Source organism: Streptacidiphilus fuscans (genome assembly GCF_015690355.1).
Taxonomy (GTDB): domain Bacteria; phylum Actinomycetota; class Actinomycetes; order Streptomycetales; family Streptomycetaceae; genus Streptacidiphilus; species Streptacidiphilus fuscans.
Genome location: NZ_JADPRT010000020.1, coordinates 1 through 57,671, shown reverse-complemented (window position 1 = coordinate 57,671; position 57,671 = coordinate 1). Strand labels below are relative to the sequence as shown.

General features: G+C 71.7%; 47 protein-coding genes, 1 rRNA gene and 1 other RNA gene (1 of these 49 running past the window's edge). 29 read left to right on the top strand and 20 right to left on the bottom strand.

The window, feature by feature from the left end:
- The 4 genes from I2501_RS34225 to I2501_RS34210 all read left to right on the top strand — a co-directional run.
- Positions 1-1,082 carry the 3' portion of a glycosyltransferase family 4 protein gene (locus I2501_RS34225; protein WP_236047781.1) on the top strand. Its footprint begins 244 nt before the window's first position, so 1,082 of the gene's 1,326 nt are visible here — the last part of the coding sequence; its start codon lies beyond the left edge, outside the window; its stop codon occupies positions 1,080-1,082.
- Positions 1,083-1,244: 162 nt separating this feature from the next.
- On the top strand, positions 1,245-2,015 hold the full coding sequence (locus I2501_RS34220) for a class I SAM-dependent methyltransferase (RefSeq protein ID WP_196198069.1): 771 nt from the start codon (positions 1,245-1,247) through the stop codon (positions 2,013-2,015).
- Positions 2,016-2,035: 20 nt separating this feature from the next.
- Positions 2,036-3,070, top strand: coding sequence for a prenyltransferase/squalene oxidase repeat-containing protein (locus tag I2501_RS34215; protein ID WP_196198186.1), 1,035 nt, complete (start codon positions 2,036-2,038; stop codon positions 3,068-3,070).
- A 105-nt stretch (positions 3,071-3,175) separates the two neighbouring features.
- A complete protein-coding gene (locus I2501_RS34210; RefSeq protein ID WP_196198068.1) occupies positions 3,176-3,952 on the top strand; it encodes a maleylpyruvate isomerase family mycothiol-dependent enzyme in 777 nt (258 codons plus the stop codon).
- A gap of 55 nt (positions 3,953-4,007) precedes the next feature.
- Here I2501_RS34210 and I2501_RS34205 read toward each other — a convergent pair whose 3' ends face one another.
- The 6 genes from I2501_RS34205 to I2501_RS40855 form a co-directional block, all read right to left on the bottom strand.
- Positions 4,008-5,018, bottom strand: a complete 1,011-nt coding sequence (locus I2501_RS34205; RefSeq protein ID WP_196198067.1) for an LLM class F420-dependent oxidoreductase — start codon at positions 5,016-5,018, stop codon at positions 4,008-4,010.
- Positions 5,019-5,110: 92 nt separating this feature from the next.
- Positions 5,111-6,283, bottom strand: coding sequence for a hypothetical protein (locus I2501_RS34200; RefSeq protein WP_196198066.1), 1,173 nt, complete (start codon positions 6,281-6,283; stop codon positions 5,111-5,113).
- An 84-nt stretch (positions 6,284-6,367) separates the two neighbouring features.
- The gene (locus I2501_RS34195; protein WP_196198065.1) at positions 6,368-7,369 is read right to left on the bottom strand and encodes an N-acetylmuramoyl-L-alanine amidase; all 1,002 of its coding nucleotides are present in this window, start codon (positions 7,367-7,369) and stop codon (positions 6,368-6,370) included.
- Entirely contained in the window at positions 7,359-8,732 is a 1,374-nt protein-coding gene (locus tag I2501_RS34190; protein WP_196198064.1) for a hypothetical protein, read from the bottom strand. The genes I2501_RS34195 and I2501_RS34190 overlap by 11 nt, the downstream gene beginning before the upstream one ends.
- Positions 8,733-8,929: 197 nt before the next feature.
- Entirely contained in the window at positions 8,930-9,604 is a 675-nt protein-coding gene (locus I2501_RS34185) for a class I SAM-dependent methyltransferase (RefSeq protein WP_196198185.1), read from the bottom strand.
- Between the two features lie 112 nt (positions 9,605-9,716).
- Entirely contained in the window at positions 9,717-11,150 is a 1,434-nt protein-coding gene (locus I2501_RS40855) for a M48 family metallopeptidase (protein ID WP_196198063.1), read from the bottom strand.
- A gap of 124 nt (positions 11,151-11,274) precedes the next feature.
- Here I2501_RS40855 and I2501_RS34175 point away from each other — a divergent pair, with 124 nt between their 5' ends.
- From I2501_RS34175 to I2501_RS34155, 5 genes are all read left to right on the top strand, one after another.
- A complete protein-coding gene (locus I2501_RS34175; protein ID WP_196198062.1) occupies positions 11,275-13,566 on the top strand; it encodes an acyl-CoA dehydrogenase in 2,292 nt (763 codons plus the stop codon).
- The gene (locus I2501_RS34170; protein ID WP_196198061.1) at positions 13,563-14,756 is read left to right on the top strand and encodes a lipid-transfer protein; all 1,194 of its coding nucleotides are present in this window, start codon (positions 13,563-13,565) and stop codon (positions 14,754-14,756) included. The genes I2501_RS34175 and I2501_RS34170 overlap by 4 nt, the downstream gene beginning before the upstream one ends.
- Positions 14,757-15,039: 283 nt before the next feature.
- Positions 15,040-15,915, top strand: a complete 876-nt coding sequence (locus I2501_RS34165) for a MaoC/PaaZ C-terminal domain-containing protein (protein ID WP_196198060.1) — start codon at positions 15,040-15,042, stop codon at positions 15,913-15,915.
- Between the two features lie 132 nt (positions 15,916-16,047).
- The gene (locus I2501_RS34160) at positions 16,048-17,127 is read left to right on the top strand and encodes a Zn-dependent alcohol dehydrogenase (RefSeq protein WP_196198059.1); all 1,080 of its coding nucleotides are present in this window, start codon (positions 16,048-16,050) and stop codon (positions 17,125-17,127) included.
- A 147-nt stretch (positions 17,128-17,274) separates the two neighbouring features.
- Entirely contained in the window at positions 17,275-18,219 is a 945-nt protein-coding gene (locus I2501_RS34155) for a 3-oxoacyl-ACP reductase (protein WP_196198058.1), read from the top strand.
- A 97-nt stretch (positions 18,220-18,316) separates the two neighbouring features.
- Here I2501_RS34155 and I2501_RS34150 read toward each other — a convergent pair whose 3' ends face one another.
- The gene (locus tag I2501_RS34150) at positions 18,317-18,454 is read right to left on the bottom strand and encodes a hypothetical protein (protein ID WP_196198057.1); all 138 of its coding nucleotides are present in this window, start codon (positions 18,452-18,454) and stop codon (positions 18,317-18,319) included.
- A gap of 87 nt (positions 18,455-18,541) precedes the next feature.
- The gene (locus I2501_RS34145; RefSeq protein WP_196198056.1) at positions 18,542-20,590 is read right to left on the bottom strand and encodes an alpha/beta hydrolase family protein; all 2,049 of its coding nucleotides are present in this window, start codon (positions 20,588-20,590) and stop codon (positions 18,542-18,544) included.
- Between the two features lie 345 nt (positions 20,591-20,935).
- Here I2501_RS34145 and I2501_RS34140 point away from each other — a divergent pair, with 345 nt between their 5' ends.
- The 4 genes from I2501_RS34140 to I2501_RS34125 all read left to right on the top strand — a co-directional run bounded on the left by I2501_RS34140 (position 20,936) and on the right by I2501_RS34125 (position 25,171).
- Complete coding sequence (locus I2501_RS34140) at positions 20,936-21,832, top strand: Nif3-like dinuclear metal center hexameric protein (RefSeq protein WP_196198055.1); 897 nt, start codon at positions 20,936-20,938, stop codon at positions 21,830-21,832.
- A gap of 33 nt (positions 21,833-21,865) precedes the next feature.
- Positions 21,866-22,609, top strand: coding sequence for a zinc ribbon domain-containing protein (locus tag I2501_RS34135; RefSeq protein WP_196198184.1), 744 nt, complete (start codon positions 21,866-21,868; stop codon positions 22,607-22,609).
- A gap of 170 nt (positions 22,610-22,779) precedes the next feature.
- The gene (locus I2501_RS34130; protein WP_196198054.1) at positions 22,780-23,994 is read left to right on the top strand and encodes a bifunctional RNase H/acid phosphatase; all 1,215 of its coding nucleotides are present in this window, start codon (positions 22,780-22,782) and stop codon (positions 23,992-23,994) included.
- A gap of 199 nt (positions 23,995-24,193) precedes the next feature.
- Positions 24,194-25,171 carry a phospholipase D-like domain-containing protein gene (locus I2501_RS34125; protein WP_196198053.1) on the top strand — a complete coding sequence of 326 codons (978 nt, stop codon included), beginning with the start codon at positions 24,194-24,196 and terminating at the stop codon, positions 25,169-25,171.
- Between the two features lie 69 nt (positions 25,172-25,240).
- Here the strand turns inward: I2501_RS34125 and yaaA are convergent, their stop codons facing one another.
- The gene (gene yaaA / locus I2501_RS34120; protein WP_196198052.1) at positions 25,241-26,041 is read right to left on the bottom strand and encodes a peroxide stress protein YaaA; all 801 of its coding nucleotides are present in this window, start codon (positions 26,039-26,041) and stop codon (positions 25,241-25,243) included.
- 146 nt (positions 26,042-26,187) lie between these two features.
- Here yaaA and serB point away from each other — a divergent pair, with 146 nt between their 5' ends.
- The 4 genes from serB to I2501_RS34100 all read left to right on the top strand — a co-directional run bounded on the left by serB (position 26,188) and on the right by I2501_RS34100 (position 31,211).
- On the top strand, positions 26,188-27,414 hold the full coding sequence (gene serB / locus I2501_RS34115; RefSeq protein ID WP_196198051.1) for a phosphoserine phosphatase SerB: 1,227 nt from the start codon (positions 26,188-26,190) through the stop codon (positions 27,412-27,414).
- A 36-nt stretch (positions 27,415-27,450) separates the two neighbouring features.
- A complete protein-coding gene (locus tag I2501_RS34110) occupies positions 27,451-28,143 on the top strand; it encodes a hypothetical protein (RefSeq protein ID WP_196198050.1) in 693 nt (230 codons plus the stop codon).
- Positions 28,144-28,424: 281 nt separating this feature from the next.
- Complete coding sequence (locus tag I2501_RS34105) at positions 28,425-28,937, top strand: hypothetical protein (RefSeq protein WP_196198049.1); 513 nt, start codon at positions 28,425-28,427, stop codon at positions 28,935-28,937.
- 9 nt (positions 28,938-28,946) lie between these two features.
- The gene (locus I2501_RS34100; RefSeq protein ID WP_196198048.1) at positions 28,947-31,211 is read left to right on the top strand and encodes a hypothetical protein; all 2,265 of its coding nucleotides are present in this window, start codon (positions 28,947-28,949) and stop codon (positions 31,209-31,211) included.
- Here I2501_RS34100 and I2501_RS34095 read toward each other — a convergent pair.
- Both I2501_RS34095 and I2501_RS34090 read right to left on the bottom strand, forming a co-directional pair.
- On the bottom strand, positions 31,142-33,064 hold the full coding sequence (locus I2501_RS34095) for a hypothetical protein (RefSeq protein WP_196198047.1): 1,923 nt from the start codon (positions 33,062-33,064) through the stop codon (positions 31,142-31,144). The genes I2501_RS34100 and I2501_RS34095 overlap by 70 nt on opposite strands.
- 74 nt (positions 33,065-33,138) lie before the next feature.
- Positions 33,139-33,633, bottom strand: a complete 495-nt coding sequence (locus I2501_RS34090; RefSeq protein ID WP_196198046.1) for a MarR family winged helix-turn-helix transcriptional regulator — start codon at positions 33,631-33,633, stop codon at positions 33,139-33,141.
- A 109-nt stretch (positions 33,634-33,742) separates the two neighbouring features.
- Here I2501_RS34090 and I2501_RS34085 point away from each other — a divergent pair, with 109 nt between their 5' ends.
- On the top strand, positions 33,743-34,153 hold the full coding sequence (locus tag I2501_RS34085) for an organic hydroperoxide resistance protein (protein ID WP_196198045.1): 411 nt from the start codon (positions 33,743-33,745) through the stop codon (positions 34,151-34,153).
- Positions 34,154-34,223: 70 nt separating this feature from the next.
- On the opposite strand, the gene rnpB is transcribed toward I2501_RS34085, so the two are convergent.
- The 4 genes from rnpB to I2501_RS34065 form a co-directional block, all read right to left on the bottom strand.
- An RNA gene (gene rnpB / locus I2501_RS34080) (RNase P RNA component class A) lies at positions 34,224-34,627 on the bottom strand.
- A 51-nt stretch (positions 34,628-34,678) separates the two neighbouring features.
- Positions 34,679-36,148 carry a D-alanyl-D-alanine carboxypeptidase family protein gene (locus tag I2501_RS39955; RefSeq protein ID WP_196198044.1) on the bottom strand — a complete coding sequence of 490 codons (1,470 nt, stop codon included), beginning with the start codon at positions 36,146-36,148 and terminating at the stop codon, positions 34,679-34,681.
- Positions 36,149-36,920: 772 nt separating this feature from the next.
- On the bottom strand, positions 36,921-38,381 hold the full coding sequence (locus I2501_RS34070; protein ID WP_196198043.1) for an RNB domain-containing ribonuclease: 1,461 nt from the start codon (positions 38,379-38,381) through the stop codon (positions 36,921-36,923).
- Between the two features lie 76 nt (positions 38,382-38,457).
- Complete coding sequence (locus I2501_RS34065; protein WP_268927032.1) at positions 38,458-40,461, bottom strand: streptophobe family protein; 2,004 nt, start codon at positions 40,459-40,461, stop codon at positions 38,458-38,460.
- A gap of 221 nt (positions 40,462-40,682) precedes the next feature.
- Between I2501_RS34065 and I2501_RS34060 the strand changes: the two genes are divergently transcribed.
- On the top strand, positions 40,683-43,349 hold the full coding sequence (locus tag I2501_RS34060) for an FHA domain-containing protein (RefSeq protein ID WP_328806828.1): 2,667 nt from the start codon (positions 40,683-40,685) through the stop codon (positions 43,347-43,349).
- Positions 43,350-43,427: 78 nt separating this feature from the next.
- Here the strand turns inward: I2501_RS34060 and I2501_RS34055 are convergent, their stop codons facing one another.
- On the bottom strand, positions 43,428-44,546 hold the full coding sequence (locus I2501_RS34055) for an S-adenosylmethionine:tRNA ribosyltransferase-isomerase (RefSeq protein ID WP_328806827.1): 1,119 nt from the start codon (positions 44,544-44,546) through the stop codon (positions 43,428-43,430).
- Positions 44,547-44,575: 29 nt separating this feature from the next.
- The gene (locus I2501_RS34050; protein ID WP_196198041.1) at positions 44,576-45,343 is read right to left on the bottom strand and encodes an SDR family NAD(P)-dependent oxidoreductase; all 768 of its coding nucleotides are present in this window, start codon (positions 45,341-45,343) and stop codon (positions 44,576-44,578) included.
- 189 nt (positions 45,344-45,532) lie between these two features.
- On the opposite strand from I2501_RS34050, the gene I2501_RS34045 reads away from it, so the two are divergent.
- Together I2501_RS34045 and I2501_RS34040 are read left to right on the top strand one after the other, a co-directional pair.
- Positions 45,533-46,717 carry a GAF domain-containing sensor histidine kinase gene (locus I2501_RS34045; RefSeq protein WP_196198040.1) on the top strand — a complete coding sequence of 395 codons (1,185 nt, stop codon included), beginning with the start codon at positions 45,533-45,535 and terminating at the stop codon, positions 46,715-46,717.
- Positions 46,710-47,357, top strand: a complete 648-nt coding sequence (locus tag I2501_RS34040) for a response regulator (protein WP_196198039.1) — start codon at positions 46,710-46,712, stop codon at positions 47,355-47,357. Before I2501_RS34045 ends, I2501_RS34040 begins: the two co-directional genes overlap by 8 nt.
- A 226-nt stretch (positions 47,358-47,583) precedes the next feature.
- On the opposite strand, the gene I2501_RS34035 is transcribed toward I2501_RS34040, so the two are convergent.
- On the bottom strand, positions 47,584-48,396 hold the full coding sequence (locus tag I2501_RS34035; protein ID WP_196198038.1) for a hypothetical protein: 813 nt from the start codon (positions 48,394-48,396) through the stop codon (positions 47,584-47,586).
- A 126-nt stretch (positions 48,397-48,522) separates the two neighbouring features.
- Here I2501_RS34035 and I2501_RS34030 point away from each other — a divergent pair, with 126 nt between their 5' ends.
- The 5 genes from I2501_RS34030 (at position 48,523) to I2501_RS34010 (ending at position 53,534) form a co-directional block, all read left to right on the top strand.
- A complete protein-coding gene (locus tag I2501_RS34030; protein ID WP_196198037.1) occupies positions 48,523-49,314 on the top strand; it encodes an ABC transporter ATP-binding protein in 792 nt (263 codons plus the stop codon).
- Between the two features lie 129 nt (positions 49,315-49,443).
- Positions 49,444-49,875, top strand: a complete 432-nt coding sequence (locus I2501_RS34025; protein WP_196198036.1) for an NfeD family protein — start codon at positions 49,444-49,446, stop codon at positions 49,873-49,875.
- Positions 49,876-50,013: 138 nt separating this feature from the next.
- Positions 50,014-51,000, top strand: coding sequence for an SPFH domain-containing protein (locus I2501_RS34020; protein ID WP_196198035.1), 987 nt, complete (start codon positions 50,014-50,016; stop codon positions 50,998-51,000).
- A 117-nt stretch (positions 51,001-51,117) separates the two neighbouring features.
- The gene (locus tag I2501_RS34015; protein WP_196198034.1) at positions 51,118-51,417 is read left to right on the top strand and encodes a 4a-hydroxytetrahydrobiopterin dehydratase; all 300 of its coding nucleotides are present in this window, start codon (positions 51,118-51,120) and stop codon (positions 51,415-51,417) included.
- A 44-nt stretch (positions 51,418-51,461) separates the two neighbouring features.
- On the top strand, positions 51,462-53,534 hold the full coding sequence (locus I2501_RS34010) for an outer membrane protein assembly factor BamB family protein (protein WP_196198033.1): 2,073 nt from the start codon (positions 51,462-51,464) through the stop codon (positions 53,532-53,534).
- Between the two features lie 54 nt (positions 53,535-53,588).
- Here I2501_RS34010 and I2501_RS34005 read toward each other — a convergent pair whose 3' ends face one another.
- Complete coding sequence (locus tag I2501_RS34005; protein WP_196198032.1) at positions 53,589-54,113, bottom strand: HNH endonuclease; 525 nt, start codon at positions 54,111-54,113, stop codon at positions 53,589-53,591.
- A gap of 168 nt (positions 54,114-54,281) precedes the next feature.
- Positions 54,282-54,812: a YbhB/YbcL family Raf kinase inhibitor-like protein gene (locus I2501_RS34000; protein ID WP_196198031.1), complete on the bottom strand. Its 531-nt coding sequence runs from the start codon at positions 54,810-54,812 to the stop codon at positions 54,282-54,284.
- Between the two features lie 70 nt (positions 54,813-54,882).
- Here I2501_RS34000 and I2501_RS33995 point away from each other — a divergent pair, with 70 nt between their 5' ends.
- The 3 genes from I2501_RS33995 to I2501_RS33985 form a co-directional block, all read left to right on the top strand.
- Entirely contained in the window at positions 54,883-55,533 is a 651-nt protein-coding gene (locus I2501_RS33995) for a DNA-3-methyladenine glycosylase (RefSeq protein WP_328806825.1), read from the top strand.
- 189 nt (positions 55,534-55,722) lie between these two features.
- Positions 55,723-56,985: a tyrosine--tRNA ligase gene (gene tyrS, locus I2501_RS33990; RefSeq protein ID WP_196198030.1), complete on the top strand. Its 1,263-nt coding sequence runs from the start codon at positions 55,723-55,725 to the stop codon at positions 56,983-56,985.
- A gap of 556 nt (positions 56,986-57,541) precedes the next feature.
- Positions 57,542-57,671 (top strand): 16S ribosomal RNA (locus I2501_RS33985); the annotation flags it as partial.

Genomic DNA, 57,671 nt, shown 5'->3' with positions numbered 1-57,671 from the left:
ACCCGTTCCGCACGCCGAGGCTCTCCGAGTACCGCGGGCCGGTCGACGTGCTGGAGACCGCGATCATGCGCACCGGCGGCTTCCCCGAGCCGCTGACGTTCAGCCTCCGCGCCCGGCGCCACCTCGCGCTGCACCGCGGCCGGTTCGACGTCGTGCACGACAACCAGACCCTCGGCTACGGCCTGCTCGGTCTGGACCGGATCGGCTTCCCGTTGGTCACCACGATCCACCACCCGATCACCGTCGACCGCGAGCTCGACCTGGCCGCGGCGCCGAGCCGGCTGCGCAGACTCTCCGTCCGGCGCTGGTACCGGTTCGCGAGCATGCAGCGCCGCGTCGCGACCCGGCTGGACTCGGTGCTGACGGTCTCCGAGAGCTCCGCCCGCGAGATAGTCGAGCACCTGGACGTCGCGCCGCAGCGCGTCCACGTCGTGCCGATCGGTGCGGACGTGGAGCTGTGGTCGCCGGACGCGTCGGTCGCCGAGGTGCCCGGCCGGATCGTCACCACCGCGAGCGCCAACGTCCCGCTCAAGGGCCTGGTGTATCTGGTCGAGGCGCTGGCCAAGGTCCGCACCGAGCGCGAGGCGCACCTGGTCGTGGTCGGCAAGCGGCCCGAGGAGGGCCCGGTCGCCGAGGCGATCAAGCGGCTCGGCCTGGAGGGCGCGGTCGAGTTCCGCGGTGGCATCGACGACGCGGCCTTCGTCGACCTGGTCCGCAGCGCCCAGGTGGCCTGCGTGCCGTCCCTCTACGAGGGCTTCTCGCTGCCCGCCGCCGAGGCGATGGCCACCGGCACGCCGCTGGTCGCCACCACCGGGGGCGCGATCCCGGAGGTCGCCGGACCGGACGGGGAGACCTGCCTGGCCGTGCCGCCGGGCGACCCGGGCGCGCTGGCCGCAGCCCTGGGCCGGCTGCTGGACGAGCCCGAGCTGCGCACCCGGATCGGCGCGGCCGGACGCGCCCGCGTCCTCGACCGCTTCACCTGGCGTCGCGCGGCCGAACTGACCGTCGAGCGCTACCGCGAGGCGATCGCGACCGGCATCGGGCAGCACGCCCGCGCGGGTGCGGGCTGGCGCTACGTCTGACTCCCCGCCGGCCTGCTCCGGCTCCCTGAACTCCGCCTTCGTGAACTCCGCCCTCCCGAACTCCGCCTTCGTGAACTTCCGAACTCCTCTGCCACTTCTCTGCACTGTGCGCCACTCCTGGACCGCAGCCCGCAGTTCCCGCAACCCTAAGGAGCCCCGGCCGTGCTGACCGTCGACTTCTCCCGTTTCCCCATCGCGCCAGGCGACCGGGTGCTCGACCTCGGCTGCGGCGGAGGACGCCACGCCTTCGAGGTCTACCGGCGCGGCGGCCGGGTGGTGGCGCTCGACCAGAACGCGGAGGAGATCCGCGAGGTGCGGCGCTGGTTCGCGGCGATGGAGCTGGAGGGCGAGGCCCCTCCCGGTGCGTCCGCGATCGCGGTGGAGGGCGACGCGCTCTCGCTGCCCTTTCCCGACGACAGCTTCGACAAGATCATCATCTCCGAGGTGATGGAGCACATCCCGGACGACAAGGGCGTGTTGGCCGAGATGGTCCGCGTGCTCAAGCCGGGCGGATCGATCGCGATCACCGTGCCGCGCTGGCTGCCGGAGCAGATCTGCTGGGCGCTGTCGGACGCGTACCACGAGGTCGAGGGCGGCCACATCCGCATCTACCGCGGCGATGAGCTGCTGGAGAAGATGCGCGGCGCGGGCCTCGACCCCTACGGCACCCACCACGCCCACGCGCTGCACTCGCCGTACTGGTGGATCAAGTGCGCGGTCGGCGTCGACAACGACAAGGCGCTGCCGGTCCGCGCCTACCACCAGCTGCTGGTCTGGGACATCGTCGGCGCTCCGGTCGTCGGCAAGCTGACCCGCTGGACCGAGAAGGCGCTCAACCCGGCGATCGGCAAGAGCTTCGTCGCCTACGCGACCAAGCCCCGGACGGGCCAGAGTGCGTCCCTGACGGACGCAGCCTTCGAGGTGGGCGAGTGAGGACGCTGATCCTGGACGGCGTGCTGACGGCCGAGCAGGCCGCCGCGACCGTCCGCAGCATCCTGGCCGAGCAGCGTCCGGACGGGGCCATCCCGTGGTTCACCGGCGGCCATCTGGACCCGTGGGACCACGTCGAGGCGGCCATGGCGCTCGACGTCGCCGGTGAGCACACGGCGGCGGAGGCGGCCTACCGCTGGCTGATGCGCAGTCAGAACCCGGACGGCTCCTGGTTCGCCGCCTACACAGAGGGCGAACCCAGCGACCGCAGCCGGGAGTCCAACTTCTGCGCCTACGTCGCCGTCGGGGCCTGGCACCACCACCTCTCCACAGGCGACGACTCCTTCCTGGAGGAGATCTGGCCCACCGTCATCCGGGCCGTGACCTTCGTCCTCGGCCTCGGCCGCGCGGACGGCACCGTCTCCTGGCGGCGCGAGGAGGGCGGCGGCGCGCCCGACGAGGCGCTGCTGACCGGCTGTTCCAGCGTCCACCACGCGCTGCGCTGCGCACTGGCCATCGCCGAGTACCTCGAAGAGCCGCAGCCCGACTGGGAACTGGCGGCGGGTCAACTCGGCCACGCGGTCGCCTGCCACCCGGAGCGGTTCCTCGACAAGGACCGCTACTCGATGGACTGGTACTACCCCGTCCTCGGCACCGCGCTGCGCGGCGAGGCGGCCCGCGAGCGACTCGACCGCGACTGGAACCGCTTCGTCGTCCCCGGCCTCGGCGTCCGCTGCGTCGCCGACCGCCCCTGGGTGACCGGCGGCGAGAGCGCCGAACTGGCGCTGGCGCTCTGGGCGGTGGGCGAGTCGACGCGTGCCGTGGAGATACTCAAGTCCATCCAGCACCTGCGCCACGAGAGCGGCGGCTACTGGACCGGTTACGTCTTCGAGGACGACGCCGTCTGGCCCGAGGAGCGGACCACCTGGACGGCGGGCGCGCTGCTGCTCGCGGTCGCGGCGCTCGGCGGCGACGAGGCCACGGTCTCGGTCTTCGGTGGCGACGAGCTCCCCACCGGCCTGACCGCCGACTGCTGCGCGACCGTCCGCGAGGCCTGACCCGGCGGAGCGGGCGGACAAGGCCGGCGGGGCTGCTGGACAGGCCCTACCAGGCCCGCGGATTTCCGCATGACGGTGCGCCGCGGGCCTGTTAGCGTCCGTGCCATGGCAATGGACTGGCTGTCACATGAGCGCTATCTCGACGCCGCCGAGAGCAACGGCCGTCGGCTGGCCGAGATCGTCACCCGCGTCGGGCCCGACGGGCTGACCGCGCCCGTGCCGAGCTGCCCCGACTGGACGCTGCGCGACCTGGTCTTCCACCAGGGCATGGTCTACCGCTGGATCGGCGAGATCGTCGGCCGCAAGGCCCAGGAACGGCTCCGGATGAGCGAGGTCCCGGACCGGACGATGGAGGACGACGCGGCGGCGCAGTGGCTGCTCGCGGCGACCGAGATCGGCGTCGGCCGCCTGCGCGACGCCGGACCGGGCGTGGACGTGTGGGGCTGGGCGGGTAACGGCAGCACCCGCTGGTGGGGTCGCCGGATCGCGCACGAGACCCTGGTCCACGGCATCGACGGTCAGCTGACGGTCGGTGAACTTCCGGACGCCGAACCGGACCTGGCGGCCGACAACATCGACGAGCTGCTCGCCAACGCCACCACGCCCGCCGTGCTCGCCGCCAAGGGCCAGGCGCTGGCCGGCACGGGGGACAGCCTGCACCTGCACTGCACGGACGTGCCGGGCGAGTGGCAACTGCTGCGCACGGCCGACGGGTTCACCGTCGAGTACGGCCACGCCAAGGCCGACGCCGCCGTCCGCGGCACCGCGCAGGACGTGATGCTCTGGCTCAACGGCCGCCTCCCGCAGGGCGCTCCGGGCCCGGAGCTGTTCGGTGAGCCGCGCGTGCACGAGTTCTGGCGCACCGGCCTGGCGCTGACCTGAGCGTGGACTCCCGCGCACCTGGGTAGTGCAAGGTCCCGCTTGCCCAAGGTCCCGTTCAGAGCACCAACTCTGCCAGTGTGCGCAGCGTCTGTGAGTCGCGAGAGGTGACCAGCAGGTCAGTGACCGGGGACGCGTGCCACGCGGCGAGGCGCTCGGAAATCCGCTCGCGCGGCCCGACAAGACTGATCTCGTCCGCGAAGGCCGTCGGGACCGCCGCGATCGCCTCTTCGCGGCGGCCCGCGAGGAACAGCTCCTGGATCCGCCGGGCCTCCGCCTCGAAGCCCATCCGGGCCATCAGGTCGGCGTGGAAGTTGCGCGACTGCGCGCCCATGCCGCCGATGTAGAAGCCGAGCATGGCCCGGATCGGGGCGAGGCCCTCCTCGACGTCCGCGCAGACGCGGGCGTGGACCATCGGCGCGACCATGAACCCGGGCTTGGCCGCGGCCAGCGGCTCGGCGTAGAGGTCGGCGCGCTCGGGGGACCAGTAGAGCGGTAGCCAGCCGTCGGCGATCCGGGCCGTCTGGGCGATGTTCTTCGGGCCCTCCGCGCCGAGCAGGATGGGGAGTTCGGCCCGCAGCGGGTGCAGGATCGGCTTGAGCGGCTTGCCCAGCCCGGTGCCGTCCGAGCCCGCGTAGGGGTGGGAGTGGTAGCGGCCGTCCAGCGTCACCGGCTTCTCGCGGCGCAGGACTTGGCGGATCACCTCCACGTACTCGCGCACCGCCGTGAGCGGCGAGCGCGGGAAAGGCCGTCCGTACCAGCCCTCGACGACCTGCGGGCCGGAGAGCCCGAGCCCGAGCAGCATCCGGCCGCCGGAGAGGTGGTCCAGGGTCATCGCGTGCATCGCGGTGGCCGTGGGCGTGCGCGCGGCGAGTTGGGCGATCCCGGTGCCGAGCCGGATCCGGCTGGTGTGCGCGGCGATCCAGGTGAGCGGGGTGAACACGTCCGAGCCCCAGGACTCCGCGGTCCACACCGAGTCGAAGCCGAGCCGCTCGGCCTCCTGGGCCAGTTCGACGAAGCCCGGCGTGGGCGCGGCGCCCCAGTAGCCGAGGACCAGACCGAGGCGCATGACGAAACCCCCACGGTAAACTGACGGGGCGTCAGATTAACGTGGGGGTCCGGAAGTGACAATGGCCGCCGCTGCTCCGGCAGGCCTTCGGATCAGCCGCGCTGGATGCCCGAGGTGTCCTTGAGCAGGCCGCGCTTGCCCTCCTGGGTCTGCGTCAGCAGGGCCTCGCCGCGCTGGGCGATCGCCAGGTACCAGGTGCCGGGCACCAGTTCACCGACCGGCGAGCCGGTGGGGTTGTCCTCGGGGGCCAGCGGACGCGCGGCCGGGACCGCGAACCAGAACGGCGAGAAGGACGGCGGCGCGGGCGTCGCGCCCGCTGCGGCAGCACCCGCCGAAGCGGCGGCAGCCGGAGCCCCGAACTGCCCGGACGGCTGCCCGGACGCCTGCGCCGCGGGCTGCGCGGCCGAGGCGGCCGGCGTCGGGGTGGACGCCTGGCTCTGCGGGCCGGACTGGGCGTCCGCGCCCTGCTCCGCGCTGGGCGCACCCGGCTCCGGCTTGAGGCGGAAAGTGCGGCCACCGCTCTCACGGCGCGGCGGCGCGTCCTGCGGCGAAGGCTCGCGCAGCGTCGCGGGCTGCGGTGCGGGCGCGGGGGGCTGCTGCTGTGCGTACGGGTAGCCGCCGCCGGCCGGCGGGGTCTGCCCCGGCGTCGCCTCCGGGCCGTGGAACGGCTGACCCGGGTGGGCCTGCTGGACCGGCTGGCCGCCGAAGTGGCCCATGTGCGGCTGCTGCGCGCCGTAGCCAGGGGCCCCGTAGCCCTGCGCGTCCGGACCGCCCGGCGTCGTCGGCTTCGCCTCGGGCAGCAGCTGCGCGGTCAGTGCGGGCAGCACCGGACCGGTGACCGCGAAGACCACGGCGAGCAGCGCGAACAGCAGCGCCAGGAAAGCCCCGACCTGCGGGCTGGAGGTCGCCGCCGGCTGCCCCCAGAGGGAGCCGGTCGGACCACCGAAGAGCGCCCAGAGCGCGGACCAGGCCGACGCCACCGTCAGCACCGTGCCCCAGACGCGCAGCGGAATGTTCAACACCTGTGGGGGCTGGGCGATCAGACGGTCCAACAGGATCAGTACGGCGCCGCCCACGCCGAGCAGGAAGACGCTCGGCAGCAGCGGGAAGAGCGCGACGCTCCAGGCGTTGGTGGAGCAACTGCCCCCCGACCCCGCGCACTGCCCAGCGTCCGCCGAGTAGAAGGTGAAGAAGGAGGAGACGAACAGCAGCAGCGCCGAGGCCGCCAGAGCGGCATCTCCCCGGGTGACGCTTCGCAGATTCACCGTGTCAGGCCTCTCGTGATTCGTCGAGTACGGTGCGGCGGACGGATGATCCGGGCGGACCGCCCATGACCGTTTAGGACCGTATCAGCCCGACGTGTTGCCTTCGTGCAGGACGAAGTCGCTGAGTCCCTCGGCGATGCCCTGGGCGGCCAGTTGACGCCAGGTCGCCGAGGTGACCTTGGCTGCGTCGTCGGCGTCCCGCATGTTCGCGCACTCGATGAAGACCTTGGGCACGGTGGAGAGGTTGAGGCCGCCGAGGTCGCTGCGGATGTCATAGCCCTGACCACCGTTGATGTAGGTGGCGTAGTGCTCGCCGGTGGCCGAGGCGAACGCCGAGCGGACGTCCATGCCGAGGGTGTGCGAGGGCGCGACGATGGCCTGGTTGTCCACACTTCCCTGGTCGACGAGGGCGGGCATGATCACGTGGAAGCCGTAGTCGGTCGGTCCCGCGCCGTCCGCGTGGATCGAGATGGCCGCGTTCGCGTGCGCCTGGTTGCCGACGGCGGCGCGCTGCGTCACGCACGGGCCCCACGGGGTGTCCCCGTCCTGCGTGAAGATCACCTTGGCACCCTCGGCCTCCAGCAACGTGCGGACCCGGCGGGACACGTCGAGGGTGAAGTCCGCCTCCGGGTAGCCGGCGTCCGTCGAAGCCCCGGTGGTGTCGCAGGCCTTGCTGCCGTTGCCCACGAAGACCAGGCTGTTGATCTCGCTGGGGTGGTTCACGTTGTTCGGGTTGTGGCCCGGGTCGATCACGATGACCTTGCCGGCCAGCGGCTTGGCGGCGGTGCCCGCTGCGCCGGATCCCGAAGTGCCGGACCCTGCCGCGCCGGTTCCCGCCGCCGACGCCGGAGCGGATGCGCCGCCCTTCGTGGCCCCGTCGCCGGACGGCGTCCCGCTCTTCGTGCCCGCCGACGGCCTCGCGCCGGATGCGGTGGCGGTGCCGCGCTCTCCGGCGAACGCCTGCCAGCCCAGCCACCCCGCGAAGCAGAGCGGCACCAGCGCGGAGAGCACCAGCACGAGCGTGGTGGCCTTGGAGCGCTGCCGGAGCGGCGCGCGGTCGTCGTCGTGCTGGTGGTCAGAGTTCATTCTCGGTCCAGGGGTGGAGTCCGTACTGGCTGGCGATCGGGTCCCATTGCAACACGAACGCCTTTTTGTCGGTCGTGGCCTGGGCACTGCTCGTGCCCGCGGCCTGATAGTCCGAGGTCTGCTTCACCTTGTTGGGCTGGCAGCCCCCGTTGGCCATCGCGCCCGCCCAGGAGGCGTAGCCCTGGTCCGCGCTGAGCGACTCGTTCTCGGCCTTGGTGAGCAGCTGCTGCAACGCGGTCCCGTTGGGGAGCGCGGAGATGTCGAGCTGGCCGAGCTTGCTGATCAGGTTCTGTCGGTCGGTGGCGGCCTGCTGCAGGGTGGCCTGCGCGGCGGCGACGGACGCCGGGGTGCTGCACGCCGTCACCGTCTGCACGGCGGTGACGACCTGGTTGCGGTCGGAGTTGCTCTCGTTCAGCAGCCCGTCCACGGCCTGGGCCTGGGCCTGCGCGTTCCCGCTCGCACCGGCCGAGGCGCTTCCTGACGGCGACGCGGCCCCCGATCCGCCGGTGGCGGCCGGGCTGGAACCCGCGGGCGCGGCCGACGAGGTCGCCCCGACGGCCCGGCTGTTCGACCCCGACGACGAGCCGGGCCCGAGCGCCCACACCGCACCGACCCCGAGCACGGCGGCGCCGGCGATGACCGCCACGACCAGCAGCGGCATGCGCGACCGGGGAGCGGACCCGTTGTCGGTGATGCCGTAGGACTCGAAGGTCGGCGGCTGGTGGGGCTCCCGGAAGGGGGACTGGTAGGGCTGGTGCTGAGGGTGCTGAGGGCTCTGTTGGTGGGCGTAGGGCTGCTGTTGCCCGTAGGGCTGTTGAGGCGCGGCCGGGTACACGGTCGGCTGCCCCGTCGGTTGCGTGGACGCTTCCGCCGTCGGCTGCGTGCTGGCCTGCGCCGTCGGGTAGGAAGGCGGATACGACGGTGGGTACGCGGGCGGCTGCGGCGGTTGCGCGGGGTACGACGGTGGCGCCGGCAGCGGGGCCTGGGCCGGGATCTGGCCCTGGGGAGAGGCCGCCGCGTCCTGTGCAGGCGGTGCCGGTGCCGCTGCTGGTGTCGGGAGTGCCGTCGGGGGTGCTGTCGGCGCGTAGGGGCGGACCATCGGATGGTCCAGTTCGGGCACCGGCGGCAGCAGTTCCGTCGGCTCCTCGTCCGCCGAGTTGCCCGCGGCAGCCGCCGGCGGCTCCGGCGGCCGGGACTGCTGAGGTGGCTGCGGGGACTGCTGCGGCGGTTGCTGAGGCGGCTGGGGCCGCTGGGGTTGCTGCGTCGGCATGGAGCCGCGGTCGCCGCGGCGGACCCAGCCGCCTGCGCCGCCGCGCGCCGTCGGGTCCCACACCGCGGGTGCGGGGTTGTCCTGCTCGCTCACGCGCCACCTCGTTCCCGGTTCGATGGCGGCCACGGTATCGAACCGGTTCGTGGGTGCGGCGGGACTTCCCGACGGACACGATCCGTTCTGGGCCGGTCCGGACGGGTCCGCCGGAACAGAACGTTCCGAGCGTTTTCGTCCGGTCTGCCCGGATATCGTGCGCGGTGGGGTGCAGCCAGTGCAGCGGGTGCGGCCTGTCAGCCGCGTCGCAGCACGCGGAGCGAGCCGGTGACGGAGATCTCCTTGAAGCCGTCGGCGAGGGCGCGCAGGTAGATCCGGTACGGTGCCTGACCGCCGTCGGCCGGGTCCGGGAAGATGTCGTGGATCACCAGCAGGCCCTCGGGCGCCAGATGCGGCACCCAGCCGTCGTAGTCGCCGGTCGCGTGCTCGTCGGTGTGCCCGCCGTCGACGAAGACCAGCCCGAGTGGCTTGCCCCAGAGCGCGGCCAGCTGCGGGGAGCGCCCGACCAAGGCCACGACGTACGGCTCCAGCCCGGCCGCGTGCAGGGTGCGACGGAACCGGGGCAGCGTGTCCATCTGGCCGACCTCCGGGTCGACCAGCGTCGGGTCGTGGTACTCCCACCCCGGCTGCTGCTCCTCGGACCCGCGGTGGTGGTCGACGGTGACGGCCACGCCGCCCCCGAGCCGCGCCGCCTCGGCGAGCAGGATCGTCGACCGACCGCAGTACGTGCCGACCTCCAGCAGCGGCAGCCCGGTCCGGGTCACCGCGTCCATCGCCGCCGCGTAGAGGGCGAGGCCCTCGTCAGCCGGCATGAACCCGGTGGCCGCCTCGAACGCGGCGAGCACCGCAGCGTCCGGCCGCACCGGGTCGAGCTGCGGTGCCGTCGGGGCCTTCGTTGACGTCTGCGCCATCTCTGTGGCCTGCGAGGTCGCGTCCATAGCCGGTCACCTTACCGGCGGGTCACTTGCGCCGGATACGGGCGGTGCGGGCGGTGCGACCAGTTGCCCTGCTCGACCGCTGACCTCAGCGGTCGAGGACATGGGCGGCCAGCCGGTCCGCGTATGGCCGCAGCTCGCCCGCGATCGCGTCCCAGGTCTCGGCCGACGGCGTCAACTCGGCCGGGGCGCCGGGGAAGGCGCGCACGTACCCGACCCGGAGGTGGGTCGGCGGGTGGCTGCCGTCCGCGACGGCGTCGCTCAGCTCGTCGGCGACGATCCGCCGGGTGCGCTCCGTCTCCGGGATCGACCGGACGTAGTCCTGGAGTTCGGTCCAGAGCGTCTCCGGCGCACGGCGCTCGGCCGGTGCCGCAGGCCTGTCCGCCTTCTCCGCCCTCTCCCCCTTCTCTGCCGTATCGGCTTGCTCCGCCTTCGCGTCGCGCCGGCGCGGTACCCACTGGGCCGCGACCGTGCGCTGGTGGACCACGTGCCAGTACGCCGACGGCAGCATGAGCGCCCCGAGCAGTCCGGCCGCCCCGTCCGCCCCGGCGAGGCGGACCGCGAAGCCGTCCGCCAGGTACTCCGCCCGGCGGCTGCCGGCCAGGGTGAGCCGCTCCAACAGCCGGAACCAGACCACGACCAGGCCGCGGATCGCGAACATCACGACCTGTGCGAGTGCCTCGCCGATCACGGCGATTCCGCCTCCCGCGCTGCGGCCACCGCTCAACCGGCGTCCGGGCAGCAGCATCTCGTACCACTGCGCCAGGGAGGTGAGGGCCGTTCCGAGCCAGAACCCGCTGGTGGCATCGCCGTTGGCGCCGTGGCCGAACTCGTGGGCCAGCAGAGCGACACGCTCCTGCGGTTCGAGCGAGTACCAGAGCGGCACCCCGATCGTCAGCACCACCCGACGCCGCAGCCCGACGCGGCGGTAGCTCGCGTTGAAGGCGGAGTTGAGCAGGATCGCGTCGGCACGCCGGGTCCCGAGCCGGTCGGCGACGGCGTCGGCCAACGCCCAGAGCTCCGGGGCCCGTTCGCGGCCGGGAGCCGGCGCGCTCTTCCGCACGCGGGAGTAGCGGCCCAGCCTGGGGCGGAGGAAGACCGCGATCAGGACCACCGCGACGCCGAAGACATCGGCGACCCAGGTGCCGAGGGCCAGCAGCGAATAGCCGACGGCGAGCAGGGCGAGAGTGACCAGGTGCACCGGAAGCGCCAACGCGGCGGCGGCGTACCGGCTCGCGGACAGGGTGGGCCGTAGCGTCCTGCCGTCGGCTGCGGCCGCGCTGACCTCGGCGAAGAGTCGCTCCTCCGCGCTGCGGTCGAGACGGCCCGCGAGCGGCCGTCGGCCGCTTGGTGCGGGGCCGGAGACCTTCCCCTGACCGGCGCTCGGCAGGGCGTTCCAGCGGCAGGCGGGGCACCAGCGGGTGAACCGCTCGTCGTCGGTGAGTGCGCCGCCGCAGTCCGGGCAGGCGGCGTCAGTGCTGGTCACCGTGTTGGTCGCAGTGCTGGTGTCGGGGGTGGTCACGGCGGCAGATCATGCCGTAGTCGGACGGCTGTGCGAAAGCGGTTTCCCTGGAGTCCCATGCCCCTTCCCAATTTCTGGAACGCGTTCTAATCTGACGGCACGTCAGTTCCGGGAAGGGGCGTGGATGGCCATCGGTATCAGCGAGGAGCACCGGGAGCTACGGGCCTCGGTGCGTCGTCGGCTGGAGCGGGATGTCTCCGGCGAGGTGGTCAGGGGCGCGCTGGCGGAGGGGCCGGGTGCGGTGGGGACCGTTCGGCCCTTGTGGTGGAAGGGGTTGGCCGAGCAGGGGATGCTCGGTCTCCACCTCGCCGAGTCGGTCGGCGGAGGGGGAGGCGGCCTGCTCGACCTGGCGGTCGTGGTGGAGGAGACGGGCCGGGCGTTGCTGCCCGGCGCGTACCTGCCCACCGTGCTGGCGTCCGCACTGCTGGCCCCGTCGGGTGACGCCCGCCTTGCCTCCCTTGCCGAAGGCGGGCTCACCGCAGCCGTGGTCGGCGAAGGGGTGCCGGGTTCGCCAGGTTCGCCGGGCTCGCCAGGTTCGTCGGGTGGGCTGTCGATTGTGGCGGAGGGCCGGATCAGCGGTGCCGCCGCCCCCGTCCTGGGTGCGGCCGAGGCCGACCTACTGGTGGTCCGCGTCGAGGGCGGCTGGCATGCGGTCGACGCGCACGCGGCCGGGGTCCGGATCACGCCCTTGGCGGCGCTGGACCTCACCCGTGGTCTGGCCCGGGTGGAGTTCGACGGTGCTGCCGCTGAACCCCTGCCCATGACGTCTCCGGCCGACCACGCTTCGGCCGACCACGCTTCGGACGTGGTCGCGTCCGTCCTGTTCGCGGCCGAGGCCTGCGGGCTGGCCCGCTGGGCGCTGACGACCGCCGTTGAACACGCCAAGGTGCGTGAGCAGTTCGGGCGTCCGATCGGCCAGTTCCAGGCGGTCAAGCACCTCTGTGCCGGGCTGCTGGTCCGCGCCGAGAAGGCTGCCGCCGCGACCTGGGCCGCCGCACGTGAACCGTCGCCGCTCACCGCCGCCGTGGCGCTCGCCCTCGCCGTCGACGCGGCCTGCGCCAACGCCGAGGACTGCATCCAGATCCTCGGCGGTATCGGCTTCACCTGGGAGCACGACGCACACCTGCGGCTGCGGCGAGCTCTGACGGTTCGTCAACTGTTCGGTGGTGAGAGCGGGCTATGGCGCGCGGTCACCGAGGCGGCAGCGGCTCAGCCGGGGGAGTGGCGTCCGGAGCTGGAACTTCCCCCCGAGGCCGAGGAGTTCCGCGCCGAGGCGCGCGCCGCCGCGGCCTCCGTGGTAGATCTCGAACCGGCCGAACAGCGCCGCCGCCTCGCCCCCGGGGGCTGGGCCGCGCCTCATCTGCCGCAGCCCTACGGCCTCGGTGCGAGCCCGCTGCGTCAACTCGTCGTCGAGCTGGAGCTGCGCGCGGCCGACGTCCGGCTGCCGGACCTGACCATCGGCAACTGGATCGTCCCCTCCCTCGTCGCCCACGGCACCGAGGACCAGCGCGAGCGCCTGCTGATGCCGACCCTGCGCGGCGACATCACCTGGTGCCAACTCTTCTCCGAGCCGGAGGCCGGATCCGACCTCGCCTCGCTGCGCACCCGCGCCGTCCGCCAGGAGGACGGGAGTTGGCGCGTCGACGGGCAGAAGGTGTGGACGTCGAGCGCCCGCACCGCCGACTACGGCATCCTGCTCGCCCGTACCTCACCGGAGAAGCCGAAGCACAAGGGCCTCACTTATTTCGTGGTGGACATGCGCCGTACCCAGGGCATCGAGATCCGCCCGCTGCGCGAACTCACCGGAGACGCGGTCTTCAACGAGATCTTCCTCGACGACGTGCGGCTCCCCGCCGACGCCGTGGTCGGCGCGGTCGACGAGGGCTGGAAGGTCGCCCGGCACACGCTCGGCAACGAGCGCGTGCACATGGCCGACTCCAGCCCCACCGGGCCAGCCGTCCGGCGACTGCTGCACGCCCACGGCGGCGGCATGGTCGCCGATCCGGTCGCGCTGGGCCGTCTCGCCGCCGATGAGCACGTGCTGACCTGCATCGACCTGCGGACCGCGCTCAGCGCACTGGACGGCCTCGACCCCGGAGCGGGCGGCAGCGTCCGCAAGCTGGTCTCCGCCCCGCACGCGCAGCGCGTCGCCGCGTACGCGCTGGAGCTGTGCGGGCCGTCGGGGGCCGTCTACGAGGGCGTCGGGCGCGAGGCCGCACACGCGGTGCTGATGGCGCGCTGCCTCACCATCGCGGGCGGCACCACGCAGGTCCAGCTCAACGTGGTGGCCGAGCGGATCCTCGGCCTGCCCCGCGATCCGGAACCCGTGCCTGCACCAGTGCCCTCACCCGTACACGCACCCGGGCGACACGACTCCCAGAGCAAGCACGTCTCCCAGAACAGGAGTGGCGCATGACCGAGAAGGTGTTCCTCGTCGGCGTCGGCATGACCCGCTTCGAGAAACCGGAGACCCGGGACTGGCAGTACTGGGACATGGCCAAGGAGGCCGGCGAGGCCGCGCTCGCGGACGCCGGTATCGGCTACGACCTGGTCGAGCAGGCCGCCGTCGGCTACTGCCACCAGCAGTCCACCGCCGGACAACGGGCCGTCTACGAGGTGGGGTTGACCGGCATCCCGGTCTACAACGTCAACAACAACTGCGCCACCGGCTCGACCGCGCTGATGATGGCGCGTCAGTTCGTGGCGGGCGGGATCAACGACTGCGTGCTGGCGCTCGGCTTCGAGAAGATGAGCAAGGGCGCGCTCGGCGGAGGCAGCGGCGCGGACGGCTTCGCGGTCAGCCCGGTCGCCCGGCACTACGGCATCATGGCCGCCAAGCACGGCTTCGAGCGGACCCCGCCCACCGCGCAGATCTTCGGCAACGCCGCGCGGGAACACATGGAGCGCTACGGCACGACGGCCGAACAGCTCGCCCTGGTCGGGGTGAAGAACCACCGCCACTCGACGGCCAATCCGCGCGCCCAGTTCCGCGACGCCTACTCGCTGGAGCAGGTGCTGGAGGCACGCACCATCCACGAGCCGCTGACCAAGTACCAGTGCTCGCCGACCTCCGACGGCTCCGCTGCGGCCGTCGTGGCCAGCGAACGCTTCGTGCGTGAGCACGGCCTGCAGGACCGCGCCGTGGAGATCGTCGCCCAGGCGATGACCACCGACACCGAGGAGAGCTTCGCCTCCGGCTCATGCATCGACGTCGTCGGCAAGCCGATGTCGCGGGCGGCGGGCCGGGCGGTCTTCGAGCAGTCGGGCCTCGGGATCGAGGACGTCGATGTGATCGAGCTCCACGACTGCTTCTCCGTCAACGAGTTGCTGACCTACGAGGCGCTGGGCATGTGCGCGGACGGGGAGAGCGGCAAGCTCGTCGCCGACGGCGCGACGACGTACGGCGGGCGCTGGGTGGTCAACCCGTCGGGCGGACTGATCTCCAAGGGTCACCCGCTGGGCGCGACCGGCCTGGCCCAGGCCGCCGAGCTGGTCTGGCAGCTGCGCGGCCAAGCCGAGGGCCGTCAGGTCGCCGGCGCCCGGGTCGGCCTGGCCCACAACATCGGCCTCGGGGGAGCGGCCGTGGTCACCCTGCTGCGGAAGTGACCGGTCGGCGGGGGCGGACACCCGAGGAATCGCTGTGACAAGGCCGTGCCGGAGCGTTCTCAACTCCACTGCAATGCGCTAGAACTTGTTCTAGCTTGTTGCAACTTGATTGGACACGGATCAGCACGCCCAGCCCTTCAGCCCGCGGGACCGGCAGGACGACGACGGCCGGAGCCCGCGTCGATCGACCCCGGCGCGGCCGACGGTGCGGACGGTCGCGCCGGGGTCTCCACGTTCTCCAAGTACTCCCAGTGAGAGACGGCGACAGAGAAAGGCATCCGCAATGCCCATCGATCCCGCAGTGGCGCTGGCCGCGCCCGACCGCACCACCGACCTCGCCTGGGACCACAAGGACGTGATCCTCTACCACCTTGGCATCGGCGCCGGCGCGCAGCGTCCCGCCACGGACCCGGACGAGCTGCGCTTCACCTACGAGAAGGACCTCCAGGTCATCCCCAGCTTCGTCACCGTCGCGGGCGGTGGACTGGCCAAGGCGGGCGCCTTCAACCTGCCCGGGCTGGACATCAACCTGGCCCAGGTCCTCCACGGCGGCCAGCGGATCGAACTGCACCGTCCCGTCCCGGTGGTCGGCAAGGCCACGCTCACCAGCTCGCTCGCCGCGATCTACGACAAGGGCAAGGCGGCCGTCCTGGTCATGCGCAGTGAGGCGGCCGACGCGGACGGTCCCCTCTACACCTGCGACACCGAGATCTTCGTACGCGGCGAGGGCGGCTTCGGCGGCGAGCGCGGCGCGAGCACGCGGGTCACCCTGCCGGACCGCGCGGCGGACCATCAGCGCGAGGTGCCGGTCCGGCACGACCAGGCGCTGCTCTACCGGCTCTCCGGCGACTGGAACCCACTGCACGCCGACCCCGACTTCGCCAAGCTGGCCGGCTTCGACCGCCCGATCCTGCACGGGCTCTGCTCCTACGGCGTCACTCTCAAGGCGGTCGTGGACACCGTCCTCGGCGGCGACGCGACCCGGGTCCGCAGCTACAGCACCCGCTTCGCCGGGATCTTCTTCCCCGGCGAGACGCTGCGCGTCCGCATCTGGGAGGAGCGCGAGGCGTCCGGGAACCGGTTGTTGGTCAGCGCGACCAGCGCCGACCGCGACGACGCCCCCGTCCTGGCGGACACGGTCGTCACCTACCAGCCCTGACGGACACGCACATGCCGTGCTGGTTTATCGACTTCGCACCGCACTCACTGCACACGTGAACCGCAACGATCCCGCACCGCAACGACCCCGCACCGCAACGACCCCGCACCGCAACGACCGAGGAGCCCGAAGATGCGCGCAGCGGTACTGCACGAGACCGGCCAGGAGAAACTCGAGGTCCACGACGGCGTCGACGTCCCGGCCACCGGCCCGGGCAAGGTCAGGGTGCGGATGAAGGCCGCCAGCCTGTGCCACTCCGACCTGTCCGCGATGAGCGGCGTGCTGCCGCAGCCCGCGCCGTTCGTGCCCGGGCACGAGGGGGCGGGTGAGGTCACCGAGGTCGGGGAGGGCGTCGAGGGCCTGGCCGTGGGCGACCGGGTCATCGTCTGCTGGATGCCGCCGTGCGGCACCTGCTCCGCGTGCAGGCGCGGCGAGGGCAACCTCTGTCTGGCCGCGTTCATGAACATGGGCACGCCCAGCTACACCCACCAGGGCAAGGACATCTTCGGCTTCTCCGCCACCGGCACCTTCGCCGAGGAGAGCGTCATCGCCGCCGGGTGCGCGTTCAAGATCCCCGACGACGTCCCCTACGAGGTGGCCGCCCTGATCGGCTGCGGGGTCACCACGGGCGTCGGCGCGGCCATCAACACCGCGAAGGTGGAGCCGGGTTCGTCGGTCGTGGTGGTCGGCTGCGGCGGCGTCGGCATCGCCGCGATCCAGGGCGCCAAGGTCGCCGGCGCAGCCCAGATCCTCGCGGTCGACCCGGTCGCCGGACGCCGCGAGTGGGCGCTGCGCTTCGGCGCGACCGAGGCGGTCCACCCCGACCAGCTCGACGAGGCCAAGAACCGGATCACCGGCGGCGAGGGGTTCGACTACGCCTTCGAGGTCGTCGGCAGGTCCGCCACCGTCCGCACCGCCTACGACGCCACCCGGCGCGGCGGCGCGCTGGTCGTCGTCGGCGCGGGCGCGATGGACGACATGGCGCAGTTCAACATGTTCGAGCTGTTCTTCAACGAGAAGCGCATCCTGCCGTCCCTCTACGGAGGTTCGGACGTCCTCGCCACCTACCGCACGGTCCTCGAGCTGTGGCGGGCCGGGCGGCTGGACCTCGAGGGCATGGTCACCCACCACGTCCGGCTCGAGGCCGTCAACGACGCGCTCCAGCAGATGCGCACGGGCGAGGCCCTGCGCACCGTCATCGACCTGGGCTGACGAGCCACGGGCCGCCGTTGTGCGGCCCGCGCGCCGCAGTTCGCGCTGCGGCGAATCCGCACCGACCAGATTCGTACCGATCCGATTCGTGCTGATCTGAGTCGCTCCATCCGATCCGCACCTCGCTCATCGACCGGGAGTCAACGGATGTCCACCTCTCTGCAAGGCCTCACCGCGATCGTCACCGGCGCGGGCCGGGGTCTCGGCCGCGCCGAGGCGCTGGAACTCGCCCGCTCGGGCGCCAACGTCGTCGTCAACGACTTCGGCGCGCCCGGCCGGGACGGCAGCGGGGCAGCCTCGGCGGCGCCTGCGGACGAGACCGTGGCCGAGATCCGCGCCCTCGGGGGGCAGGCCGTCGCCCACTACGGCGACGTCGCCGACCTGGCCTCGGCCAAAGCGCTGGTCGACCTGGCGGTCGAGACCTACGGGCAGTTGGACATCCTGGTCAACAACGCCGGGATCCTCCGCGACCGGATGGTCTTCTCGATGAGCGAGGAGGAGTGGGACTCGGTCATCCACGTCCACCTCAAGGGCCACTTCGCCACCACCCGCTTCGTCGCCGCCCATTGGCGCGACCGCAGCAAGGCGGCCGGCGCGCCGGTCTACGGACGGATCGTCAACACCTCGTCCGAGGCGTTCGTCGCGGGCTCGGCCGGGCAGCCCAACTATGCGGCGGCGAAGGGCGGGATCGTCGGACTCACCACCAGTTCCGCCTCGGCACTGGCGCGTTACGGCGTCACCGCCAACGTCATCTGCCCGCGCGCCCGGACCCGGATGACGGAGGACGTCTTCACCGGCTCGATGGCTGCCCCTTCGAGCGGGATCGACCCGCTGGCCCCGGAACACGTCTCCCCGCTGGTCGCCTATCTGGCGTCCCCGGCGGCAGGCAACGTCAACGGTCAGTGCTTCGTGGTCCACGGCGGCATGGTCGCGGTTCTCGGCGCGCCGCCGGTGCTGGCCAAGTTCGACACGGCCAAGGAGGCCTTCACGCCGGGTGAGCTCGACGAGTTGATGTCGCCGTTCTACGCGGAGCGGCGGCCCGGGGACGGCTTCGCCAACATGGCCGTACTGGGCCTGAAGCACGGGGGCTGACGGCGGCCTTCACGCGCAAGCGGGGGCGTTCACACGCAGGGGCGCGGAGCTCCACCGGACGACGGTGGGACCCCGCGCCCCTCAGCTGTGTGGACCGTTACTCGCCGCGGCGGTGACGGCCGTGGCCGGCGTGGCCGTTCTCCTGAACCTCGTCATCGGACCCGTGGCCCCGATGACGGCCGTGCGCGTCCTCCTCGGCGCCGTTCTCATTGATGTCGGTGAGGGCATCAGACATGAGAGTTGTCTTCTCCGTTTACTCAGCGTCGTCGTACACGTTCTCTACTGCCGTACCCGACAACCCTAGTAAAACCTTCGGCTCGATTCACGTCGGGCGCACGCTGCGCAGAAAACCCGCCAGCAACTCCTGCAACAGCGGCGCACCCTCCTCGGCCAGGACCTCGTGCCCCGCGCCCGCCGCCTCGACGTACTGGAAGTCGCTCCCCTGAACCCGGCCGATCCGCAGCAACTCCTGCCGCAGCAAACGGGACTGGGTGACGGGCACGATGTCGTCCGCGTCGCCGTGCACGACCAGTAGTTCGGACGTCAGCCGATGACAGAGCAGCAGGACGTCCCGGGGGCCGCGGCCGTCGGCGGGCTCCTGGGCCGCACCCATCCGTTCGGCCAGGCCCTGCACCGCCGGTCCGGCCTCGGCCTGCAGCCGTGCGCCGGACAGGAACGGCGACACCGCCGCCACCCGGGCCACCTGCTCCGGTGCGGTGCCGGCCGCCAACAGCGCCAGGAACGCGCCGTAGCTGACGCCGAAGAGCGCGACCTGGCGCAGGCCCAGCGACGCGCGCTGTCCGCCGATGCTCTGCAGCAGCGTCAGCACGTCGTCCAGATCCGGGCCGCCCCAGGCGTTCTGGACGGCTTCGGCATGCTCGGCGCCGTAACCCGTGCTGCCACGCTGGTTGGGCGCGACCACGGCCATGCCCTCGGCCGCGAAGCGCTGCAGCGTCGGTTCGAACTCCAGCCGCCAGGCGTCGGCCGGACCGCCGTGCAGGGCCATCACCAGGTGTTCGGCGGTGAGCCAGGCGTCGCCGCCGTAGACGACTCCCTCCAGCGGACCGGCCGCGCCCGGCAGCGTCACCGTCTGCGCGGACTCCCACGGCCGGCCGTCGCCGCGCTGCGCGCTGCCGTCCAACCGCCAGCCCGTCTCCCGTGCTTGGGGGATGACCTTGACCACGCTGTTGAACCCGGCGCGACCGCCCTGCAGCGGAGCCAGCCCGAGCGGCACGGGCTGGACTATCGGTCTGCTCTCACCGCTGAGCAGGAGGTCGACGTCGACGGAGGCCATCGCCGCGGGATGGTCCGGGGCTGAGTACGGCATCCGCAGACCCGCCGCCGACCAGTGCGCCACGCCGCCGAGTCGGCCGGGCGGTACGCGTAGCGGGTCGACCCGCGTCGAGCCCGGCTCCCACAGGGCCAGTGTCGAGGTGGCGCCAAAGTCGGCCTGGACGGCGACCCGGTTGCGCCCGGGCTCGATGGCGATCGGCCGCAGGAACTGGCGTCCGCCGCGCAGGCACTCGGGAAACCGGAGTGGCTCGGCGGACCCGAGTCGCCCCCAGCCGAGCCGGTCCTCACCGGGCGCGTCGCTGCGGACCAGGACCAGGCCGGTGGCCGGATCGCAGGCGGCCAAGCGGTCGTTGCTGCGGGTGGAGAGTTCGAGCAGTGGCGAGACCGATCCGGTCACCAGGTCCAGCGCGACCGCCTTGACCTGGGCGGAGCCGTCGGCGAGCCGCTGCAACCGGTCCAGTCCCAGCAGGCGTCCGCCCTCGTCCAGCCAGATCCCGCCGCCGTGGAGCCCAGGCAGCTCGGCGACGAGCTGTGGCGCGCAGACGCCGTCGGCGCTGATCAGCCAGACCGAGGTGGTGGTCATGCCGTCGGTGCCGAGCGCCACCGCCACCGGAGCGCCGGGGGCAGGGCAGGGGAGTGGCAGCAACCGCAGGCCCGCCTGTTGCAGGCGACCCGCTGACAGGTCCGCCTGACCGTTGGTGCCCCGGACCACCAGCTCCTGCCAGAGTCCCTGGTGACGGCAGATCAGCACCCGGCCGTCGATCAGCGGCAGCAGCTGGGACTGCAGGTTCTCCGACCGGTGGCCGCCCGCACCGGGCCGCAGCGGCTGCGGAACGCATAGCCCGCCCGGCTCTTGGCCGAGCCGCCAGCTCTCCACGAACCAGCGTCCGTCCGCCTCGGCGGCCAAGCAGGCCGCATGCGAGCCGTCGGCGGAGAAAGCGAAGCTCACCCGCCGCAGCGCGGCCGAGATGTGCCCGCCGGGCTGCCCGGAGGCCGGGCCGCCCGCCGCACCGGCTGCGCCGGAGGGGGAGCCGCCGACGGGACGACGAGGGGGGACGGTGAGGGGGATCGCGGTCATGGCTGCACCACCGCTGCTCGGTCGACCGCGGAGGGGCGGTCGACGGACAAGTAGGAGACGTGTGCGTGTGCGTATGGGTGTGCAAGGAAGCGACGTGCGGGTGCGCGTTCGAGTACGAGTGCAGGTGGGGTGCGCGAGGTAGCGCGGCGCGACGCGCCCCCGGGGCCGGACGGGATCGGTCCGGTCGCCCGACCGTGACCTCGTCCGCATTGCCGAAGCTACTTTCGCTTGTGCGCCGCTCGCACGGGATCGCGGATTCATCACTCGTACGGGTGGAGCTGCCAATCGGCCCGTAACCTTCCGCGTTGTCCGAAGCGGCGGCTCTGCCGCGATACCCTCGGACACGTGCCGAAACTCGCTGCCCTCCGCTCCGTCCTCGACGAGCTGTACCCGCCCGCCTGGGCCGAGTCGTGGGACGCCGTCGGACTGGTCTGCGGAGACCCGGAGGACGAGGTCAGCCGGGTGCTGTTCGCGGTCGACCCGGTCCAGGCCGTGGTCGACGAGGCGGTCGCCTTCGGTGCACAGCTGGTGGTCACGCACCACCCGCTCTATCTCCGCGGCACCACGACCGTGGCCGCCGACACCTTCAAGGGCCGGGTCGTCCACACGCTGATCCGCAACGGCATCGGCCTGCTGGTCGCCCACACCAACGCCGACCACGCCGACCCCGGTGTCTCCGACGCCCTCGCCGAGGCGGTCGGTCTGCGCATCACCGGTCCGCTGATCCCGGACCCGAGCGACCCGGAGGGTCGCCGCGGCACCGGCCGGATCGGCGAGCTGCCCGAGCCCGAGCCGCTCGCCGCCTTCGCGGCGCGGGTCGCCGCCGGGCTCCCCGCCACTGCCCAGGGCGTCCGCGCGGCCGGAGACCCGGACCGTCCGATCCGACGCGTCGCCGTCTGCGGCGGCTCCGGCGACAGCTTCTTCGCCGAGGTCCGCGCGGCCGGAGTCGACGCCTACGTCACCGCCGACCTGCGACACCACCCCGCCTCCGAGGCCCGCGAGCACGCGGACATCGCACTGGTCGACGCCGCGCACTGGGCCACCGAGTGGCCGTGGCTGCGCAGCGCCGAGCGCCGATTGCTCGCCGCCGCCGAGAAGCACGGCTGGGAGCTGGAGACGCGGGTGTCCACCCACGTCTCCGACCCCTGGACCGCGCACGCCCCCATGGCCTTCCCGGCCACGGCCGACGCCACCACGTCGGCCACCGCCGTCGCGGCCACCGGCGCCGCCACGGCCCACTGACCGCAACCCCTTCCATCCGCTGAGGAGCACCCCCTGAACGCCGCGCCCGCCGACCAGATCCGCCTGCTGGACCTGCAGGCACTCGACTCCCGCCTGGACCAGCTCGCCCACCGTCGGCGGACGCTGCCCGAGCACGCCGAGATCGAGCAGCGCAACGCCGACCTGTCCCAGCTGCGCTCGCTGACCGTCGCCGCCGAGACCCAGCTCAGCGACACCCAGCGCGAGCTGACCAAGGCCGAGCAGGACGTCGACCAGGTCCGCCAGCGCGCCGCCCGCAACCAGAAGCTCCTCGACTCGGGCAGTGTCGGCTCCGCCAAGGACCTGGCCAACCTCCAGCACGAGGTCGGTTCGCTGGCCAAGCGCCAGAGCGACCTGGAGGACGTGGTCCTGGAGATCATGGAGCGGCTCGAGTCCTCCCAGACCCGGGTCAGCGAGATGACCGCCCGCCGCGACGACGCCGAGAGCAGCGCCAAGGACGCCGAGGCGCGCCGTGACGTGTCCTACGGCTCGATCGACGCCGAGGTCGAGAAGACCACCCGCGACCGCGAGGCCGTCGCCGCCGCGATCCCCGCTGACCTGATCAAGGTCTACACCCGCCTGCGCCAGCAGAACGGTGGGATCGGTGCGGCCCGCCTCTACCAGCGCCGCTGCGAGGGCTGCCGGGTCGAGCTCAGCATCACCGACCTGGGCACCGTCCGCGCCGCCGCGGCCGACGAGGTGGTCCGCTGCGAGAACTGCGGTCGCATCCTGGTCCGCACGGCCGATTCCGGTCTCTGACCGCTGGATCCGACCCCGGAGCGGGTATCACACGACGGACGCCCGAATCGCCGGTGCTGCCGGTGCCGTCGGCGTCACCGGTGTGGCGGTCCGGCGGTGTCACCGGTTCGCTGTGATCCCGCTGCCGGAACGGCGGCGGGTGCGAGGGGCTTGGGAAGCGGAGGCAGGCCGTGACTGGAGCTGCGGGAGCCGGTCGGCGGTTCATCGTCGAGGCGGACGGCGGGTCTCGGGGCAACCCCGGGCCCGCCGGCTACGGCGCGGTCGTGCGTGACGGCGACACCGGCGAGCTGTTGACCGAGACCGCCGAGTACATCGGGCGGGCCACCAACAACGTGGCGGAGTACCGGGGTCTGATCGCCGGCCTGCGCGCCGCGCACGCCCTCGACCCGGAGGGGTCGGTCGCGGTGCGGATGGACTCCAAGCTGGTCGTCGAGCAGATGTCGGGCCGCTGGCAGGTCAAGCACCCGGACATGAAGCCGCTGGCGGCGGAGGCCCGTTCGGTCTTCCCGGGTGACCGGGTCGGCTACACCTGGATCCCGCGCAAGCAGAACAAGCATGCCGACCGCCTCGCCAACGAGGCCATGGACGCGGGCCAGGCCGGCCGCGCCTGGGAGCCCAAGCCCGAGCCCAACTTCGAGCCCAAGTCCGCGTCTGGCGTGGCCTCTTCTGCCGCGCCTTCGCCTGCGTCGTCCCCGCGTACGGGGGCGGCGTCCGCCTCTGCCTCCGCTCCGGCAACCGCAGGACGGGCCGCGCCGCCCGACCTCAGCACGCCGACGACGTTTGTGTTGCTGCGCCACGGCGAGACCCCGCTGACCCCGGAGAAGCGCTTCTCCGGCAGCGGCGGCGCCGACCTCTCCCTCTCCGACCGGGGCCGCTGGCAGGCGGAACGGGCCGCCTCCGCGCTGGCCGCGCGCGGGACGATCGAGGCGATCGTCTGCTCTCCGCTGGCCCGTTGCCGTGAGACGGCGGGCATCGTCGCGGACGCCCTCGGCCTCGACGTCCGGGTGGAGGACGGCCTCCGCGAGACCGACTTCGGCATCTTCGAAGGCCTCACCTTCGGTGAGGTGAAGGAGCGTCACCAGGCTGCGCTGGACGGCTGGTTGGCCTCGCCCAAGGTTGCTCCGCCCGACGGCGAGAGCTTTGTCGCGGTCACCCGCCGTGTCTCTGCGGCCCGTGACCGGCTGCTCGCCCGCTACGCGGGCCGGACGGTGCTGGTCGTCTCGCACGTCAGCCCGATCAAGACGCTGGTCCGGCTGGCGCTGGGCGCCCCCGCCGAGGCGCTCTACCGCATGGAGTTGAGCGCGGCCGCCCTCTCCGCCGTCCAGTACTACGCGGACGGCAACGCCTCGCTGCGCCTCTTCAACGACACGTCACATCTGCGCTGACCAGCGCCGTTCCACGCGCGTAGCGATCTCCCTCACGGAGTCTCCCTGCGTGCTTCGCAATTTAGCCATGGACATTTCACTCTGAATACCTTCTGAAGAATCTACGCGCGTGGTGTTCTGGGTTCGTGGTCGGCCGACCGTTCCGCGAGCCCCGTCAGCAGCACTGGCTCTCCGTCAACTCCCCTAGGAGAAGCACCACATGCGCAAGGGAATCCGTCAGGCCTTCGTCACCTGCGCCGCCGGAGCCGCACTCTTCGCCGGCGCCATGCCTGCCCACGCCGCAAGCTACTCGGCCTTCGCGTTCAACCTCGGCTCCTCCGAGCCCGACATCTACAACTTCATCAACTCGGCCACGTCGACACTTGACATGACGATGTACGAGCTCAGTGACACCACCGCCGTCAACGACCTGATCGCCCGTGAGCAGGCCGGCGTGACGGTGCGCGTGATCCTCGACGGCACCCGCACCTCGGTCAACGACTCCGCGTACAACACCCTGAAGAACGCGGGCGTGGGCGTCGTCTGGTCCTCGCCGTCCTACGTCTACACCCACCAGAAGACCATCACGGTCGACGGCACCCAGTCGCTGATCCTGACCGGCAACCTGACTTCCAAGTACTACTCGACCAGCCGCGACTACGGGGTGTTCGACAACGACCCCAGCGACGTCTCCGCGATCGAGAACGTCTTCAACGCGGACTACACCCAGACCGCCGTCACCCCGAGCGACGGCGACAACCTGCTCTGGTCGCCCACCGACTCGCGCAGCCGGCTGCTCAGCGTGATCAACGGCGCCACGACGACTCTCGACGTCGAGGAGGAGGAGTTCAGCGACCAGACCGTGGTCGACGCGATCGCGGCCCGGGCCTCGGCCGGGGTCAAGGTGCGCGTGGTCCTGGAGAAGCCGAGCAGCTACTCCAGCGAGGTCTCCGAGATCGAGAACGCCGGTGGCACTGTGATGGGTTACTCGTCCAGCACCGGCTTCTACATCCACGCCAAGGCGATCGTCGCCGACTACGGTCTCTCCACCCAGACGGTCGAGGCCGGCTCGATGAACATCAGCAGCAACTCGCTGGACAACAACCGCGAGTTGGGCGTGATCCTCACCGACAGCGGTGTGGCCTCGACCATCGAGAACGCCTTCAACAGCGACTACCAGGGCGGTACCGCAGCCTGACCGCCTCGCTGATCGTTCTCCCGATCAGAGCTCGGGTGCTCCGAGCTTCGGGGCTCCGGGCTCCGCGGCTCAGAGCTCGGAGACGACGACGTCCAGTGCCCACGGCTTTCCGGCCGTGGGCGCCGGCGTAGGCACCTCGACCGTGTACTTGAGGTCGCGCAGGGCCTCGACCAACTCGGCCGGAGAGCCAGGCTCGCCCCCCGCCTCCAGCAGCTGCCGCAGCAGGCGGCCCTTGGTGGCCTTGTTGAAGTGGCTGACCACCGACCGCTTGGTCACACCGTGCACCACCCGCTCGTGCAGTACCCGGACCGTCGCGGTGCGCGACGCGACCTCGCCCGTCGGCTTCCACAGCGCTGCGTAGGCCGAGGAACGCAGGTCCAGCACCAGCCCGTCGCCCGCGGCCTCGGGCATGGCGGCGGCCATCGGCTTGCGCCAGTAAGCGCCGAGCCCGCCGAGCGGCGGCAGCTTGACGCCGCCGGAGCATCGGTAGGGAGGGATCCGGTCGAAGATCCGGACCGCGCCCCAGAGACCGGAGAAGACCAACAGGCTGCGCTCGGCCAGCGACCGCGCCTGCGCCGGGAGTTCCGCCAGGCCGAGCGCGTCGTAGAGCACCCCGGTGTAGAGCTCGCCGGCCGGCAGCGCGGCGGCTGTCCGGAGTCGGGCGTTGCGGACGAGCTCGCCCCGCAAGCCGTCACTGAGCCCGAGGATCTCCAGTGCGGTCGGCTCGTCCCCGGTGCTGAGGGCGACGAGGGCGTCGAGCACGCTCCGACGGGTCGCGGTGAGCGAGGGAAGCGCGAGGGTCTCGAGATCGAGCGGAGCGCCTTCCCCGGACGCGGCCTTCCCCTCCGACGGCGGCAACAGCACCAGCACTGAGCAACTCCTCCTGACAGGTCTTCCCGCAGGCAACCTTACGGTCTGCGCGCCCGTGTCTGCGCCCGCCACCCGTCCGCTCAGGTGTCCGCCTGGCGGGACACCGGCGAAGCGCCGGATCGGCAGCCGGTAGCGTGGGCTTCACCATGAACGCAAAGCCTGCCGCCGACGCAGCCACCGCCGAGCTCCTGAGTCCCGACACCCCCACCTTGCTGGTCAAGGTCTTCGGGAAGGACCGCCCGGGCATCACCACGGGCCTGTTCGCCACCCTGGCCGAGCACGACGTCGACGTCGTCGACTTCGAGCAGGTCGTCACGCGTGGACGCATCGTGCTCTGCGCCTTGGTCACCGCCCCGCCTCGGGACGGGGCGCTCCGCTCCGAGGTGCACCAGTGGGCGGAGAGCTGCAAGCTCGAGGCCGAGGTGATCTCCGGCAAGGGTGACAACCGTCCCCGTGGCGAGGGTCGCTCGCATGTCACGGTGCTCGGCCACCCGCTGCCTGCCTCGGCCGTCGCCGCCCTCAGCGCTCGGATCACCGAGACCGGCGGCAACATCGACCGTGTCTTCCGCCTGGCGAAGTACCCGGTCACGGCCGTCGAGCTGGCCGTCTCCGGAGTCCCCACCGAGACGCTGCGTGCCGCCCTGGCCCTGGAGGCCGCCGCCCAGCGTGTGGACGTGGCCGTCGTCGCCTCCGGCCTGCAGCGCCGGGCCAAGCGACTGGTGGTCATGGACGTGGACTCGACCCTGATCCAGGACGAGGTCATCGAGCTCTTCGCCGCCCATGCCGGCTGTGAGCCGCAGGTCGCCGAGATCACCGCCGCCGCGATGCGTGGGGAGCTGGACTTCTCCGAGTCGCTCCGCGCCCGGGTCGCCCTGTTGGAGGGCCTGGATGCGGACGTGGTGGCCAAGGTCCGCAGTGAGGTCCGGCTGACCCCCGGCGCCCGGACCCTGATCCGCACCCTCAAGCGGCTGGGCTACCAGGTCGGCATCGTCTCCGGCGGTTTCACCCAGGTCACGGACGACCTGGTCGACCGGCTCGGGTTGGACTTCGCCGCCGCCAACACCCTCGAGGTGGTGGACGGTCGTTTCACCGGGCGGGTCGTCGGCGACATCGTCGACCGGGCCGGCAAGGCCGCCATGCTGCGTCGCTTCGCAGCGGAGGCGGATGTCCCGCTGGAGCAGACCGTCGCCATCGGCGACGGCGCCAACGACCTCGACATGCTGAACACGGCAGGGCTCGGTGTCGCCTTCAATGCCAAGCCCGTCGTCCGCGAGGCCGCGCACACGGCCGTGAACGTGCCCTTCCTGGACACCGTCCTCTACCTGCTCGGGATCTCCCGGGAGGAAGTCGAGGAGGACGACGGCGCGGCGTAAGCCGCCGTCCGGAGCGGGGCCGGTCACCATCGAGGAATGCACCTGCATTCCGGAACTGGCCGTTCCGCCCTGCTTTTCATACTGGTCGCGTTCGTCGCGACCATTGCGGTCACCCGGCTGATCGTGCGCTTGATCCGTTCCGGGCGTGGCCCTTTCGGCAATGTGGCCGTCGGGTCGGTGCATGTGCACCATCTGGTCCCCGGGATCTTCCTGATGCTGATCGCCGGGCCGGTCGAGTTCGTGGCCGTCCCGCACGGCCTGTACCGGGATGTGGTCGCCGCGGTCTTCGGTGTCGGTGCCGCGCTGACCCTGGACGAGTTCGCCCTCTGGCTCCATCTTTCCGACGTCTACTGGGCAGCGGAGGGACGCAAGTCGGTCGACACGGTCGTGGGTGTCGCCGCTCTCGGCGGGATCGGGCTGCTCGTCTCCAACCCGTTCTCCCGTCAACCAGGTGAGGGGACCTGGATCTTCGTCACGTTCCTCTTGCTCAACTGCGTGTTGTCGGTCATCTCCGCGCTCAAGGGGCGGATCTTCCTCGGCCTGGCCGGCGTGCTGCTCCCGTTCCTGGCCCTGTGGGGTACCTTCCGGCTGGCCTACCCCGATTCGCCCTGGTTCCGTCGCTTCTATCGCGAGGGGAGTTCCAAGCGCGCCCGCGCTGAACGCCGCGCCGTCCGCCGGACGCTGACCGGGCGGTTCAAATCCCTGCTGAGTGGGATGCCGGAGCAGTGACGTGCGCTTCCGTCCGGCGTGCCTTCATCGCTCTGCCTTCGGTGCCTTCCCTGTGCGAGTCCGGCACCTTTTATGACCCGCAGTCGAGCCGACCCGATCCGAGTCGCTGACGCGTCGTCGAGAGAGACGTTAGACCCGGCATCGCGCATTGCCACCCCCTTTGCGCCGCAGTTCACCTGATGGAGTGGCACATACGCTCGATCGAGTGGGAACATGCGAACAGAACGCCACGGGCCAGGCTTCTCGCTACGGTGGAGATCACGGGAGAAGGGGGAGCAGTCATGGACGCTGAGATGATTGCGTTGGCCACAGCGGGTTCGACGGCCTTCATGACGGCTGCCGGCGGGGACTTGTGGGAGCAGTTCAAGGGCGGCATCGCCAAGGTCCTCGGGCGGGGCAAGGACCAGCGGGTCGCCTCCGCGGAGTTGGAGCTCGCGCGGACACAGATCCTGGTGGCGGCGGAGTCCGCCGAGGAGCCAGGGGAGGCGGGCGGTTCGGCTGCCGTGCCAGGCGCTGTGACCCCACCGGCCGAGCAGATCCGTCTGGCCTGGCAGGCACGCCTGTTGGAGGTCTTCGCCCAGGACGAGACAGCCGTCGACGACGTGCGGGAACTCGTACATGCCTTCCGTGCCGCGGCCGAAGAGCAGAAGGCGGGTGGCATCACCGTCATCAACAACACCATGAACGATGGTAGCCACGACATAGCGATTCAGGCGGGCAACATCGGCAAGGTCGCCAGCTTCAGGGTGGGCACTCCCGGCGACACCAACCGCCCCAGTGGCGCGAGCGCGTAGGGCACGTCGATGGGGGAGAACATCTCCAACTCCGTGACTGGCGGCAGCCATGGCACGGTGGTCCAGATGGGTTCGGTATACGGCACCGTGACCATCAACAACGGGCAGTCAGCCCCAGGGGCTGAGCTGCCGTCGGGCGCATGGGAGGTGCCGGCGGGCGCCCCGCTGCTGGTGGACCGGGCCCAGGAGCGCGCGGGCCTCGGCGCGTGGTTCCGAGGAGCCGCACCAGGCGTCGCCCGCACGGCGGTCGTGAGCGGCTTGCACGGCGTGGGCAAGCGGGAGTTGGTCCGCCATATCGCCCACTCCCTCACGGACCGCCACCCGGAGTGGCAGCTCTATGTCGACTACGCCGCCGCGGCGGAAGTCGGCCCGGCGCCTGGCGAGGGCGCCAGCAGCGTGGTCGGACTGGGCGACCCGGACCGCGCACTCGCCCGGTGCCTGAGTTCGCTCGGGCTTGCCGAGGAGCACCAACCGGCATCGCCCAAGGAGAGGTTGGCCGAGTTCCGCCGCCGCTGCGCGGGGAAGCAGGTCCTGATCGTGGTCGAGAACGCCGCGACTGCAGCCCAGATCCGGATGCTGACGCCAGGCGTTCCCGGGTCGGCGGTACTGGCCACCAGCAGGCGCTACCTCGGCGAACTGAAACTGGACGGCGCCCGCTTGCTTCGCCTCGGGCCGCTCGACCCAGAGGCAGGGGCGGAGCTCCTCACCGCCCTGATGGACGATCCCGTTCAGGCCGCCGAACACCAGGCCGCCATAGTCGAGGTGGTGGCGCTCTGCGGCGGCCTGCCACTGGCCATCCAAGTGATGGCAGCGCGCCTGGCACTGCACCCGGGGATGACCCCCGCCAGGCTCGCTGAAGAACTCCGCGACGAGTCCGTGCGGCTCGACGCGTTCACCCTCGCCGACCCGGACAGCGACGATCTGCGCGGCTCCGGCTCCGCGGACGATCCCCTCCAGGAGGGTGAACGCAGCGTGCGACGGCCTCTGGACCTCGCCTATCGGGATCTGACCCCTGAACAGGCGGCGGTCTACCGGGTCGTGGGCCTGCTGCCGGTGGCTTCGTTCGACGCTGCCGTGGTGGCCGCCGCGCTCGCCGTCGACGCCGCGTCCATCCGACGGGTCCTCGACCACCTGGTGCGGACCTGCCTCCTCGAAGCCGTCGGCGACGGCCGATTCCAGGTCCATCCGCTGGTCCGCCTGCACGCCCGCGAATGTGCCCAGCGCGAACCACAAGCATCACCACGGCCGACCGGTCAGGCAGCCGAGGTGCTCGCCAGGGTCACCGAGCACTACCTGGTGCTCGCCGCACAGGCGGACCGCGCCGTCCGCCTCGACCGGCTTCGGGTCTCCGATCTCGACGGCCTGATCGAGGGTCGCGCCAACCCGTTCGCGGTGCAGGGCGACAACGCCGGGCAGGTGGCGCTGGCCTGGCTGGGGCGAGAGCGCGACGCGCTCCTCGCCGTCCTGCGCGAGGCATCAGGGGAGCGGGTCCTGGCCGATCTGGTCTGGCCGTTGGCGGAGGCGCTGACCGTGCTCTTCCTTCATGACCGTCGCCTCCAGGAGTGGCAGGAGAGCCTGCGGATCGGTGTGGATGCGGCGGTAGCCGCAAGCTCGGACGCGGGGGAGGCCCGGCTGCGCAGCATGCGCTCCCGGCCCCTGCTCGACCTCGGCCGGGACGACGAGGCGATCCGGGAGCTCGATCTCGCCGCCGAACATGCGGCCCGGTCCGGTCATGCCCTCCTCGCCGCCTCCGTCCACGAGATGCTCGGGCGCTACTGGCTGGAGCACGATCCGGCCCGGGCGGTGGCGGTCTTCACCCGCACGGTGGAGCTCAACCTCGCTGTCCCGGATGACCGGGGCACGGCACTCGCCCGGCTCTTCCTCGGCGTTGCGCTCAACGCCGCCGGCGAGCCGGCGCAGGCCCTGGCCGCACTGGACCGGGCCCGGGCCGAACTGGAACAACTCCCCACGCCCGACGGCAGGATGGCGGCTCGTGCTCGCGCAGCGGCGGGGGAGTCATACCGCCTCCTCGGCGACCTGCCACGGTCCAGGGAGGAGCTCCGGCGGGCAGCACGGGGGCTGCACGAGCACGAGGCCACCGCGTACGAGGCGGACACGCGCTGCCTGCTCGCGGAGGTACTGCTCATGCTCGACCCGACCGACACCTCGACGGCCCGAACCGAGCTGGAGCAGGCCCGTCAGATCTACGAACTCGGCGGCAATCCCAAGGCCGTTGCCGTCACCGCCCGGCTGGGCGGACTGAACGGCGCCTGAGGTCGCCAGTCCGCCGACCTCAGCGTGACCAGATGTCGCACCGGGCCGATATGCAGCGCGAGTTGGCCTTCGGCATCCACATCGACCTTCGGATCGGCCACCAGATCGGCCGCCGGCCTGCCCCCGGAGCGCAGAAGGGCGTAGACGGCTGCCGCGACCGGCAGCGGATCGCGGGTCGGAGGCTCCGACTCCGCCTGCACCAGTCCACCACTCGCAACCGCCGCCACGAAGCGGCCGGGTTCCGTTGCCACGACAGCGATGCGGGCAGCGGGACAGGCATCGAAGACCTCGCTCAGCAGGGTCTCGGCGTCCGCCGGTTCGGACGCCCAAGCGTCGGACGGCGCGTCGGTGCCCTCCGGGGACGTCACGAGTACGACCGAGGCGCTGAGCCGGGTAGCCCGGTCGGGCTCCTCACTGTCGCAGGTGAGGAAGTACAGCTCGTCGGGTTCCTCGTCCCGCACAGGCGCAAGTTGGGAAGGGAGGCGCTCCACGACCAGCGTCGCGTCGTCCGGTACTCGTCGGACGGAGACCCACGCGGCCTGTGCCGCCGACGGGCGGAGTGCGCGTGGCAGGACGGGCACCGGGAACGCCTGGATCCGTACCGGTTCCGAGGGTTCGTCCAGGTCCAACAGCCGGTACAGAAGCGTGCGCAACCGTGCGGAGTCCGAGCCGTGAGCGCCGAGGCCGTCGCCGCGATCGCCACCGTGATCGTCGCGGCAGCCGGCGCCCGCGTCCCCGACGAAAGTGCGTTGCGCCAGATCGTCGCACTGTCCCGGCTTATGACTCGCGATCAGCTCCTCGACCTGCTCGCGCAGGGGGCGGTGCGGTGCCAGGTGGGGTGCTGACGAGCCGAACTCCGCGCCGGTCGTGCCGGGGACGGCGTCCTCGCCGAACGTGGCCACGGCGGTGGGGCGGTCAAGCGTGGCGGCGTAGAAGGTGACCGACCCGTGGTCCCCGAGCACCGCATCGGCCGCGACCACAGCGGCCTGCCAGCCGCGATCGGGCGGTATCAGCAGCAGCCCGGCCCCGATGGCCGGTGCCAGGACGCGGTGGATCGCCTCCGGGCTGTGGAAGGCCCAGATGTTGGGGTGCGCGACAAGTGCCACCCGGTACGCGTCGATCGGCAGCGCACCCAGAACCTGCGTCGGCAGGTGCGGTCGACGGCCGAGAAGGGAGGAGCTGGCCCACGTCGAACTGACCACGACCAGGCGCTGGCCCGGTCGCACGCCCATTGCCCTTCGGTACGCGGCGCGTTGCGGCAGGCTGGCCAGCAGCTGTTCCCGGCACACGTCGCCGACCAGAACGGCCCCCGCACCCGCCCGCGGGTCTGCCGCAGCCAACTGCGCCTGCTGGTCGGGATGGGCGACGGTCATGGTGGCGCGGCCGAGCAGGTGTTCCGGCACCAGTCCGGAGAGTCGGCTGCCCGTACCGCGCGCGTCCGGCACGTGCTTGTGGAAGCCCACGCCGTGCGGGATCACCAGGACAGGGCAGTCGCCGGGCACCTCCACGTTCTCGCTCGCCGTCAGGACGAGATCCGGGGCCAACTCGCCCACGCGCTCCCAGGGCACGGTCCGGCAACCGCGCCGCCGGAGCAGCTCAGGCACGCCGTTGCCGAACGCGGAGGTGGGGTCGTGAGCGAAGAGCACCTCGACGCGTTCGTCACCGTCCACCAACGCGGGGAGCGCCTCCAGGACCCGGATCGCCGAGGTCAGCGTGCGTGTGGCGACCAGCAGCCGACGATGAGCCGTGAAGGTGCGCCATCGCTCCTGATCCGCGAGCCGCCCCGGCCCCCGCCCGTCGGCTCGCGGCTCGCGGCTCGCGGCTCGCGGCTCGCGGCTCGCGGCGATGATCACTACCACTCGTCAACGGGGAACTCCACCCTTCCGACACGTCGCCGCCCAACGTAACCCCTGCCCCGCGGAGCGGATCAGCCGGTGCAGTCGACCGCGGGGTCGCCGGAGTCCAGACGGGCGGTGACCCGGTTCAGGAGGGACTGCAGCGCCGTGACCTCGTCCAGTGACAGCCCGGTCGCGGCGAAGATCCGGCGCGGGACGTTCAGCGCCTGCTCGCGCATGGCGGTCCCGGAGTCGGTGAGGTGGACCGTCACCGAGCGCTCGTCCTCCGCGCTGCGCTCACGGCGGACGTGTCCGGCCGCCTCCAGGCGCTTGAGCAGCGGCGACAGCGTGCCGGAGTCCAGTCGGAGGTAGCTGCCGATCTGCTTGACCGGCAGCGGTCCGTGCTCCCACAGCACCAGCATCACCAGGTACTGCGGGTAGGTGAGCCCGAGTTCCTGCAGGACCACCCGGTACACGCCCCCGAAGGCACGCGAAGCAGCGTTCAGCGAGAAGCAGACCTGGCGGTCCAGGCGGAGCAGTTCCTCGTCGGGGATGTCGGGCAGAGCCGGCAGCGCGGTGGTGGCCATGACGTCAGGATAACTGCGAGCAGCTTAGTTGCGCACAACTTAATTGCGTGCTCTACTTCTGAGTGTCAGGTTCCACCAGCGAACCGACCGACGAAGGGATCGAAGTTCCATGGACGCGCTCTACACCGCCGCAGCGACCGCCAACGGACGCGAGGGACGTGCGGTCAGCTCCGACGGGCAGCTCGACCTCGCCCTGGCCATGCCCCCGGCGCTCGGTGGCAGCGGGCAGGGCACCAACCCGGAGCAGCTGTTCGCCGCCGGTTACGCCGCCTGCTTCGCCAGCGCCCTCGGCGTCGTCGGCCGCCAGGCCAAGGCCGACACCAGCGAGGTCTCGGTGACCGCCGAGGTCACCATCGGCAAGGACGACGCCGGCTTCGCCCTCGCGGTCACCCTGCGCGTCGAACTGCCGGCCTCCCTCGACAACGAGGCCGGCCTTCAGCTGGTCAAGCAGGCCCACGAGGTCTGCCCGTACTCCCGCGCGACCCGCGGCAACATCCCGGTCGAGCTCGTCGTCGAGTAGGCACGGCTCCCGAAAGACTCAGAGGCCCCACCGGAATTGTCTCCGGTGGGGCCTCTGCGGTCTCAGGCGGCGGACGAGTCGGCCTGTACGCCGGGTTCTGTCTCCGCGGTCCGTTGCCGGGCCGCGGGAGGCGGTCATCCATCTACGGCGACCGTTGCCGGCCGCCTCAAGCGGTCTACCCGCTGACTCGGGCGGGCAGCCCTCAGGCGTCAGCGCAGGGCATCGAAGCCGATGCCCATCTTGACCTTGCTCCAGGTGGGGTTTACCGAGCCGTCCAGGTCACCCTGGACGCTGGTGGTCTCTTACACCACCGTTTCACCCTTACCGAGCGCCGAAGCGCCCGGCGGTCTGCTTTCTGTGGCACTGTCCCGCGGGTCACCCCGGGTGGCCGTTAGCCACCACCCTGCCCTGTGGAGCCCGGACGTTCCTCGGCGGATCCCTTGAGGGACCCGACGCGACCGCCCGGCCGGCTCGTCCGCCGTGGTGACCATGGTAGCGGGCGGCCGGACCCCTCCCGTCCCGAGCTCAGCCGGAGACCAGCGGCGTGGCGTCCGTGATCCGGCCGTCGGGCGTAAGCGTCTCCAGTGCGGGGTTGGCGGCGGACCCGGTGGCGCGCAGGGTGAGCTGCAGACCCGGCCAGCCGACCATCGTCACGGCGTGCGACGGGTGGAGGAGCCGGGTGGCATCGCCCGAGCCGGAGAGTTCCGCGACGGCCCGGGCCTGACCGACGACGGTGACCTGCTCCAGAGCCTGGTCGGCGCTGTGCAGCAGGCGTGCCGTGGCGGCGAAGACGCTGGGCAGCATGGTGCTGATGTTGCCGGGCTGCCCCAGGACCGCGCCGACCAGCGTGATCTCGTGACCGGCGACGCGGGTGTGGGCCGAGAAGAGCAGACAGCCGCCCGCCCAGTACGTCGACCCCGTCTTGATGCCGTCGACGCCGTCCTGGCCGAGCAGCGCGTTGTAGTTGCGGATCGTGCCACCGGGGATGGTGGCGGAGGTCTCGTCGACGAGGTCGGCGAAGAACGGGTCGGTGATCGCGGCCTCGCCGAGCTTGACCAGGTCGGTGGCGGTCGAGACCGAGGTGCCGAGATAGCCGGAGGGCTGGCTGAAACGGGTATGGGTCATGCCCAGGGTCGCCGCCATGGCGTTCATCCGGGTCACGAAGCGGCTCTCGCTGCCCGCGTCCCAGGCGGCCAGTATCTCGGCCATGTTGTCCGCGGAGGCGAGCATCAGCGCCTGCAGCGCCTGCCGCTCGGTGAACCGCTCGCCCGTCCGGACCGGCACGAGGGACTGGTTCAGCGCCTCCTCTCCGGGAAGCGCCGCGGCCTCGGCGGCGCTGATCGTGAGGACCGGGCCGGACTGGCCGGGGGCCAGCGGGTGGTCCTTGAGGATCAGATAGGCCGTCATCGTCTTGGTCACGGACGCGATCGGCTGCGCGGTACCTACCGGACCGCTGCTCCCCAGCAGCCCGACACCGGGGACCGCGATGGCGGCCTGGCCGGAGGAGGGCCACGCCAGGGCAAGGTGTCCGGGCACGGTGAACGTGTCGGGGACCGTCAGGCTCAGGTGTGGCACGGCGGGCGCGGCCACGGTCGGATGTCCGTCCGTGCCGACGGCGGAGTCCGCGGCCGACGAGGTCGACGGACCGGACCCGAGCGTCACAGCCAGCACGACGGCAACGGCGATGACGCCCGCGCCGCCCACGGTCGCGATCCGGACGCTGCGCCGCTCGGCGAGCACGTCCCGGCAGCGGTTGACGACTGTGCCGAGGCCGGTGTCGGCCAGGCGATCGGCCACCGAAAGTCGTACGTCGCGGACGTTCTGCCCGATCCGGTCGGACGTCGCCCGCAACCTCGGGAAGCGCGACGGCGCGCTGACCATTCCGGTGACGTCAGGGATCGGGGTGAGCCCGCCGAACGCGACCGGTGCGGGAGCCTCTGCGGCGACGGCCGGAGGCGCAGGCGGCGGTGGAGCCGCAGCGGTAGCGGTAGGCACAACGGCAGCCGTGCCCGCAGGCACGGGCGCAGTCGCAGGCGCGGGCATGGACGTAACCGGGGCCTCGGCTGTGGTCTCGGACTCTGACTCGGAAGCCGTGTCGGGAGCCGCAGCACCGGCATCTGCTTCAGGATCGGCCGTGAGTTCTGATTCGGCGTCGACCTCACCATCATTGTCGGCGTCGGCATCTGTCTCGGAATCGCCGTCGGAGTCCCTATCGGCGACCTCAGCATCGATGCCGGGGTCATCCTGCTCAGCCAGGCCATCGGGCTCCGCCTCGTCCGAAGCTGCCGACTCACCAGGCTCTTCCGACCCATCCGAGTCGTCCGGATCGTCTGCCTCATCGCGCTGAGGCTCCGCCGCCGGCTCGACGTCCGCGTCCGCCTCCCCCTCGGTTTCCGCCTCGACGTCCGCTTCCACGTCGACGTCCGCCTCCGCCTCGGCGGCCTCCGGTGCCTCCGGCGTCTCCCGCGTCTCCGGGGCGGGATCGGGCGCTGCCGGAAGGGGGTCAGGGTGCGGGGGTTGTTGCTGCTGCTCGTCGGTCGACGCGGGCACGACAGACCTCTAGTCCTCAAGGAGCCGTAAGAAGGAAGGGAAGGCATCGGAACACATACGGAGAGTCTTCGTGTGGCCCCGGAGCTGGACTGTACAAGGGCGCAGGCCCTCTGTGCTGCGGTTTCACCTCGTCAGCACCGAACACACGCCCAACCGACGCCCAAACGCCCCCAACTGCCGCGACAGCCCCAAACCACCGCGACAGTCGTCACACGGCTCAGGCCGTGACGAAACGGAGTGCCGGGTGGGAGAGCTCGACGGAGGTGAGGCGGACCCGGATCTCCGCGCCCAGCGGCAGCGGGCCGTGGCCGTTGTCGTCGGTCAGGGGGGCGCGCACCGCAGGGTCGCAGAGCTGGACGGTGCCGCGCACCGGGTGGCGCTCGTCGACGTCGATGACGATGCCGTCGAAGAGCTCGCCCTCACGGCCCGTCAGCAGTGCGGCCTCGACCAGGTCCACGCAAGCGCGCTCGACCTCGTGGGCGCGGCGGTCGCCGGACGCCATCAGCGCGGGCAGGGTCGGCAGCGCCTCCCGTACCCACGTCGGGGGCTCCTGACCGGCCGTCAACGCCACGCACACCTCTCCCGCGAAGCGGTCGACGAGCCGTCGCAGCGGAGCGGTGCAGTGCGCGTACGGCGCGGCGACAGCCGCGTGCGCCGGGCTCCCGGGGGCGACGCCGCCACCGGGGACGTCGAAGGCGGTGTACCCCGCGCCGCGCAGCAGGCCGGTGCATTCGTTGAGGAACGCGGCATGCGCCGGGAGCTGCGGATCGAGCGAGCGGATCAGCTGCGGGTAGGGGAGGTCCATCGGCCAGTCCACGTGCAGCGCCTGGGCGATCCGGTGCAGCTTCTCGAACGCGTTGGGTGGCGCGCCCGGGAGGGTGCGCAGGATGCCGACGCCGCCTTCGAGCATCAGACCGGCCGCGGCCATCCCGGTCAGCAGCGAGATCTGCGCGTTCCAGCCGTCGGAGGGGAGCGGCGCGCGGTAGGCGAGGGTGTAGCCGTCGCCGGGGATCTCCTCGACCTCCTGCTCGGGGATCGGCAGGCTGATCCCGCCACGGGCACGCTCCCGCTCCTCGCGCAGCGGGCCGATGACGCCGAGCAGGGCGAGCGGTTCCTCTGCGGTGCCGGTGTCGAGAGCCTTCTGGACGCCCGCGTAGTTCAGCTTGGCCCGGCTGCGGACCAGTGCGCGGCGCAGCCGGGTCTCGCGCAGTTCGCCGTCCGCGTCCAGATCCAGCTGCCAGAGCAGTGCCGGGGCGTCCTGGCCGGGGAGCAGGCTGGCCGCGCCCTCGGAGAGCTGCGGCGGATGCAGAGGGACCCGGACGTCGGGGAAGTAGAGCGTCTCGACCCGTCGCCGAGCCTCGGCGTCTATCGCGCCGCCGGGCCGGACGAAGGCGCTGACGTCGGCGATCGCGTAGTGGACGCGGTAGCCGCCGCCGGGACGGCGCTCCAGGTACATCGCCTGGTCCAGATCGCGCGACTCGGGCGGGTCGACGGTGAAGAGCGGCAGGTCCGTCGCGTCGAACTCGGGCAGGACGGGGGCGGCCGAGGCGGCGGCCACCTCGGCGAGCACGGCGTCCGACCAGCCGTCCGGAAGCTCAAGCCGGGCCCTCAGGGCGGCGAGTTCCGTGTTGATCCGGGCGGTCCCGGCGGTCCGTACGCTCAGCAGTCGACGCGGCACGCGCCCAGCGTAGTTGCGTGCCGCGTCGAACAACGAGGCAGGGCCTGCGGGAGACTCGGGCCGGAGTCTCGGCGGCCTACCGGTACGGGTTCTCCGACGGCGGTTGCTGCGGACCGGCGCTGCCGGGGTCCTGCGGGAGGCCGCCGTAGGGGTTGCCGCCGGGGGCGGGGCGCGGCGGTTGGCCTGGCGCCGGGGGAGGCCCGGCGGGGCCGGGGTTCGCGCTCGCATACGGGTTGCCGCCGCCCGGCGCGGGCGGCTGCGCAGGGGGCGCGCTCTGCGGCAGCCCGCCGTAACCGCCGCCGTATCCGCCATGCCCGCCGTAGCCGGCCCCCGAGCCGGGTGCAGGCGGCGAAGCCATCGGCGGAGCGGGCGGCGCAGCGGGGTAACCCGTGCCCGGAGCCGGGACGAACCCGCCGTCCACAGGAGCCGCTCCCGCTCCCGCCACGCTGCCGTCCACCACGCTGCCCCCCACCGCCGCGACACGCTTCGCGCTCGCGAAGCGGCGGACCACGGCCGCGCCCGCCGCGCCGAAGACCGCGCCCTCGACCAGGCCGAGCACCACCGCCAGCAGCAGATTGCCCGTCACGCTCAGCCCGGCGCCCGCCGCGTCGAAGCCGAAGACCGACAGGTTCGCGTTGACCGAGACGTCGGCCAGCATCAGCAACACCGGCGTGACCACCGCCAGCCCCACGCCGAGGCGCAGCGCCGCGCCGCCCACCTCGGAGCCGATCGACTCGGATCCGCCAGCCCGGGAATCGCCAGCCCCCGACCCGCCAGCCCCCGACCAGCCGGTCGCCGGACGCGGGGTGCGCACCGCCGCGTAGACGCCGACGGCGAAGAGGGTCAGCACCACGCCCACCGGCAGCAGCCAGACCCTGCCGTCCAGCGAGGCCAGCGACGAGACGGTGATGGTCTTGCCCTGGCCGCCCGCCAGCAACTGGTTGACGGGGGACGGCAGGAAGTGGGTCAGCGGACCGCTCGCCTGGCCGTTGAGGGGGATGCCCATGCCCAGCGCGATCGCCAGATAGATGCCGTTGGGCGCGGCCAGCAACGCGCCCCCGATGGTCTTCGCGCCGCCGTTGCCGGTGAGGCCGACGATCACACCCGCGACGGTGCCGACGGCGACCGTGCCGAGGTAGATCGTGGTGATCGCGGATGCGACCGGGCGTACGGTCCGGGTCAGGCCACTCCAGGCGGCGGGCAGCGGCACGCGTCGGGCCGCGACGCACGCGAAGGCGAGCACCAGCACCACCCACAGCAGCCCGAAGCCGAGCGTCGGCAGCAGGTCGACCTTGAAGCCCACCGTCTGCTGGCTGTTGCTCCCGAGGATGCCGCCGAGCAGACCGCCCAACCCGCCATCACCACCACTGCCACCACTACCGCTGCCCGCTTGCGCGCCCGCGTGCACGCCGGAGTGGACGGAGTTGCCGAGCAGCCCGCCCAGCGCGCCGCCGATCCCGCCGTCGGAACCGCCCGTGCCGCCGCCGGCGCCGCCGCTCGAACCGCCCGTCGTGCCGCCGGAGGAACCACCGCCCCCGCCACCGAGGTTCAGCGCGACGGAGCCGTCGCCCGACCACGCGACCACCGTGAGCAGGACCAGGAACGCCACCACGGCCCCGGCCGCGCGCGCGAGCAGGTCGGCCGGGGTGGGCGCGGCGATCCGCCGCAGCTGGGCGGTGAACAGCCAGCCGAGCACCACCGCGCCGACGACGGTCAGGCCCAGCGGCAGGATGTCGATCGCGCCCTGGGCCGCCGCCGCGTCAAGTCCGAAGACGGACACGTCACCTGTGGGGTTGACCTTTCCGCCGACCGCCATGGACACCAGGACGGCGGTGACGGACCCCAGGTTGGCGCTCTTGTCGAGCCCGAGCAGGTGCACTCCGAGCGCGCCGACCGCGCCCATCGCGACGATCGCCCAACTCGCGGCCATGGCACTGAAGACGATGCCGCGGACCAGTCCCGGACCGAGGCCCTGCCCCGTCGTCCGGCCGGAACCCGCGCCGGGACCCCCGGGCCCGGACGGTCCGCCAGGCCCGCCTGGGCCTCGCCGCGCTGGCTGTGCGTTGCCGTACCCCGTCATCGCCACACCATCCCGAACCATCCCGACGCTCGCGCGAACGACCGCAACGTCCGCCCCCTGGCGTCAGGTTGCCACAGTGTCACGGTCCGGCGTCATGCCACCGGTCCCGGTTCTCTGTTCGGTGACCGAGCTGGAATGATTCCCCCAGTAGTTCACCATCCCTACACTGCCCCTGAAAACGAAGGGGCTCACACGGGGGACACAACGTGGGACAGGCAACCGTGCCGCAACTTGTACTAGAGATCAACGGGCAGCGAGCGACGCTGGAACCCGGTCGCAGTTACAGTGTCGGGCGCAACCCTCAGTCGGACTTCTGCATCAACGACGCCCGGGTGTCATGGCAACACGCCACCATCTCCTTTGCGGGCAACGCCTGGTTGTTCCAGGACCTCGGCTCGACCAACGGCACGTTCGCGGGCGGGCAGCGGACGACGCAGGTCTACCTCGGCGACGGATCGGTGATCCTGCTCGGCAACGCCGAGAACGGCCCGAGGCTGAGCTTCACCGGAGTGCCGGCCGCGCAGCCGGTGCAGCAGCAGCCGTTCCCCGGTCAGCAGCACGCACCTCAGGCCCAGCCTCAAGCTCAGCCTCAAGCCCAACCACAGCAGGCGCAGCAGGCCCAGCAGGCCGCCGCCTGGCACGAGCAGAGCACCTCCCGCTACGGCAGCGCGCAGCCGCAGCAGCCCGCGCAGCAGCAGCCGTACCCGGGACAGCCGCAGGCACAGCAGCAGGCGCAGCAGCCCTACCAGGCTCAGATCCCGCAGCAGCCGTACAACGCCGGGGCCGGGTACGGCGCTCCCAACGCCGCCCCCGCCTACAACGCCGCCGCAGGCTACGCCGCACAGCCGCAGATGCAGGTGCCGCAGCAGGGCCAGCAGGCGCCGTCTCCCGTCTACGGCGCGCGCAACCCGACCATGGTCCGCAACCTGACGGCGGGCCTGAAGACCATCCGGATCGGTCGTGGTCTCGACAACGACCTGGTCGTCTCCGACCTGCAGGTCTCCCGGCACCACTCCGAGCTGCGCCAGCTGACCGACGGCCGCTACGAGATCGTCGACCTCGAGAGCCACAACGGCACGTACGTCAACGGTCAGCCGATCTCGCGTCAGGTGCTGACCGCCCAGGACATCGTCGGTGTCGGTCACTCGACCTTCCGTCTGGTCGGGGACCGGCTCGAGGAGTTCGTCGACACCGGTGAGGTCTCCTTCTCCGCCCGCCACCTGACCGTCGAGGTCGAGCACAAGGGCCAGAAGAAGATCCTGCTCAACGACGTCAGCTTCGCGGTCCCGGAGAAGTCCCTCATCGGGGTGATCGGCCCGTCCGGCTCCGGCAAGTCGACGCTGCTGCGCGCGCTGACCGGCTACCGTCCGGCCGACCGCGGTGACGTCCTCTACGACGGCCGTAACCTCTACAAGCAGTTCGCCGAGCTGCGCCAGCGCATCGGTCTGGTGCCGCAGGACGACATCCTGCACTCGCAGTTGACCGTCCGCACCGCGCTCGAGTACGCCGCCGAGCTCCGGTTCCCCGGCGACACCGAGAAGGCCGAGCGCCAGCGTCGCGTCGAAGAGGTCCTGGTCGAGCTGCACCTGGAGAAGCGCGCCGACAACCGGATCACCGCGCTCTCCGGCGGCCAGCGCAAGCGCGTCTCGGTCGCGCTGGAACTGCTGACCAAGCCGTCGCTGATCTTCCTGGACGAGCCGACCTCCGGTCTCGACCCGGGCATGGACCGCGATGTCATGAAGATGCTGCGCGACCTGGCCGACGAGGGTCGCACGGTCCTGGTCGTCACCCACTCGGTGGCCGAACTCGCGCTCTGCGACCGGCTGTTGGTGATGGCACCGGGCGGTTCGGTGGCGTACTTCGGTCCGCCGAAGGAGGCCCTGCACTTCTTCCAGTGCGAGACCTGGGCCGACGTCTTCCAGGCCTTCGAGAACCACGCCGAGCACGACTGGGGCGGCCGGTTCCGCGGCTCGGTGCACTTCCAGATGTACGCGGCCGACGTCGACGCGGTGCAGGCCCAGTCCGCGCAGATACAGCACCACCAGACCCAGCCGCCCAAGCAGCAGAGCTGGGGCTCGCAGCTGTCCACGCTGGTGCGCCGCTACCTGGCGGTGATCGCCTCGGACCGGGGCTTCATGCTGCTGTCGCTGCTGCTGCCTGCGGTCCTCGGTGTCGTCAGCATGGTCATCCCGTCACCGGACGGCCTCAAGCCGGGCCCGGGGGGCCTCAACACGAATGCCCCCACGATCATCCTGATCATGGCTGTCGGCGCCTGCTTCTCCGGAGCTGCCAACTCGGTTCGAGAGCTGATCAAGGAGCGGGTGATCTACGAGCGGGAACGCGCCGTCGGCCTCTCCCGCAGCGCCTACCTGATGTCCAAGGTCGTGGTCCTCGGCGTGGTCAGCGTGGTGCAGGGCGTGCTCATCTGCGGTATCGGGTTCTCGACCCGGAAGCTCCCGTCCGGGCTGATCGTCTCCAGTTTCCCGGCCCTGGAGATGACGATCCCGATCATCCTGCTGAGCTTCGCCTCGATGATGTTCGGTCTGGTCATCTCGTCGCTGGTCAAGACCACCGAGAAGACCATGCCGCTGTTGGTGATGTTCGCCATCGTCCAGGTCGTCTTCACGGGTTGCCTCGGCTTCGCCATCGCCGGCAGTCCCGGACTGGAGCAGATCGCCTGGCTGATGCCGTCCCGGTGGGCCGCCGGAGCCCTGGGCACCACCATCGACCTTGGCCGTCTGATCGGCTCCCCGGACTCGATGTGGCAGCACACCGCTTCCCAGTGGCTGATCGACTGCGGCGCGCTCGTCGTCCTCAGCGCGGTCCTGGGGTTCATCGTGATCCGACTGCTGCGCCGGCACGAGCCCGAGGTCATGCGCAGCCGCTGACCCGGACGCACGGGGTCAGGACGACGTGAGGGGCGGGGACCGACGGTCCCCGCCCCTCACGCGTTCCCGGCTCGCTCCTCACCGGCTCAGGATCAGGTGCAGGTCGCCGAACTCGTGCCAGAGGTAGCCCTCGCGCAGCGCCTCCGCGTAGCTGCGGTCCAGCAGCGGCCGGCCCGCGACGGCCTCCAGCATCAGCAGGTGCGAGGCGCGCGGTTCGTGGAACCCGGTGAGCAGGCCGTCCACCACCCGGACCCCGCGCTCGGGGGTGATCACCACCTCGGTCCACTCCGAGCGCGCCCTGACCACCCCGGACGCGTCCGCCGCCGACTCCAGCGCCCGCACCGCCGTCGTGCCCACGGCGACGACGCGTGAGCCCGCCGCGCGTGCCGCGTTGACCACCCGCGCGGTCGGCTCGGGCACCTCGAACCACTCGGCGTAGGGCGGCTCGTGGGACTCCACCGACGCGACGCCGGTGTGCAGGGTCAGCGGCACCACCTGGACGCCCCGGCTGACCAGTCGGGTGACCAGCTCCGCCGTGAACGGCCGTGCCGCGCTCGGCATCTCCGCCGATCCGGCGCGCGGCGACGGCTCGGCGAAGACAGTCTGATAAGCCGTCAGATCACGGTCGATGTTCGTGTAGGAGTAGCGGATGGCCCGCCCGTAACGGGCCAGGTACGCCAGCGGGTCGGTCGCGCCGAAGCAGGCCCGCCACAGGCGCGGCGGCGTATCCGCCGGCCGCCCGCCCCCGGGACTGACCGCAGGACCGACCGGCGCGAGCAGCGTCACCCGCGCGCCCCCGGTGAGCCGGACGGTCACGTCCGCCGCGGCTCCTCCCGTGACGAGGCGCTGCCGGGTGGACCCCTTGCCGTCGGGCGTGCGCAGTTCCACGACCCACTCGCTGTCCGAGTGCCGGGTCGAGAAGTGGACCACGACCGGCTCGCCGGTCTCGGTGACCCGGCCGTCGACGGCGGCGGGTAGCGTCGCGGAGGTGTTGACCACCAGCACGTCGCCCGGCTCCAGCAGCTGCGGCAGCTCCCGGAAGGCGTGGTGAGTGACCGTCAGCCCGTGCCGACGGGCGACCATCAGCCGGACGTCGTCGCGTCCGCTGCCGCCGCGCTCCTCGGGCGGGGCCACGGCCTCCAGCTCCGGCGGCAGCTCCCAGTCGCCGAGCCCGTCGACGAATCCCGCGTCCGTCACGTCGTCCTCCCGCAGATCTCCCACCCGGCTCACCGCGCGACCCCCGCCTCGACCCCTTCGGCCTGCTCGGCCCGCTCGGCCTGCTCGGCCGCCAGCCCCGCCGCCGTGTAGCGGCCGCTCGGCAGCCGGCCCTCGACCAGCGCCAGCAGGGCAGGGACCGCCTGCTCCTTTGGCAGCGGGGCCTGCGCCGCCGAGTCCGCGTCCGCCGCCGCGTACATCGCCGTGTTCATCTCGCCCGGGTCGACCCACCAGACCCGCAGCGCCGGCTCCTCCCGCTTCAGCACCGCCGACCACTGCTCCAGCGCCGCCTTGGTCGCGCCGTACGCGCCCCACGTCGGGTACGCCTCGACGGCGGCGTCGGAGGTGATGTTGAGCAGCGCGCCGTCGTGCGCCAGCAGCTGCGGCAGCGCCTCCTGCGCCAGCCCGAGCGGCGCGAGCACGTTGACGTCGAACGCGCGGCGCAGCACGTCCAGGTCCTGCTCGGCCAGCGTCACCAACGGCTCGGACCCGTCCACGCCCGACCCCAGCACCCCGGCGTTGTTGACCACCAGGCTCGCGCCGCCCAGGTCCCAGGCCGCGGTGACGAGCGCGCTGCGGTGCGCGGGATCGGTCACGTCACCCGCGACCGGGTGGATGCGGCCGCCCTCGGCGGCGAGATCGGCCAACTCGGCGGCCAACTCGGCGAGCCGCTCGGCGTGCCGACCGTCCACGACCACGTCCCAGCCCCGCTCGGCCAGGGCCAGTGCCAGCGCCCATCCCAGTCCTCGCGACGCCCCCGTCACAATGGCGACTGTCATGGCGATCCCTCCTGTTGCCGACCTGTGTGCAGAACGCTTCCGACACCGCCGAAGCTAGGCCGCCGCGGGTCCCGTCCACCTCGGGCGACCGGCCTCGGGAGCCGGGTCCCTTCGACCTAGGCCCGCAGACCTGCGACCGACCTCCCCACGTCCGATGCCCCGGGGATCACCCGGCGGTACGGTGACGGCATGTCGACAGACGCGTGCCCGCCGTACGAGGACGGTTCCAGCGACCGGTGCCTCGGCGGGATCGAAGCGATCAGCTCCGCCGTGCTGGCCATGAGCCGGCACCTCGAAGTGCGCGAGGTCCTGCAGCGCATCGTCACCTCCGCCCGCACCCTGGTCGGCGCCCAGTACGCGGCGCTCGGCGTGCCCGACGACCACGGCGGCTTCGCTCAGTTCGTCGTCGACGGCATCTCCGACGACCAGTGGCGCGCGATCGGCCCGCTGCCGCGCCAGCACGGCATCCTCGCCGCGATGCTGCACGAGCCGGACCCAACCCGCCTCGCCGACGTCCGCCAGGACCCGCGCTTCGGCGGCTGGCCCGGCGCGCACCCGGACATGCAGGCCTTCCTCGGGGTCCCGATCCAGGACGGCGAGGAGATCCTCGGCGCGCTCTTCCTGGCCAACCCGGAGGGACGCGAGAGCTTCTCCGGTCACGACGAGGAACTGCTCCGGATCCTCGCCGCCCACGCCGCACTCGCCCTGGTCAACGCCCGCCTGTACGAGCGCAGTCGCGAGCTCACCCTGGTCGGCGAGCGCGCCAGGATCGCCCACGAGCTGCACGACGCCGTCTCCCAGAAGCTCTTCTCGCTCCGGCTCACCGCGCAGGCCGCCGCCACACTCGTGGAACGCGACCCCGCCCGCGCCCGCGCCGAACTCGCCGAGGTCTCCCGCCTCGCCGCCGAGGCCGCCGACGAACTCCGCAGCGTGGTGGTCGAACTGCGCCCGGCCGCGCTCGACGAGGACGGCCTGCTGCCGACCCTCGCCTCCCAGGTCGACGTGCTGAACCGGGCGCACACCGCGCACGTCCGCTTCTTCCACGACCGCGTCGGCGCACTGCCCGCAGCGCAAGAAGAGGCTCTCCTGCGGGTCGCCCAGGAGGCGCTGCACAACGCCCTTCGTCACTCCGGCGCGACCACCGTCGAGGTCGAACTCCGCACCGTACGCGGCTCGTCCGGCACCGGACGCGGCGCGCGGCTGCGGGTGACCGACGACGGCAAGGGCTTCGACCCCGAGCAGACCCGCCGCGCGGGCCGCCATCTCGGCCTGGTCTCCATGCGGGACCGCGCCGCGGGCGTCGGCGGCGCGCTGCACATCGACTCGTCCCCGGGAGCGGGGACCGTGGTGGTACTGGAGGTCCCCGGTGGCTGAACCGACCATCAAGGTGCTGCTGGTCGACGACCATCAGGTCGTCCGCCGCGGCCTGCGCACGTTCCTCGAGGTCCAGCCGGACATCGAGGTCGTCGGCGAGGCCGCGGACGGCGAGGAGGGCGTCGCCCGCGCCGAGGAGCTCCGGCCGGACGTGGTCCTGATGGACGTCAAGATGCCCGGCACCGACGGCATCGACGCCTTGCGGATGCTGAAGGAACGCGGCAACCCGGCCAAGGTGCTGGTCGTCACCAGCTTCACCGAGCACCGCACGGTCGTCCCCGCGCTCCGCGCCGGCGCGGCGGGATACGTCTACAAGGACGTCGACCCGGAGGCTCTGGCAGGGGCGATCCGCAGCGTCCACGCGGGGCACGTCCTGCTCCAGCCGGAGCTCGCGGAAGCGTTGCTCGCCGAGGAGTCGGCGGGCCGCGCGCCGCAGGGCCGCGGCGGCACGCTGACCGACCGCGAGCAGGAGGTCCTGGGGCTGATCGCCAACGGCCGCAGCAACCGCGAGATCGCTCGGACGCTGACCCTCTCGGAGAAGACGGTCAAGACGCACGTCTCCAACATCCTGATGAAGCTGGATCTCCAGGACCGCACCCAGGCCGCGTTGTGGGCGGTCCGCAACGGAGCTGCGGGCTGAACCTGTTGCAGCGGAGTTACTGCTGCTGCCGCAGGTGGTTGCACCATCAGGGGCGCGGGGAACTGCGCGAGTAACCACCCTGTGCGGATGGCCCTGTTCGTTCGGCCGGCCAGCTGCGTGGGTGGCTTGTCGCGCCGTTCCCCGCGCCCCTGAGCAATTGCCTGGTTCCTCGCCTGCAGAATCCCCGCGCCCCCTGATGGTGCAACCACCTGCGGCAGCAAACCGCTCAGCGTCGATCCGCAGCCGGCTCGTCCACGAGCGAGTTGTACGCCGCCACCCGTGCCCGCCGAGCCGCGCGTTCCAGCGGCCGCAGCGCGTCCGCCCGCGCTGCCATCTCGCCGGCGCTCACCGCCGCGCCCTCGCTCAACGCCGCCACCGCGACCAACGCGGCGACGCGCCGCGCACTCTGCAGCACCCGGACCGCCCGCGCCGAGTACCCGGGCGCCAGCAACTCCTCCGCCTCCTCCGCCCGCGTACGCATCCGCGCAAGCGCCGTCTGCACCGCCGGGCCCGCGCCCGCGACGTCGAGGCGGACCAGCGACTCCGTCGCCTCGCGCATGCCTTCCAGCAGCTCGCGTTCCGCGTCCCGCAGCGCGGGGACGTCCGCGGGGAAGCCGGGAACGACCGGCAGCGCGTGCCAGGTGACGGCGAGTACGCCGTCGTCCTCGTGGTCCGCGCCGTGCCACAGCGCCTCAGGGACCAGGCCCCACGGTGCGTCGACGGCGACGACCGCCTCGCCGGTCTCCAGCGCGCGGGCGTTGAACTCGGCCGGGCCGGTCAGGCCCAGCGGGTGGCCGGCGGCGGGGAGGGCCAGCCGTAGGCCCGTCGCGCCGAGGGTCCGCAACCGGCCCAGCGCCAGCGTCAGGCCGACGCCGTCCGCGCCCGGCAGACCGCGGACGAGGTGTGTCTCGTCACTCCCGCGGACCGCCTCGGCCGCGTCGTCGGGGGAGGTGAGGCCCGCGAACCAGGCGTTGCCCCAGGCGACAAGTCGGGCGGACCGGGGTTCTTCGTACGCTTCGTGCGCTTCCGTCTGCGGCATGGGCCAAGCCTACGGAGCATCTGGTCACCTCGGTGGCGTAGGTTTGGACGGGCTCTGCTGACCCAATGGCAAGGCGAGCCGGGTGCGAGAGAACAACTCTTCTTTTCATTGGGGAAGGCGTACGCAATGAGCGACGTGCTGGAGCTGGTGGACGTTTCCGTGATCCGGGACGGACGTCCGCTGGTGGAACAGGTGTCCTGGGCCGTCGCGGAGGGCGAGCGTTGGGTCGTCCTCGGTCCGAACGGGGCCGGTAAGACGACACTGCTGCAGGTCGCCGCCAGCTACCTCTTCCCCAGCGCCGGTACCGCCGCGATCCTCGGCGACAAGCTCGGCTCCGTCGACGTCTTCGAGCTGCGCCCCCGGATCGGCCTGGCCGGCGCCGCGATGGCCGACAAGCTGCCCAAGCGGCAGACCGTGCTGGAGACCGTCCTCACCGCCGCCTACGGCATGACCGCGCACTGGCGCGAGACCTACGAGCAGACCGACGAGTCCCGGGCCCGCCTGCTGCTCGACCTGCTCGGCATGGCCGAGTACACCGACCGCAAGTTCGGCACCCTTTCCGAGGGCGAGCGCAAGCGCACCCTGATCGCCCGCGCGCTGATGACCGACCCGGAGCTGCTCCTTCTCGACGAGCCCGCCGCCGGTCTGGACCTCGGCGGTCGCGAGGACCTGGTCCGCCGCCTCGGCGCGCTGGCCCAGGACCCGATCGCCCCGGCGATGATCATGGTGACCCACCACGTCGAGGAGATCCCGCCGGGCTTCACCCACGTGCTGATGATCCGTCAGGGCAAGGTGCTGGCCGCCGGTCCGATCCAGGAGACGCTGACCGCCCGCAACCTCTCGCTCTGCTTCGGCCTGCCGCTGACCCTGGAGCACGAGAACGGCCGCTGGGCCGCCCGCGGCCTCCCGCTGGGCTGACGTCGCCTCCCGCTGGGCTGATGTCGGTCAGGCTGACGCGCCGTCCTTTCCGGCGGGGGTGTCCGTCGTGCCCTTGTTGTGATGATCTTTGCCTCCGTTTCCTGACGGCGGACCAGTCGCGCAACTACCATGGTTCCCGTGGAGAGTTGGGCATGGTGGCTGCTGGTTGCGGTGTTGCTGTGCGCCCCCGTGGTGCACACCGCCGCGATCGAGTTCGTCATGTTCGGGATCGGAGCGGGTGCGGCGTCGCTGACGGCCGGGCTCGGCGGCGGGATCGTCGTGCAGTTCGTCGTCTTCCTCGCCACCACCGTCGGTCTCCTCGTCCTCGTCCGACCGATCGCCAAACGCCAACGGCGCAGCGCTCTTTCGGTCCGGCACGGGATCGAGGCGCTGAAGGGGGCGGAGGCCGTCGTGCTGGAACGCGTCGACGAGCACGACGGACGGATCAAGCTCAAGGGCGAGATCTGGTCCGCGCGTGCGCTGGCGGCGGGTCAGGTCTTCGAGCCGGGGGAGAAGGTCAGCGTCGCGGAGATCGACGGTGCGACCGCCGTCGTGCTCTGACGCACTCCCTGCGCCCCCTGTCCGCCCGCGTCGCGGGCGGTCCTGCTGGGTACCTAGCCACACAACGTCAAAATCGCACAGCGTCAATGCACACAGCGTCAGCGTCAAGTTGTTCGAGGGTCTGTCGAGGGAGTCCCTGTGGAAACCGTGATCATCGTCCTGGTCATCGTGGCGGTGTTCGTGTTCGTCGTCCTGCTGCGGACGATCCAGGTGATCCCGCAGGCCCAAGCGGCCATCGTGGAGCGCTTCGGCCGGTACACGCGCACGCTCAACGCCGGGCTCAACATCGTGGTGCCGTTCATAGACACCGTGCGCAACCGCCTCGACCTGCGCGAGCAGGTCCAGCCGTTCCCGCCGCAGCCGGTCATCACCCAGGACAACCTGGTGGTGAACATCGACACGGTGATCTACTTCCAGGTCACCGACCCGCGCGCGGCCACCTACGAGGTGCAGAGCTACCTCCAGGCCATCGAGCAGCTGACCATCACCACGCTGCGCAACATCATCGGTTCGATGGACCTGGAGTCGACGCTCACCTCCCGCGAGACCATCAACGCCGGTCTGCGCGGCGTGCTGGACGAGGCCACCGGCAAGTGGGGCATCCGCGTCAACCGCGTCGAGCTCAAGGCGATCGAGCCGCCGACCTCCATCCAGGACTCGATGGAGAAGCAGATGCGCGCCGACCGTGACAAGCGCGCGGCGATCCTCCAGGCCGAGGGTGAGCGGCAGTCGGCGATCCTCAAGGCGGAGGGCAAGAAGCAGGCCGACGTGCTCCAGGCCGAGGGTGAGGCACAGGCCGCCGTGCTGCGCGCCGACGGTGAGGCCGCCGCGATCCGCACGGTCTTCGACGCCATCCACTCCGGCGACGCGGACCAGAAGCTGCTCGCCTACAAGTACCTGGAGACCCTCCCGCAGATCGCCCAGGGCGACGCCAACAAGCTGTGGATCATCCCCAGCGAGGTCGGCGACGCGCTCAAGGGCGTCGGCGGCGCCTTCGCCGGGATGGCCCCCAAGGGCGTCCCCGGCATGGGCGGCCCGGCCGACGGCGCGGCGGTGACCGCCGCCAACGGCAGCACCCCGAACCTGGACAAGCGCACCGAGCGCCCGGAGCTCGACCCGGAGTGACCCCGCGGCTCTGCTGAGTCCCTTGACTCTGCTGACTCTGCTGATCCCGCACGAGACCCCGGCGCGCCGTCCCGCGCGCCGGGGTCTCGTGCGTTCTCGGCGAGTAGCGTGCTGCGCATGAGTACGCGTGACCTCCTCACCGACGAGCAACTCACCGACGGGCTCCGGTCCCTGCCCGAGTGGCACCTCGAGGGCGACTCGATCCGGCGGACCGTGCAGGCCAGGGACTTCCCGGCGGCGATCCGCATCGTCGTCGCCGTCGCGGAACAGGCCGAGGCGATGGACCACCACCCGGACATCGACATCCGCTGGCGGAACCTGCACTTCACGCTCTCCACCCACTCCTCGGGCGGTGTCACCGCCCTGGATCTGAGGCTCGCCGCCCTCATCGATGCCGCCGCCCTCGCGGAGGCATGAGATGCTGGCTCGCGCATCAGGCAGGCGGGAGCGGTACGGGACCCATGGAACGAGACGACACCACCGGGATGCCGGGCGATAGCCCGCAGGAGCAGCAGCAGTACTGGCAGCAGCAGCCGTACGACCCCTACGGTGCGCGGCAGTACGACTACTCCGGCTATGCCGAGCAGCAGACCCCGCCGCCGACCGAGGGCTACTACGCCCAGCCCACCGGCTACGAGGCCACGTACGACGGGACGTACGCAGGCACGTACGAGGGCGGTACGGGCACGTACGACGGCAGTTACTACGACCCCTCGGGCTACCAGCAGTCGTACCCCTACGCGACACCGGATCAGCCGCAGACGTACGACGCACAGGGATACGACGCGCAGACGTACGACCCGCAGCAGTACGCCTACTACGGCCAGGACGCGCAGGGCGTCGAAGGGTTCCAGGGCGTCCAGACCACCGAGCAGCCCTACTGGACGGCAGAAGGCGTCGGAAACGGGGTCGGTGACGGGATCAGCGGCGGGATCGGCACGGACCTCCCCTTCCCGGCCCAGGCGACGGCCCCCGAGCAGGAATCCGCCCTCCACTCCGACCTCTCGCCCGACGCCGCATCCGACCCCGACGCGACCGACTCCGGCACCGCCGACGCCACCGCAGCCGGCGCCACCGCCGTCAGCCGACGCGAGCGGCGTGGCCGGGGAGCCGCCCCCGCGCCGCAAGGTGACGGAGTGTCAGCCCTGCGCGACCGCGCCGTCGCCGCGCTCGGAGGCGGGCCGAACGGCGACCGGAAGACCCTGATGACGCGCGTCGGCATCGCCGCCGTCGCGCTGGTCGTGCTCGGCGGCGCGGGCATCTGGGTCGCCGGGAGCGGTTCCAGCGGATCCTCGCCGTCGAGCGCCGCCGGCGCCGCCGCCCAGCCTCAGGCGAACATCGGCGTCAACCACACCAAGTCCTGGGCCGCCCCGGCCGACGCCGGAGCGACCGCCAACGGCGGCAACGCCAATGACGGCCTGGTCGGCTCCTGGCTGCTCAGCAACGCCGTCGTGCGCGGCGACGGACTCGGCGTCACCGCCTACTCCACGACCGACGGCCACAAGCTCTGGAGTGTGACGCCGCCCAGCAACGGCGCCGTCCCCTGCGCGATGTCGAGTTCGGTCAACAGCGCGGGCATCGGCGCGGTGGTCTTCCAGTCCCAGCCCGGTGGCAACCAGGCCTGCTCGGAGCTGGTCGCGGTCGACACCTCCAGCGGCCAGGCCAAGTGGAACGCCACGCTCTCGGGCGGCAACAGCAACAGCTTCGGCGCGTCCGTGACGGTGACGGACAGCAGGGTCGTGGCCGTCGGCAACTCCGCCACCGGTTACGACGCGACCACCGGCAAGCAGTCCTGGAGCTACGGCGGACCGGGGAAGTACTGCGCGCTCTCCGGCAGCGGCGACGGCACCGCGCTGCTGGTCCAGAGCACCTGCGCCGACACCTCGATCAAGCAGCAGATCCTCTCGCTCGACCCCAACACCGGCAACCTGATCTGGTACCGGGGTCTGCCGTCCAACGCCCAGTCGTACACCGTGCTGTCGGCCGACCCCGCAGTCGTCAGCGTCCACATGAGCGACCCCACCCAGGACCAGATCAAGGCGTGGGACGCCAAGGGCAACCCGGAGGCGACCATCCCGGTCTCCCAGTCCGGCGGCACCATCGACTCGACCCACGGCAGCTTCGACCCGGACCCGGCGCTCTTCTTCGCCGGGAACACCATGGTCGCGGCGGTCAGCCCCTCGGCGCAGTCCTCCGCGGCCGCCTCCGGGCCCGCCGTGATCACCGCGTTCGACCTGATCAGCGGCAAGCAGCTGTGGCGCACCACCGCCCAGGAGAAGGGCGCGGGCGTGCCGGTCGGCATCGACGGCAACGACGCGGTCGTCGCCACCGACGAACGGCTCGGCCAGCCCGCCCGCCTCAGCCACTTCGACCTGACCTCGGGCACCGAGACGGTCGGCGGAACCTTCCCGCAGGGCACCGGTTCGCTCCTCGGCTCGGGCCGGGTGCTCTACCGGGGCAGCACGGTGGTGGCGCTGCCGGAGTACACCGGCAGCTACAGCACCGCCGTCACCGCCTGGACCGCCGCCAGCTGACCGCCGCGAGCTGACCCGCACCACCGTGGGAGCCTGGCGCGCGGCGCTGCGCCGTCACGCCGCGCGGTCCCGATCCCGGTCCCGATCGCGGTCCCGGACCACGGGGCGGCCGTCGACGGTCAGCCCGAGCGCGGCGATCAGCGCCGCGTCGGGCGTCGGTTCGAAAGGGCGGTGCAGCAGCTTCATGCCCGCCTGCTCCGGAGTCCGGTCCGCCTTCCGGTGGTTGTCCGCCGCGCAGGCCGCCACCGTGTTCAGCCAGGTGTCCTGCCCACCGCGTGACCGCGGCAGCACGTGGTCGACCGTGGTGGCCTTCCGACCGCAGTACGCGCAGCGGAAGTTGTCCCGGGCCAGCACACCGCGCCGCGACCACGCCGCCCGTTGTCGGAACGGCACCCGTACGTACCGCTTGAGTCTGACGACCCGTGGCATCGGCACTTCCACATTGGTACCGCGCACCCGTCGTACCGGGTGGGCGTGCTCGACCACGGCCTTGTCCTGGAGTACCAGCACCACCGCGCGCTGCAGCGTCACGGCCGCCAGCGGCTCGTACGTCGCGTTCAGCACCAGAGTCTTGCGCATGGCCAAGCCACCTCCCGTTCCCGGTCCGCCCCAGGTGGACGGTGGGTCCACTCTGCGGGCGGCCCGGATGCCGGGACAACGCAATTTCGGTGACCTGGGGGTTACGGTCTGGTCGTCACCGCGTGTTCATTGCCGCTGGTTGTCGCAGGTGCTGGTGCCGCGTGCCGGTTACGGGTGCTCGTACTCCGCGACCAGCTGACCGCGCCCGATCGCGTGGAAACGCAGGTTGAACCCGACCACGGCGGGCGACGCGTCGGCGTCCGGGTCGAGCTTCTCCTGGTCCACGGCGTAGACCGTGAACACGTACCGGTGCGGCCCGTCCCCGGGCGGCGGCGCGGCGCCGCCGAAGTCCCGCGTCCCGTAGTCGTTGCGCACCTGCACGGCCCCGGCCGGGAGCCCCTTGAAGTCCCCGCTGCCGGCGCCCGTCGGCAGCTCGGTGACGTCGGCGGGGATGTCGAAGACGGTCCAGTGCCAGAAACCGCTGCCGGTCGGCGCGTCCGGGTCGTAGCAGGTGACCGCGTAGCTCTTGGTCCCGGCCGGGGCACCGGACCAGCTCAGCTGCGGCGAGGTGTTCCCGTGCGCGTACACCTGCGCGTCGGGCAGCACCCCGCCGTCGGAGACGTCGTCGCTGGTGACGGTGATCGACGCGACCGGCGGGTGGAAGTCGTGCGGGAGCGGACGCCGCTTGGGCTCCGACATGTCGTCAGCCTCCTGTGGTTTCGGCAGAACTGGTTCGCTCGAAGTCTGCCGGTCAGCCTAGTCTCGCGGTGTGTCGAAACCAGGTGCCGTGCCGAGCGAACCCCGCACTCCCCTCACGACGGAGTTCTTCGACCGCCCCTCGCCGGAGGTCGCCCCCGAACTCCTCGGCCGGGTCCTGGCCTGCACGCGACCGGACGGCGAGGTCGCCGTCCGGATCACCGAGGTCGAGGCGTACACCGGCGACACCGACCCCGCCTCGCACGCCTACCGGGGGCGCACCGCCCGCAACGCCGTGATGTTCGGCCCGCCCGGCTTCGTCTACGTCTACTTCACCTACGGCATGCACTTCTGCATGAACCTGGTCACCGGCCCCGGCACCGCCGCGGGCGCCGTGCTGCTCCGCGCCGGCGAGGTCGTGGACGGCATCGACCTCGCCCGCGAACGCCGCCGCTCCGCCCGCCGCGACATCGAGCTCGCCCAGGGCCCGGCGCGGCTCACCCAGGCACTCGGCGTCGACCGCGCGCAGGACGGCGAACCGCTCGGCGGCCCGGTCTTCCGGATCCTCTCCGGCGAACCACCGGCGCCCACCCTGATCCGCCAGGGCCCGCGCACCGGCATCGCCCAGGCCGCCGACGTCGAGCTCCGCTTCTGGATCGACGGCGACCCGACCGTCAGCCCGTACCGCCGCCACGTCCCGAAGCGCCGCAAGCCCGACGCGTGACCGCCCGCCGGGGGAGACCCGGGCCAGGCCCGTCCGCTCCGTGAATCGGATTGGCCAAGACGGGATCCTTTCAGCGACCCTGTACACGGCACTGACCGGAGACACGGCACGGACCACACAGCACCGACCGGACCCGACCAGGCCGAACGAACCAACGAGCTGACCGACCGAACGAAGAGACGAGGGATCGTGACCGACATCGTCGACGAGCTCCAGTGGCGTGGGCTCATCGCCCTTTCCACCGACGAGGACGCCTTGCGCAAGGCCTTCGCGGACGGCCCGGTCACGTTCTATTGCGGCTTCGACCCGACCGCGGTCAGCCTCCACCTGGGCAACCTGGTGCAGATCCTCACCATGAAGCGGATCCAGCTGGCGGGCAACAAGCCGCTGGGCCTCGTCGGTGGGGCCACCGGTCTGATCGGCGACCCGAAGCCGACCGCGGAGCGCGTGCTCAACGACCCGGAGACCGTCGCGGAGTGGGTCGGGCGCCTGCGCGCCCAGATCGAGCGCTTCCTCGACTTCGACGGGCCGAACGCCGCCCAGATGGTGAACAACCTCGACTGGACCTCGGGGATGTCCGCGATCAACCTGCTGCGTGACATCGGCAAGTACTTCCGGGTCAACAACATGATCGCCAAGGAGGCCGTCGCCCGACGGCTCAACTCCGACGCGGGCATCAGCTACACCGAGTTCAGCTACCAGGTCCTCCAGGGTCTGGACTTCCTGGAGCTCTACCGCCGCCACGGCTGCATGCTGCAGACCGGCGGCAGCGACCAGTGGGGAAACCTGACGGCCGGCACCGATCTGATCCGCAAGGCCGAGGGCGTCAGCGCGCACGCCCTGGCCACTCCGCTGATCACCAAGGCGGACGGCACCAAGTTCGGCAAGACCGAGACGGGAACCGTCTGGCTCGACCCGGACCTGACCTCTCCGTACGCGTTCTACCAGTTCTGGCTCAACGCGGACGACCGCGACATCTCCAAGTTCCTCCGCATCTTCAGCTTCAAGTCGCGCGAGGAGATCGAGGAGCTGGAGCGGCTGACCGAGGAGGCGCCGTTCAAGCGCGCGGCGCAGCGCGCCCTCGCGGAGGAGCTGACCGTTCTCGTCCACGGCCAGGACCAGCTCGACCGCGCGGTCGCCGCGTCCAAGGCGCTCTTCGGCCAGGGCGACCTGACCGAGCTCGACGAGCGCACCCTGGCCGCCGCGGTCGCCGAGCTGCCGAGCGCGCAGGTGTCCGAACTCGGCGAACTGGTGGACCTGTTCGTCGCCACCGGCCTCTCCGCGAGCCGTTCGGCCGCCCGCCGAACGGTCAACGAGGGCGGCGGCTACCTCAACAACACCAAGATCGACGACGAAGCAGCATCGGCCACGCCGGCCGACCTGCTCCACGGCCGCTGGCTGGTCCTGCGCCGCGGCAAGCGCAACCTTGCCGCGGTCGAGCTGGTCCGCTGAGGCGCTGACCTGCACGTTCACCCAAAAGGGGGAGATGTGACACGCATCTCCCCCTTCGTGTTTGACGTAAACCTATGCAGGGTCTAATGTTGGTCGAGTCGCCTGAATCGGACAGATGCGTCGTACGGAGCGTCGCTCCGCCGCACCAGTCCAAAGTGACCAACCCGCAGCTGATTCACTCTCTTGATCGATCTCGTTGGCATCGGTGTCTTCCGAGCCGGAACGAGCTCTATTTGGCGTGCGAATTTGCGTACGGAACGCGGATTTCCCGGTCTTCGGAAAATGCGCTAACGTAGCGGACGTCGCAAACGAGCGACTCCCGACTTTCCAGCCGGGAAGCGGAAAAACCGGTCGGCGGATCTGCTAAGCTGGAAAACGAAGGAAGCGCCCGGAGGGCCCGGTGAGACGGGACTGAAGGAAGCGTCCGTTCCTTGAGAACTCAACAGCGTGCCAAAAGTCAACGCCAGTTACTTTTGAGAACAAATTTTCAGCGAGGACGCTGAGTGCAGACCTGGCCTATTCCGCCGGGTGCTGCACCGCTCTCGTGAATGAAGCATTTACGGAGAGTTTGATCCTGGCTCAGGACGAACGCTGGCGGCGTGCTTAACACATGCAAGTCGAACGGTGAAGCCCTTCGGGGTGGATCAGTGGCGAACGGGTGAGTAACACGTGGGCAATCTGCCCTG

What these genes read in the sequence shown, in the direction of transcription:
- I2501_RS34175 (WP_196198062.1), top strand. Translation starts at nt 11,275, where the DNA reads ATGGCCATCGGTATCAGCGAGGAGCACCGGGAGCTACGGGCCTCGGTG.
- I2501_RS34030 (WP_196198037.1), top strand. Translation starts at nt 48,523, where the DNA reads ATGAGCGACGTGCTGGAGCTGGTGGACGTTTCCGTGATCCGGGACGGA.
- I2501_RS34090 (WP_196198046.1), bottom strand. Translation starts at nt 33,633, where the DNA reads ATGGCCACCACCGCGCTGCCGGCTCTGCCCGACATCCCCGACGAGGAA.
- I2501_RS34165 (WP_196198060.1), top strand. Translation starts at nt 15,040, where the DNA reads ATGCCCATCGATCCCGCAGTGGCGCTGGCCGCGCCCGACCGCACCACC.
- I2501_RS34000 (WP_196198031.1), bottom strand. Translation starts at nt 54,812, where the DNA reads ATGTCGGAGCCCAAGCGGCGTCCGCTCCCGCACGACTTCCACCCGCCG.
- I2501_RS34160 (WP_196198059.1), top strand. Translation starts at nt 16,048, where the DNA reads ATGCGCGCAGCGGTACTGCACGAGACCGGCCAGGAGAAACTCGAGGTC.
- I2501_RS34025 (WP_196198036.1), top strand. Translation starts at nt 49,444, where the DNA reads ATGGTTCCCGTGGAGAGTTGGGCATGGTGGCTGCTGGTTGCGGTGTTG.
- I2501_RS34125 (WP_196198053.1), top strand. Translation starts at nt 24,194, where the DNA reads ATGCGCAAGGGAATCCGTCAGGCCTTCGTCACCTGCGCCGCCGGAGCC.
- I2501_RS34110 (WP_196198050.1), top strand. Translation starts at nt 27,451, where the DNA reads ATGCACCTGCATTCCGGAACTGGCCGTTCCGCCCTGCTTTTCATACTG.
- I2501_RS34170 (WP_196198061.1), top strand. Translation starts at nt 13,563, where the DNA reads ATGACCGAGAAGGTGTTCCTCGTCGGCGTCGGCATGACCCGCTTCGAG.
- I2501_RS34155 (WP_196198058.1), top strand. Translation starts at nt 17,275, where the DNA reads ATGTCCACCTCTCTGCAAGGCCTCACCGCGATCGTCACCGGCGCGGGC.
- I2501_RS34105 (WP_196198049.1), top strand. Translation starts at nt 28,425, where the DNA reads ATGGACGCTGAGATGATTGCGTTGGCCACAGCGGGTTCGACGGCCTTC.
- I2501_RS34145 (WP_196198056.1), bottom strand. Translation starts at nt 20,590, where the DNA reads ATGACCGCGATCCCCCTCACCGTCCCCCCTCGTCGTCCCGTCGGCGGC.
- I2501_RS34195 (WP_196198065.1), bottom strand. Translation starts at nt 7,369, where the DNA reads ATGAACTCTGACCACCAGCACGACGACGACCGCGCGCCGCTCCGGCAG.
- I2501_RS34035 (WP_196198038.1), bottom strand. Translation starts at nt 48,396, where the DNA reads ATGCCGCAGACGGAAGCGCACGAAGCGTACGAAGAACCCCGGTCCGCC.
- I2501_RS34085 (WP_196198045.1), top strand. Translation starts at nt 33,743, where the DNA reads ATGGACGCGCTCTACACCGCCGCAGCGACCGCCAACGGACGCGAGGGA.
- I2501_RS34050 (WP_196198041.1), bottom strand. Translation starts at nt 45,343, where the DNA reads ATGACAGTCGCCATTGTGACGGGGGCGTCGCGAGGACTGGGATGGGCG.
- I2501_RS34150 (WP_196198057.1), bottom strand. Translation starts at nt 18,454, where the DNA reads ATGTCTGATGCCCTCACCGACATCAATGAGAACGGCGCCGAGGAGGAC.
- I2501_RS34100 (WP_196198048.1), top strand. Translation starts at nt 28,947, where the DNA reads ATGGGGGAGAACATCTCCAACTCCGTGACTGGCGGCAGCCATGGCACG.
- I2501_RS34015 (WP_196198034.1), top strand. Translation starts at nt 51,118, where the DNA reads ATGAGTACGCGTGACCTCCTCACCGACGAGCAACTCACCGACGGGCTC.
- I2501_RS34065 (WP_268927032.1), bottom strand. Translation starts at nt 40,461, where the DNA reads ATGACGGGGTACGGCAACGCACAGCCAGCGCGGCGAGGCCCAGGCGGG.
- I2501_RS34185 (WP_196198185.1), bottom strand. Translation starts at nt 9,604, where the DNA reads ATGGCGCAGACGTCAACGAAGGCCCCGACGGCACCGCAGCTCGACCCG.
- I2501_RS34045 (WP_196198040.1), top strand. Translation starts at nt 45,533, where the DNA reads ATGTCGACAGACGCGTGCCCGCCGTACGAGGACGGTTCCAGCGACCGG.
- I2501_RS34010 (WP_196198033.1), top strand. Translation starts at nt 51,462, where the DNA reads ATGGAACGAGACGACACCACCGGGATGCCGGGCGATAGCCCGCAGGAG.
- I2501_RS34205 (WP_196198067.1), bottom strand. Translation starts at nt 5,018, where the DNA reads ATGCGCCTCGGTCTGGTCCTCGGCTACTGGGGCGCCGCGCCCACGCCG.
- serB (WP_196198051.1), top strand. Translation starts at nt 26,188, where the DNA reads ATGAACGCAAAGCCTGCCGCCGACGCAGCCACCGCCGAGCTCCTGAGT.
- I2501_RS34210 (WP_196198068.1), top strand. Translation starts at nt 3,176, where the DNA reads ATGGCAATGGACTGGCTGTCACATGAGCGCTATCTCGACGCCGCCGAG.
- I2501_RS34005 (WP_196198032.1), bottom strand. Translation starts at nt 54,113, where the DNA reads ATGCGCAAGACTCTGGTGCTGAACGCGACGTACGAGCCGCTGGCGGCC.